Origin of the sequence: Pseudomonas oryzihabitans, assembly GCF_024652905.1 — a bacterium.
In the GTDB taxonomy this organism is placed as follows: Bacteria; Pseudomonadota; Gammaproteobacteria; order Pseudomonadales; family Pseudomonadaceae; genus Chryseomonas; species Chryseomonas benzopyrenica.
In genome coordinates this window covers 55,745-109,777 of record NZ_CP102429.1, presented here as the reverse complement: position 1 = coordinate 109,777, position 54,033 = coordinate 55,745, and the positions used below count along the sequence as shown (strand labels likewise).

Below are 54,033 nucleotides of genomic sequence, written 5' to 3'. Positions count from 1 at the left end.
CCAAAACAAACGGCTAATCGCTTTCATCTACTTCTCCAGTTTCGGGGGGAGTCATCCGCGCCGCATAGGTGCGTGAGTGACGGAAAAATTCAGGTAAAGCTTGACCAGCAGTCACCGCTCTTGGGGTGAAAAAGACACACGAACTTAACTACGCAGCGTCCTGCTTCAGCGCCGGCCTGTACCGGATGGCCTCAGTCACGCAACGGTGAGCTTGCGAACTACTCTGGCCTTGGTCGCTAGAAACGCAATCAGACCGTAGGCTACGGCCAGCGCCCCTGGTGCTATCCACATGAAGACACGAGCAACGACGCCGGCTGAGGCTTCGAGATCATGCTGTAGCCGCTCGGCGACGATATGGGCATCTGGCACATCGGCGAATTTCTGTATACCCAAAGCCATCAGTAGCCCGCCCGCTATGGCGAACGCCAAGATCCACAGAACATGGTTCCTGGCCGTACCGATACCGATCACCAACGCGGCGTAACCTCCGAGGCAGACACAGACGATGAAGTACCAGTGTGCCGAGTAGGTGAAGCCGATCGGCTTCATACCGTCGCCGATCAGCGCGCCGACGTGATAAATCCCGACGCCACCGAAAGCAATCAATGCGATCGCGACAACGAAAGCAGCTGCCCACGTTGCCTGTCCGCGGACGTCTTTGAAACCGACAACAAAAGCACTGCAGATACCGAGGCAAATCCAGTAATACCAGGACGCCCAAACGATGGCTGTGCCCTGCACACCGACGCCTGCCAGGGTGCTAAGTGCTCCGATACCTAACCCACCCATACATCCGGCTAGCAGACAAACTCGAAAGCGGTGAATGGCGCTCATTTAGATCCTCCGATGCGCACACGCCCGATGCCAGCTCACTGGATGAAATCGGCTGTTGCTCGCTGCGTGCCGGTTTTACCGTACCCACCTTGGGCTCGGCCGCCGCGAGGAGCTAACTGCCAAAAGGCACTGCGTGTCGCGGCAAGGAAATGATCAGCGGTAGTAAGGCTTAGTCGATGGCTTATTTGCGCCCCAAAAGGGGGTGAACCTGCCCATTGTGTTGCTAGGGCAATGCCAAGGTATGTCAGTAAGCCCGTGCGGCCGTATGCAGGCGCCGGCGATTCCTCAACAACCCGGATCGATACACCCCAAATGAAAGCTCCCGAAGCGCAGTGCCTATTCCTCTCCCGTGGCGACGCGGAACGATTCCGGCCAGCCGCCGGTAGCCACCTGGTGTCTATCTCCGATGGACCCGAGGACCCGGCAGCGATCGACGAAAACTATTGGGAAAGCGTCAGCTACCACCACTTCATTGACGCAGGCTTCGATGAGGAAACCATTGCTCTGTATGGCAGCAATTTCGAACGTACCTTCCGGGACTACCTGCTGATGCCCAAGGCAGAGGAGTTGCGAACTCGATTAGATACTCTGGCGGCGCAGCGCGTATTCGTGGTGATCAACTGCCAGGCAGGCAGGTCGAGAAGCGCAGCAGCTGCTGCCTATCTCCGGGATCGACACGGGTACCATCTCGAAAAGCCGACGCCGGATGCGAACATGTGCGTGCTCCGAATGCTCTCCCGCGACGCCTCCCTGATGGCAGCCTACCGCGAGGCCTCTAGGCAGACCGAGTCCGAGCCCGCGCCTGGTGGCTTCCTGTCGGCTATCAGGTCACTGCTATCCAGGCTATAGGTCATGGGGTCTACCGACTGGAGATGCCGGCGCGCCTAGCCAAACGGCCGCCCACGATCAATCGCCGGCGGAGCCCCGTCCGCCCCTGAAAAGCTGCTCCCGGAACATACGGTCTAGCAGCGCGCGGTTCCGGACCGCGGCGGCCAGGTAGCGTCGGGGGATCCTGTCTTTAACCAGGCGATAACCCTCAACGGCCTCTCGGTGAAGCCAGACGTACGCGGCGATCTGGAATGCCAGAACTACCGAAGGCAGGATCGCCATCCACCAGCGCCAGCCGCCGGCGACGCTGACCATCACGCTTAGAGACATCAGGACCAGCCCCCATGCCAGCAGACCCTGGCGGCCGGCGACGAAAGGCCTCGCCGATAGGTAGGCGTGGATAGCGCCGACGCCCAGCGCTTCGCGCCGATCCAGAGTCTGCAGCTGTTGCAGCACTCGCTCGAGGTCCTGTTCGGCTGGTTCGTTCTTGAAATCGGGAAGCATCCCATGGCTCTCGTTGGGGGCAGATGTGGTTTGCGAGAACAGCGCGTACCGCTGAGAGCGTCAGTGACGCCCGCTCAATGACGGACTCCCGTTGCCGACCCCGGCTTCGCCGCACGGTATTCGGCGAGGCAAGGCGTGGGTGATCCGGAAACGTGGATTGTACCCGCCCGCTGTGTCGCGGCGATCGATGGACAATCGGCCCAGGCTCTGGGGCCGCCGGCGTAGAAGTCACTGCATACGTCAGGAACATGGGGTTCACGCCCCCAGCCGGGGCGAACTCGGCCTTGCATTTCCACGGGAGGCGGCAAGCTTGGGTCTAGCAGCGCCACGCTGCAAATTGCCACCGCCAAGGAGCGATGCATGCCCTCACCGAACTGGACCCCCTCCACGCTTTACGCCGCGCTGGCATCTGGCGTTTCTGTCAGCAGTTTCGCCTTCGACGTCACCCTCCTGGACCAGCAAGACGCGATTCGCGTCGTACTGCCGGCGATGGGCGACCTCGAGATCTACATCGCTGTCGTCAACGACGTAGTCGTGGTCGACTCGGCCCTCGTCCCTGCTGAGGCGGTCAGCGACGCCCAGGCCTTCAATGCTGCGGTCCTTTCATCCCGCAGCCTATTCCCGCTTTCTGCTATCGGCCTCGAGACCAACGCTGATGGCGCTGGCCATTACGTCATGTATGGCTCGCTGCATGCCGGCTCCGACCTGAACACCGTACTGACCGAGATCTTCACGCTGGCCACCAACGTGCAAACCGCGGCTGCGACCTTCCAATCGTTCTTCAAGCAGCAGGACTCCCTATGACCAGCCCCTCCATCCTATCCAAACTCGTCACTCTGTTCCGCGGTAAGGTCACCGAGGCCGGTACCGCGGTGATCGACGCCAACGCTACCACCATCATCGACCAGGAAATCCGCGATGCTCGGGCAGCGATCGATCAAGGCAAGCGCGAGCTGGCTACCCTCATGGGCCAGCAGACTCTCGTGCAGCGCGAAATCGAGCAGCTGGAGGCGTCTATTCAGCAGGACGAGAAGGCGGCCCGCGCCGCGCTGGAAAAAGGCGCTCAGGACCTGGCAGAAGAGGTAGCAGGCCGGATCGCACGCACCGAGACCGCCCTCGAAGGGAAGCGCAGCATGGCTGCGGACTATGCGCGCAACATCGCCTCCATCAAAGGCAGCCTCGATACCTCGGCCGGCACCATCCAGCAGCTGGAGCAGCGTATCCAGGTTGCGAAGGCGCACCAGGTCACCCACTGCGCCCGGACGAACGCCTCCCTGGCCAGCGGACAGGCAAATGGCCGGATGAAGACCGCGGTTGACTCGCTCGCACGCATGGAGCAGCGCCTGCAGCAGCAAACGGCGACTCAGGACGCTGCCGAGCAGCTGGCCAAGGAGGCGTCGGGTGCTGATCTCGACGAACGCCTGAAGAATGCCGGCATCACACCCGGCAAGCAGAGTGCAGCCGCCGTGCTGGCACGACTGAAGCAGCCGTCCGCCTGACGCCAGCGGTCCGGACACGAGATCAGGTATCCGGGCAGATGCTTCTGCCTGGGTAACCTGCCGCTTTAAATCACTCTACGTTCAGTATGGCCCCATTCCAAAGAGTGGAACCGTTGGCGAAACTTTTTAAGACGCGAATGTGAGTGGCTCTTTCCCAACTTATTCGTTTCGGAGTAATAGGTTTAATTTATGAATGTTGAGCACGGTGAAGATCTTTTACAAGCTCGTCGTGAGGAGCTGAAAACTCTTGCCCGGACATGCCTTTGGTTTATTCCTTTTACCCTAGGAATAATGATCGCATCTCTGTACGAGATGAATAATACAGAAGGTCTCATGCTCTCATTAATGACTCTTTGTGTGGAAGTTTGTTCTTGGACGGCACCGGGTTTCGCTATGTTCGCCGTGTTTTTCCGGTTGATTCTCGCTGATATGCAAAAGCCCTGATACACTTTTGACGAAGATCACGCGTGCCAAGCCAGATTTCGTTGGCCCAACGATGGACCACTCTAGCAAGCCATTTAGCTGAAAATGGTCAAGCTTTAACATCACTTTTATCTTAGGACTCATCTATATGCCTGCCGCTCTCTTGATGCTTCTCGCCTGCTTCGTCTTGGTGTTCACTATCATTCCACTGCATGATGTCCAGTCAATCGAACAATTTTTCAACATCCTTATTACCTACGTCTGGGGTGCGGCCTGCATCGTTGCGGTCATCGCCATAGTGGGCATCTATCTTTTTGTATGGATCGAAAATCGAAAAGACGCAAAGGAAGAAGAGGAGAAATCCAAGCTCGCAGGTAGGGAGTAACACCGAGATGATCCTAAGGGTGCTCATCGTTATTACTTGCACGATAGCGGTCCCGACTATCGTAGTGCTGCACGACATTCAATCTGCAGAGCAGTTTGTCCGGATTTTCAGCATATACATGCTGGCGGCGATACTGGTTCCAGCAGTGCTTTACGGTATCGCTCGCTGTGCACTCGCTTGGCTAGACAGGTAGACCAATCCACGCGTCGACCACACCGGTCTGCGCTATCTCACGCCTGGTCGCGCTGGGCGGCAGGATGCCCCGGCGATCGTCACTCGGTTCACGCCCTGTCTCGGGGCGAACTCGCCACCCCTTCGGAGCTTGCATATTTACCTTTGCCGGTAGCGTGATCCTGCCGGCGACGCGTAACGGACCTTGCCGGCGGCCATCAGCCATTCCCACCGTCACGAGGATCCTCAATGTCTCTCTTGCAACGTATCCGCAGCGCACTGGGTTTCAGTGCCATGCCTACCGGCCAACTCGCCGTAGGTTATCCCCTGGGTTTGCGCGAGGGTCTTCCCCTCACCATCGACCCCCAGCTGCCCAGCGCCATGACTGGCCTGACGCTGGTCACCTTCCCCAGTGCACAGCCAATCGAGAACATCGGCGTCATTGACCTCGGTGCTGGCGCGCAGCTCTACCGGGTCTACCTTGCCGATGAGGACTACTGGCTCCAGGTGCACACAGAGCACGGGCAGGTCGAGTCGATCGTCCTGTTCAATTACCTCAGCTGGGTGCCCATGGAATCGCAAGACCACCTGCTGCAGACCGCCGGCCCGGCTAGCCCCATCGGCCGCCCCACCTACCTGCTCGACGGCGTCACCTTCAGTCGCGACTGGGGTACCGCCGGCAATCAAGCAGAGCTCCAGAGCTTTACCGAGCGCTTTCCTCCAGCCAACCACGAACGGGACCAGGTGCAGCACCGGGCCATGCTCTACAGCCGTGACCTCGGCATTCCTGGCCGGCGGGAATTTCTGCTGTTCTCAGTCGAGGAAAACGCCCTGGGCGAAGTTTCCGTTTCAACCTCGCGCGGCCTGACGCTCTTCGCTCACGACCTCATCTGAATCAAGGACTGACCCATGCTCGACGCTCTGCAACTCACCCTGACCCTGTCCCTGAATCCGACCGCCCTGCTGGGGTTCGTCCTGTACGTGGCCACCGCCTGCGTCCTCCTGGCGCTGTTCCAGTTCGCCTACACCAAGGTAACCCCACACAATGAATGGGCGCTGATCCGGGCAAACAACACCGCAGCGGCCGTCGCCCTGGGCGGCGCCATCATCGGATTTGCCTTGCCGGCCAGCAACGTCATCGCCTATTCCGTGAATCTCCTGGACTTCGTCGTCTGGGCGGTCCTGGGCGCCTTCATCCAGCTGGGCGCGTTCTTCGCGACCTCACTCGTGCTGCGGCCGCTGCGCACCCGCATCGAGAACGGCGAAATCGCTGCCGGCATCTACGTCGCGGCAGTGGCCATTGCCGTAGGCCTGATCAACGCCGCCTGCATGACGCCCAGCGCCTAAGGAAGACCGCCATGAAACGCAGTTCACGTGTCCAACTGTCCTTGCTCGCCATAGCCGTCGTATCGGTCAGCGGCTGCGATGCCCCGGAGAAAGGCCAGGTCCTCAACAAGGTGGCGTCCTTCGACTCCGTGAAGCAGTGCGTCGACGCACGCATTCCGGAGAACATCTGCGCCGAGTCCTACATGGACGCGCTGGCCGAGCACAAACGGCGCGCGCCCACCTATGACACCCAGGCGCAGTGCGAGGAAGACTTCGTCGCCGGCTACTGCGAAACGGCTGATGCCGGCAAATTCGCGCCGAAATTTGGCGGCTTCGAGATCGCCGCCAGCGGACGTGCTACCGAATCGCAGATCGCCGCGGCGCAAGCGGCGGCAAACACCAGCCATGCGGGCGGCTCGAACGACGGCCTGCTTACCGGTCTGCTGATCGGCAGCATGCTCAACAACGGCGGCACCAGCCGCTTCAGCGAGCCGGTCTATCGCTACCGGGATGATCGCGGTGGCTTCGCCTCCTCCAGCCTCAATCGACGCATCGAGACGGGATCGCGCTTCAGCAACTCGACCCAGGCACGCACGAGCAATGCCTACACCGCGCCAACGCCCCGAGTGAGCAGCGGCTACACGAGTCCGCCGTCTACCAGTCGCTATTCCAGCTCCCCCAGCACCAGCTCTACCAGCTCGATCGGCAGTAGTCGGTCCTCCATAAACACCTCCGCCGCTACCTCGCGTGGTGGCTTTGGCGGCAGCGCCGTTGCGAGAGCAAGCGGCTTCAGCGGCGGCAGCTTCGGCGGCTAGGGAGAACACCATGCAACGCATTGCTCATCAAGAACGACCAGACTGGCAGGCCCGGGCCGAGCGCAACGGTTTCAAGTTTCACACCATCGAGGGGGAGCGCTACTGGGACGAGCGTCACTACTACGCCTTCACCCTCGACCAGGTCGAGAAGGACCTCGAGGCGCCCACAGAAGAACTGCACCACATGTGCCTTGACCTGGTAGGCCGTGTTGTACGCGATGAGCAATTGCTGAAGCGTCTGGGCATCCCAGAGGCGTTCTTCGACTCGATCGCAGAATCATGGCGAGAGGGGCATCCGCACCTCTACGGCCGCTTCGACCTGGTCTACGACGGCAAGCGCCCGGCCAAGATGATCGAAGCCAACTATGACACCCCCACGTCGATCTACGAGGCGGCAGCGTTCCAATGGGACTGGCTCGAGGATGGCATGGCGCGCGGCCTGCTCCCCCAGGGAAGCGACCAGTTCAACAGCATCGAGGAAAGACTGGGCCAGGCGTTCCAGGCGCTGCGCCTGAAGCACCCCTTTTACTTCGCCTCCATCGACGGGTCCGAGGAAGACAAAGGCACCTGCGATTACCTGCGCGCGGTTGCCGAGAAGGCCGGCCTGCAGACCGAGCACATCTACCTGCAGGAGATTGGTCTGCAGGAAGGTCGCTTCGTCGACCTACAGGACCGGTGGATCCCCCACCTCTTCAAGCTGCACCCCTGGGAATTCATCTTCGAGGAAGAGTTTGGCGCGGCGGTGGCCAAGTCGGACACCCAGTTCATCGAGCCGATGTGGAAGGCCATCATCTCGAACAAGGGCATGCTGCCGCTGCTCTGGGAGATGCACCGCGGGCACCCGAATCTGCTGGAGTGCCACGTCGACACGACGCGCTCCGCCCCGGTACCACCGGGCTGGGTACGCAAGCCGTTTTTCTCCCGGGAGGGCTCGAACATCGAGCTGCACACCGCCACCGGCGAACGCGAGGTCGTGGACGGCCCGTACGGCGATTCGCCCCAGATCCTGCAGCGCTGCGCGCCGCTGCCACGCTTCGGCCAGGACTACACGCTGATCGGCAGCTGGGTGATCGGCGACTGCGCGGCCGGGATCGGCATTCGCGAAGACAGCACGTTGGTGACCAAAGATAGCTCCCGTTTCGTGCCACACCTTATCAAAGCCTGATCGGGTTAAATAAATAGGACGCCCACTTGGATATCTGTTTTAAACTCATTGAAAAAGCCACGCTTTCAGAATGGCTATCATTTCTGGTAATAATACTTGGTGTCACAATATCAGTCTTTTGGGTTTTTGTGATTGCATCAAACTTGAAGTCTTTCGACCCACCGCTGATATGCCGTAGCCGCATTTTCAGGCTGCTCATGTCTCTGCACGGTAAGTACTTGGGCATTCCTATAAGCGTCACGTTACTGATGGCAGGGTGGGTGCTCCTGGTAGATAATTTCCGCTTTCTAATCGTCTGTCAAATTCCCACGCAGCCAATGGACGTGCCAGGTCTCTTTACTTGCTTTTTCGTTCCACTTGTCTTATGGGTTTTTTTTGCTCGTGGTCAGGGATTGCCGTTCCGCCTAAACGAGTCTCTGAGAATGTCGTGGGATCGGAAAAATCAGCTACAACTGCATTTGAGCGGCCCTGTACCCCGAGCGATTTCAAAGAAATATATTCTGAAATCAGCACTTGAGCTCCATAGCCATCTCACCCAACTCAGAAGGCACAATATCTACAATACGACAGTATTAGAGAGTTGGCTTTTCTTGAGAAAAGCAATTACGGTCAGCCCCCGTTTGATTCGACTTCGCCAAAAGCTTTATTTCTCGGATCTTCACATTGCTCACTCCAGAGCAGCAAAGGTGCAAAATAAGCCAAAACGACTGGCGTTGCTATTCGTATTAAAGCTCCGGATCGCTGGTCGTCTTATCTTGTCGAGCCAAGAAATATATCAGCTGATGAGCCAGATATGTGTTAAGGACCTTATGCTCGACGGAGCCGACCATCGTCGCCTGCCTCAGGCAGATGTCGATACTTTTGTATACTCTTTATCATTGCTTGATAGCAGCTATAGATTCGAAGAACGGCCTATAAAAAAATTAAATCTGGTCACAGTATTCATGTTGATCATCCACTACCCACACATCGGAAAATATTTCGTACCGTTCTCTACGGGTATTGAAATTAAATAAAAAAGCCCGGCAATGCCGGGCTTTTTTATTGATCAACCACTAACCGTGCAAGCTCGGACAAGGCCATGAAGCCCCAGCCCGATCTCGTCGGCAGGCACATCGAGCCTGGCCAGCTCGAACCCGAACTGGCAGACCCGTGCGTAGCTGCTGACGCTGGGCACGGCAGGGGTTCGCAATTCCCGGCCGGAGCCGAGCATCACGATGTCCTCCGCCGGCGCCGGTGCGCCGTGTGCCTTCAGCGCGTGCATCTGCTCGTTGATCGACCAGCCGAACAGATTGCCGTAGTGCTCGATGACCTCCCTGATCTGCCAGACCTCGTCCGGCCGGACAGGGAAGGCGCTCCAGTCGATCCAGCCTTGCAGCCGGAACACGATCTCCTTGGGGTTGCCCCAGGCGACCGTGCATTGCACCCGACGTAGGGCAAAGGTACCTAAGGCTGCCTGATGTACCTGGTCGCGAAGGTTGTGCTCGTCGAAGTCATGAACGTCGTCGATGCCCATCCCGACATAGGCGGTCAGCGTCGAGCCCTCGATAGGCCAGATGTTGCCGTTGGCGAAGCGTGCGTAGTGCATGGGTGTTCTCCTGGATCTCCAGCCGCGTCCCCTAGCGGGGCGCAGCCGTCACGTCCGTGTGATGGTCAGAGGATGATGCGACGCGCGCTTGCCGGTACCGGGCGGGCGGCAGGTGCGTTCAGTTCGATCCAGTTGCACTGGTAGGTGCCGGCTATTGCCTGGCAGACCGGCACGATCCGCTTTGCCTGGACCAGGGGTCCGGGATCGGCAGGCGTTACAGGTGCGCTGGTGCAGCCGAGCAGCGTGCAGGACGCCAACACGAAGGTGAGGAGGAACAGGAGAAAGCGAGAGTTTTTCATGAAAGGTCTCATCGATGGACGGACCTTTCCCCATACGGGGATTGGCCCGTATGGGTGGAAGAGTGCTGCTGAGCAGCTGAGGGTGGCCGAATGGCCGTCTGGACCGCAACGCATGTTGCGGATCAAGAACCTCGATTCTACGACGCGCCAAACGCCTGGTCCAGAGGCGTTCCAGGGTCACAGCCGAAACGCCTGATCAGTCCAGAAAGAGCTTGCGGCCAGACTGTGGTTCCTCACTGACGACCTTCGCTTCGGCCGGCGGCTTCGCCGCGGTTGGCAGCTCGGGGGGCTCGGGCGGCGGGGACCGCCTTGAGCGAGTCTGCGCCGCCGCCAAATTGGTCAGCGAGGGCGGCCCGCTCTCCACCTGAGGTGCTGGAGACCGCGCCCGCGCTGCCGCCGCGTAGGCCTCAATCAGGTCGTTTTGCGAGCCACGCCGTGCGGCCACCCTTCGGCCTTCCCACCACCAAAAGCCTAGAAATGCTGCGAACAGCAGCACACTGAACGCAACTCCAATCGCGAGCATCTGCACCGCGCTTGAACGTCCAACTATATCGGCCACGGTAGGCGCGGCTACCGCGATGTCCTCCAGCGAGTGCTGCATATGCAGATCGGCTGTAGACGGATAGGCGACCGATAAAAGGAAGCCCGGGTTGTCCCTCCGCGAGCGGGTCATTTCCTTGAGGGTCCCATTGCCCCCAGAAAGACGCTGCACGGTTTCATCCAGGGTGAAGGTCTCGCCGGTGACCGTCCCGCCGAGAAAGTGATTGAGCCCATCAGGGTCTAGGACGCGGCACACAGGCCCGCTGGCGCGTTCGACGTAACGCCCTGGGCAAATTCGAACCTCGTTTGCGCCATCAGGCTTGGTTGCCACCAGGTACTGATCGTCGGCGATGAAATATGCCCTACTGGCCACAAAGCTTGGCTCACTACGTGGTGCCAGATCTGGAAGTGCGGCAAGCACAGACGACGTAGCGAAGCCAAGCAGAGCGAAACAGAAAACCTGCAGTCGGGTCACGGCTATGCTCCAGCCTCGTGATCATTTCGGGGCAGGTGCTTGCCCTGGGCCCTGATCAGCTGCTTCTCGAAGGCGATCGCCTCGTGCCGCTCAATGAACGGGCCGTACCGCTTCTCGTCGACCAGAACGAGCCAGGCGCACCGCCAGGTCCTGGTCCAGGCGGCAAGCCTCGTCGACTCTCCCGCGACGCTGCGAATGGCGCCGAAGAACAGCCGTTTAATGACGCCGGCCGGTACCACGTGAGAAACCCGCTTGCGCTCAAATGACTCGAGCTGCAGGCCGGCAAAGCTCACTTCGTCCTGGAAGCCGGTCACCGTCCCTGCGGAAATCACGATGCGCCGGGCCGCTGCGCCCCGGCCGCCGGCAGATTGCCGATGCACGGAGCGGGTCATGCTTGCGGTCCTTCGTCGAGGAACAGGCGGCGCCCTACATGGCCGGTATCCATTCCTATCCCTGCAGCCGCGCGCTGTTCGCTACCGACGCGCTGATTCTCCGGCGCGATGGTAGGCTGCTGGAGCTGCTGTGGCGCAACTGGCTGAGGTGAGGCCGCCAAAGGGGTAACAGGCTGGGGTTCTCCTGCCATAGGCGTTGCGGCCTCACCAGGCCCTGGTGTCCACCAGTGATCTACAAGCGCCAAGAATAGGGATCCGAGCATCACCACTACGGCGACTACCTCGAAAAATACCATCAGCGCTGGAGAGAGATCGGTTGCTAAGCCCAGCCCGACGGCGAAACAAGCACCGGTCGTTGGAACATATATCCATCCGGAGTCGTAGTAGTGTTCTAGGCACCACACCCAGGCTGACATGCAGAAGATGCCGAACGATCCGAAGACCCACAGTCGTACATGCTGATCGATGACCGATGCAGATGGCCAGCCAAGCCAGTTGAGTGCAAGACATGCAGCAACCGGCGGCAGGGTTGCGATCCCAATCAGGGTGCAGTGGTGTCTTTTCTTCATGAGTAGGCCATGCGGTAGGTAGTCGGCGAGGTCAGTAGATGACCTTCTGGGTGCTTACGGCCTGCAGCTCGAATGCATGCTCCGGCTTCAGCTCGACCTCGGTGACCTCAGTCCCTTCCAGCCGCAGCCGATGCTCTAGGTCCTCGCACGTTTTGCCCTCGAAGCCTTGGAAGTCGGCGGTCACCTTTGCCGCTTTGATCGTCACCACTACGCGCTTCACCATACTGCCTCCTCGGCAATCACTTCCAAATGGCCGTTCTCCCGCCGGATCTCCACCTGGTAATTCTCAGCACGCAGGGCTGCGGCGTAGTGCTGCGCCAGGTACATATCGGCCAGCTCTGCGCTTACCCGGCGCGTCCACTCTCCAACATCGCCGTAGTCCTCTTGATAGGGCATGTAACGGCCGCCCTCGAGGTTGAAGCCCAAGCGAAACTGAGGCTTTTCCAGGTGTTGAAGCACCAGGTCGTAGCGCTCCGTGGTATAGCCGACCGCGACTCGATACAACCTTTCATTGGTCAGTACGATGCCCAGTCCAGCCAGGGCTGTTTTGAAGACCACCGGATCGCTGTAGGCGACCGTAACCTTCCCTTTCACGATATGGCTCATGTCTGATAGCTCCTCTTAGCCCAGTTCCAGTGCACGTCCGCCGTACGGCTCGACGATCGGGTCGAGTGTGTTGGCGCGGGTGAATCCGTCCTCGCCCAGGCGGCGGATGGCATCGATGTCGGCCTTGCGGGTCTCGCTGGAAGGGCTAATGTCCGCAAGCGCCTGCAGCAGCAGCTCCTGGCCTATCGCAGTGTCATGCTCAGCCGCCAGATAACGCGCATCGGTGATGGCCTGCTCGATCTCGGCGCCGGTATAGCCGTCGCTCACACGCACCAGCGCGGCGAGATCGAGATTTTCTGCCTGGCACTCAGCGATCCGTAGATGGATGTTCAGGATGGCCTCGCGCTCGTCCGCGCTCGGCAGGTCGATGAAAAAACAGCGATCCCATCGGCCGGCACGCATCAGCTCCGGCGGCAACGCCGCGACCCGGTTTGCCGACGCAACGATGAAGACCTGCTCGCGGCGCTCCTGCAGCCAGTACAGGAAGCTGCCGAGCAGCCGGCGAGAGATCTCGTTGTCCGCCTCACCACTGGCGAAGGCCTTGTCGATCTCGTCGATCAGCACGGTGACGGGCGCAATCTGCTCGATCGTCTGCAGGGCCTGGCGGAACCGCTGCTCGGTCTCACCCTGGTACTTGGAGTAGAAGCGGTTCATGTCGAGGCGGACGAGGGTGGTACCGAAGACGCCGGCGGCGGCCTTGGCCATGAGTGTCTTGCCACCACCCGGTACGCCGGCCAGCAGCACGCCTTTGAGCGGAAGGTTCTTCTCCCAGCCCACCTTGCGGCCACGCAGAAAGCGCTTGAGCGGCTCCAGGCCGCCGACGCTGTCGATCACTACCGGCTCCAGGACATCCAGACCAACCTCACGCAGGATGTGGTGCTTCTCACGGCGAATCTCCGACAGGTACTCCTTCCCGTTGCGGCGGCTGTTGGCTGCCAGGATGAAGACGTTGCGCATCTGGGTGTGGCTCAGCCCCATCGCATGGTTCGCGACCACGCCGCGTTCCTCTTCCGTGAAGATCGACGCTTCCGCGTCGCTCCCCATGGCGCGGCCGCCATTGAGCGACCGTTGCACGTCATGCTCCGCGGTCTTGATGACGGCGATGACTTCGGACCGGGTCATGGGCGGCAGGTCGATGTGGTAGACGAACTCCTCCGATAGCCCCTCCCGCCCGGCGATGACGTAGCTGACGCCGTATTTTTCGAGGGCACCGAGACTGCCCTTGAGGGCAGGCAGATTTTCGCTGGAGCTGCGCTGCCGGTCCTGAAAATACGGATCGAAGATCACCACCCCCCGCTTAACTTCCGGTCCTTCCGCGATCTGTTTGATCTGGTTTGGGTCGGGTACCAGCTTGAACGGCATCTCGTGATAATGCCGGCCCAGGTCGGCGGCAACTTTCTTGACCGCGGCGCGCGCGCGGGCGACTTCGAACGTCTTGAGGGCCACGACGGGGAAGGCGCAGCGAAAAGCGGCGGTAATGCGTTCGAGGACGTCGTTCTCTTGAGACACAGTCCAGGCTCCAATACACAGTAGGAATGGAGCGAGCGTGCCAGCTAGGGATCGACGAACGAGCGTAATTTGCGCCCGTAATAGGGGTGAACCGTCCTTATGCGGAGGAAACGGCTGCAGAGTTAGCGCAAAGCGGGGCAGAGCGTCGCAGCGGCTATCGAACGTTTTCTTATGGTGGAGAAAGTGGTCATAGCGAACCGGTATATCTGGCGACCTTTTTATTTCGGCTCGCTCGGAAAGCTGTACGTTATTTGACCACTTCGCTCTGATCCCAGCCTCCACGCGCACTTGCCGGGCACGACCCCCAGGATACCCCCCAGTCCCGAACAGCTTATCCACGATTTATCCACAGCCGGAAACGCGACAAACGCGACATCTAGTGGCCCTTGCAACCCCGCACCACCATATATAGCAGTTCGTCGGCATGGCCTGGGACGGCGAAACACCCCTCTGTCAAGACTGTCTTCGGGCTGTAGGTGGCCTTATGCTGTGGTCATACATCCAGGGGCTACTACGAGGCACACAGAGATCCCCACCATTGCTGGTGTAACGACACCAGAGCACCAACCGTAGGATGTGACGAAAAAGGGCCAGCTCATACGAGGTGGCTCGGCAGGGATGCGAGATATGAGGTTGGCCAAAAGCCATCCTGGGGGAAAAGGAACGGGTGGACAGTGATTACTTTCCACGGCAACACAGCCACCCGTAGCTCCGAAATGCACTCGCTGTGACACGGGTAAGCTGCACCTCAGAAGGCCGTATTTAACGCCCGACGCGATCGCCACGTCAAAGGGTTTTGATGACGGTTGAGGCAATGCTCACCCTCAATTTTTCACCACTTGAGGGTCCATCTTCATGACCAACGTTCCACGCCGCCGCCGCCGGATTCGGCGCATTCATCGCACTAAAACCGTCTACGTCCACGACTATCGGCGCTTCCGCTTTGGGCGCTGGGAGGACGTCCGCCACCACTACCGCAGCCTGCCGCAGCCGCAGCTTGTCTTCGACTTCGGGGAGGACTGAGCATGGCCAAGCACATTCGCGGCAACGGTGACGGCAAGAACGGCGAGAACCAGTCCTACACCATTCCGGGCCGGGGCAATGTCCCGCGGCCCCAACTGGTGCGGGAGGTCGAAGCGGGCAAGCACCCGGATTTCGGGATCGTGACCCGTAACGGAACGCCTTATGTTCGGGCGAACCCTGACGGGCGGAAAGGCAACAACGTCGACCAGGACTAGGTTCACTCAGGCCACGGATGGCCTACTACCTCCTCCGCGTATGGGCACCTGGCCTGCGCATGATCGGTGCAAGCCAAGGTCAAGAGCCCACTATTCACACTGGCGCGGCCTGGGCGATTCCAGGCAAGCCACCCAATGCGGTCTGCGTGAGCGCAGGCGCTGCCTCCGACGCTTCTCCTGCGAGCCGCGGCGTGATCCGATCGCTAACGTCACGCGCTAGCGTGCTGATGACCGACCAATCGGCCTGCAGCCAGTATCCGACGACGGAGCTGGCCATCGTGCGATCCAGCGGCGAAAGCCTGCCTTTCAACAGCAGCTCCATGTCGACCTTGAGCGCGTCAATGTGGAAGCCGGCCTTCTCCGAGGTGATCCAGAAGCCTGGATCCTGGATGCGAAACATCAGATCGAGAGTGAGCCGCGCCAGCTCAAGCAGAGGCTCTTGCGTGGCAGCAGCGTGGCTGCGGAAGCCCGCAATGTGAAGTTGCCGTGAGCGCCGAATGCGGTCCGCCCAGGCCTGCTGCTTGGCGGAGCCACCCCATAGGTCAGGGAGTGCCGAAACGGAGGCATCCGTCGCCGCTGGCGCACACGCCCAGGCCGATCGCAGTTGCTTGGAGCAGTCGCTGCACAGGGAGTAGCGCGCGTAGCGCTCTTCGTCCTGGCGCGCCTTGTTGGATTGGTAGTGGAAGGACGCGTTGTCGGTGTGGCCGCACACGCGGCGGGTGGCGGCGGAGAAGTGGGTGGTGGTCATGGCTTGCTCCTTGAGAAAGCTCAAGCATCCCCTCACTCCTGAAAACGCAAGCGCAGACCTCGGCCCCACTCTATCCACGCCCTGGACTGGCTCAAATCGACTCCGAAAACCGCTTTCGGCGGCACCACAATGGCTCATCCACACCGCCAATCGAGCCATCAGAATGTCCAGCCACCAACAGACGCGTATGTTCGCGGGCTATCGCTACCTATTGGCCATCATCCTTTGCGCCCTTACATGGTCGGGAAGCGCGATCGCAGAGACGTGCAAGCTGGATGACCAAACGTGGTTTCTGTACGAAAACAGCAACGATGGCAACGACATCGTTTACCGATACCTCTGGATCGAGGGGCAAGAGTTATGGAGTGTCGATCAGATCGAGATCGATAGAGGCATGTATTTCACTGCCGCCAACGGAAAGCGGTATCGAATTGGTCCGGAGGTGGACCGAAACACCTTGCGCCAGCCGGTCTGTGGGGAATTCGGGCCTAACTATCAGAGCACGCAGTCAGAAACACAACAGGCGAACTGCCCAGCGACTCATCCCAGCGGTTCCATCACTCAGCAGCGCACATACGAGGTTTGGTCCGACGGCAGTCGGCGCAACTATTCCGGCTGGAACGAGATCGGCCGTAATTGCCAGGCGGTCTATAACTCGACGCAAACGGAGTCCCGCAATCAGGACTGCCCGGCGACTCATCCCCAGGGCACCATTACGCAGCAGCAAACCTATGAGGTGTGGTCGGACGGCAGCCGCCGCAATGATTCCGGCTGGAGAACGACCGGCAACACCTGCACCGCGATCTACTCGTCCAAGGGATCAGAGAGCCGTCAGCTGAGCTGCCCGGCCGCGACGCCGAGTGGCACTTGGACCCAGAGCCGCAGCTATGACCTCTATACCGATGGCAGCCATCGTAACGAGTCTGCCTGGGGCGACACCTCCACCTGCTACAACCGGACGCCAGTTGCCGGCAACCTGGCGATCGCCAGCGACGAGGACACGCCGGCCAGCGGCACCCTGCCGGTGACCGACGACCATTCGACCTTCACCTACCAGATCGTCAACGCAGCGCCTGCAGCATCGGGTACCGCTCGCTTCGCCGGTAACACCGTCGTCTTTACGCCCGCGGCTGACTGGAATGGTGCGACGTCGATGACCTACCGCGCCCAGGACCCCAGCGGCGCCTGGTCGAACGTGGCCACCGTGTCGATCACGATCCGGCCGGTGAATGATGCCCCGGTCGCCGACGCCAAGGCCCTGAGTCTCGATGAGGACACCCAAGCCAGCGTACTGCTGTCCGCAACGGACATCGACTCCCCTGCCCCCACTGTCTTCCAGCTCGTCGCCGTGCCGCCGGCCGCGGTCGGCCAGGTCACCCTCGCCGGGCCCACCGCCACCTTCAAGCCAGCCAAAGATTGGAACGGCGCCACCCAGTTCACCTACCGCGCCCAGGATACCGCTGGCGCCTGGTCGGCGCCGGCGGCGGTCGCCGTCACCGTGCGGCCGGTGAACGACGAGCCCGTGCTGACTGACGTGTCGCTCGAGATACGGACGAAGGAGTCCCTGCCGGTGACCACGCGCGCAGTGATCAAGCGCTAGTTGGAAAATTTTTTATAGCAGAAAAAAAGATACTCTTTTCTAATACAAGGTGATTAATATGAAAAGATGGCTGATAACTAATTTAGTGGCCTACATGGTTTGGCTACTGTCGTCATCAGCCGCTTTCGCTGCTATGCCATATCCCCCCCAAAATGGCTATCATCCTGAGTTGCTAAGCTCGTCAAGCTGCGATTGGGGAATATGGAATATTGCAGATTGGGACCCTGAAAATTATGGAGTAATGATGATCGCTCATGATTACTCTTGGTATGAGTCCCCCAATATATCAACACGCTGGTTTGGACCTATAGGCTCGGACTTTTTTACTTATAGAGGTAACCGCTATTTCGTAGGTAACTATGTTGGTAAAATAACTGAGTACGGTGCCACCCGGTATCAGTGGACGATCTGCCAAGCGCCGAATACTTATTTCGTGCGCGTTGAAAGTGAGTCGCAGACTGCGTATTGCCCGGCGGACAGGCCTGCAGGGAACATTCAGCAGAGCAGAACCTACGAGCTTTGGTCCGACGGCAGCCGCCGCAACTATTCAGGGTGGAGCGAGACCGGCCGCACCTGCCAGGCCGTCTACAACTCGACCCAGACCGAGTACCGAAACCAAAGCTGCCCCGCTACGCAGCCCCAGGGCACTATCAACCAGCGACGGACCTACGAAGTGTGGTCCGATGGCAGCCAGCGCAATGACTCCGGCTGGACCACCACCAGCAACACCTGCACCGCGGTCTATTCCTCGAGCGAATCGGAAACGCGCCAGCTCGCCTGCCCGGCCGGGACGCCGACGGGACCCTGGACCCAGCGCCGCACCTACGACATCTACAGCGACGGCAGCCGGCGCAATGAGTCAGCGTGGACCGATACCGCTACCTGCTACAACCGGACGCCGGCAGCCGGCAACCTGGCGATCGCCAGCGACGAGGACAGGCCGGCCAGCGGCGCCCTGCCGGTGACCGACGACCACTCCTCTTTCACCTACCAGATCGTCAGCGCGGCGCCTGCAGCTGCGGGCACCGCGCGCTTCGCCGGCAATACCGTGGTCTTCACGCCGACAGCCGATTGGAATGGCACGACGTCGATGACCTATCGCGCCCAGGACCCCAGCGGCGCCTGGTCGAACGTGGCCACCGTGTCGATCACCATCCACCCGGTGAACGATGCCCCCGTCGCCGAGGCCAAGACCCTGAGCCTCGATGAGGACACCCAAGCCAGCGTGCTGCTGTCCGCAACGGACATCGACTCCCCCGCCCCCACCGTCTTTCAGCTCGTCGCCGTGCCGCCGGCCGCGGTCGGCCAGGTCACCCTCGCCGGGGCCACCGCCACCTTCACGCCGGCCAAGGATTGGAACGGCGCCACCCAGTTCACCTACCGCGCCCAGGATACCGCTGGCGCCTGGTCGGCACCGGCTGCGGTGGTCGTCTCCGTGCGGCCGGTAAACGACACACCTGCGCTGACCGATGTTTCGCTCGAGATAAGGACGAAGGAATCGGTGCCGGTCACCACGCGTGCCCGGGTCATGCAGTGAGGACACGCCGGCCTTGCATTCTGGAGATAGGACATAGCCTCGACTGACCCAGTCATGTGAGGCGCCTCATGGAAGTACTACGCAGCTCTTTCACTGCCGGCGGCGAGCGGGTCTACCTGCTCTTCCAGCCAACCACCAGGCGATTTCGCCTGGCCACACGTTGGTGCTACGTCGCCAGCTTTCTGCAGCTGCAGGACGCGACGGATGCCTTCGAGGCCTTGGAGCTTTCGGATCGGCCGGCGGCTCAGCTAGGACGGCTATTGGTCCGAGCGGTGCGCAAAACACCTCGATCGATACCGGGCTCCCGCCGTCATGCGATGTGGAGGATCAAACGCATCCTCGACTTCGTCGACGCTCGCGCGTCTGGAACGGCCCGTTGAATCCCTATCCACGGCGTGAACTCACGCCCCAGGGCTATCCCATGTCCCGTTTACTTGTCCCACTCCCCTATGCCGAGGTGGCTATGCCTTCGCGCCCAACCGCACCTGCACCGATCACGATCGTCGCTGCGGCCTTGATCCTCCTGCTCAGCATCTTCAGCGCGCTGTCCCGTGCGGACGAGGTCGGCACGACCTTCAGCCAGAACTCCTTCATCTGCGACTCGAACTCACCCGGGTATTGGAACGGTGGACTGGACAGTGGCTGGAAAAACCACATCATTTCGGTCTATCGGCAATACCCCACCAACTTAGGTCGGTGCCCCGATCAAGGCGGCTGGACCTATTGGCAAGGTGACATTCCAAAGTACAACGATACTTATGAAAGCTTTCGCAAGCGCTGGAACGAAGCGGCGGATGCCGATGTTAGGGACAAAGGCGGCCCGGCTGGCTACCAAGCAAAGTTCGATGCGGAGTGCCTTAGCTCGGCGCGAGACAAGTACGGGAGCTATGTAGTTAGCGCACGCTATGTTCACTACACCGGCAACGGGTGCGAAATCACCCGAGTCATTCCCAATACGCCACCAACGGCCCTGAATTCAACGGCCACGGTTAACGAAGACACCATAGGCCGGTTCGACCTGCAGGCGTACGATTCTGACGGGAGCGTCGTCACCTATTCCGTCATTCAACCACCCAGCGTTGGCACCATTTCGCAGAGCACCTCGACCATCACTTACTGGCCGCCAGCGGAATGGTCTGGTACTACAACAATGACCTTCCAGGTCACCGACAACCGCCGTGCTACTTCAAATATCGCCACCGTCACCATCGTCGTCATGCCGGTGAATGATCCGCCCGTCGTCCAGCCGGTTTCCCTGACCACGGACGAGGACACGCCGGTTGAGACGACGCTGTCAGGTACCGATATCGACTCGGCGCCGCCCTCCTACTTCGAGCTGGTTTCTCCGCCACTCAAGACCGTGGGCGTTGCAACCATCCAGGGCGCCAACCTGCGCTTCGAGCCGGCCAAGGACTGGAATGGCACAGCCAGCTTCACCTACCGGGCACGCGACCCCGAGGGCGCCTATTCGGCTGCTGCAAGGGTGACGGTGCTGGTGCGGCCGATCAACGACGCCCCGACCGCAACGACACCGCTGCAGATCAAGACGGTGGAGTCCAGGCCTGCGACGGTCCGCGCCCGGGTGACGACGCCTTGATGGTGGGGGAGCGAAAGATTCTTTCCCTGGCCCGCATCTTCTGAGGACCTACCTGCCTGAGGCAGCCAGTGGCTAGGTCGCCGGCCCGCTAGTGCAGGCTCACGAGCTTGCGTTTTCGAAGATGCCTGGAGGATGGGCTCAGTGAGGCGGCTGGCGCCTCGACGCACTGAGGCCCCTCCCCATGACCGCATTTCCACGCAAGCAGCTACCTGTCGACTTCAAGACTCAGTACAGCCTGAGCTTCACCGCTCAGGAAGACGAGATCGTTGTCGACTTCTTCTGTGGTGGCGGCGGCGCCGGTACCGGGCTCGAGATGGGCCTGGGCCGCCCGGTCGCCGTGGCCAAGAACCACTCTGCTAAAGCCATCAGCATGCACACCGCCAACCACCCGGCGGCGCGGCATTTCACCACCGATGTCTTCGACGGCGACCCGGACACCGAGTGCGGCGGCCGCCGGGTGGGCTGGTTTCACATGTCGCCCGACTGCACCCACCACAGCCAGGCGGCCGGCGGTCAGCCGCGGCAGCACGAAATCCGCAACCTCTCCTGGATTGGGCTGAAATGGGCGGGCAAGAAGCGTCCACGGGTTATCAGCCTCGAGAACGTGAAGCAGATCCTGCAGTGGGGCCCGCTGATCGCCAAGCGTGACCCTGCAACCGGCCGGGTCGTGACCCTGGACCGTATCCCTCACCCGACGAAGCCCAAGAAGTTCGTGAACCGGGTAGCTGACGTCGGTGAGCAGGTGCCGGTCCGCAACCAGTTCCTCGTGCCTGACCCCAAGCGCAAGGGGCAAACCTGGCGCCGGTTCGTGCAGCTGCTGCAGGGCATGGGTTACGAAGTCGAATGGGAGGTCGGCCGGGCCTCCAGCTATGGCGCCCCGACCAGTCGCGAGCGACTGTTCATGATCGCTCGCTGCGACGGCCAGCCGATCGTTTGGCCAGCGCAGACCCACGCCAAGAAGCCGGCCAAGGGACAGAAGCCGCTCCGCGTCGCCGCTGAGTGCATCGACTGGTCGGTCCCGTGCCCGTCGATCTTCAAGCGCAAGAAGCCGCTGGCTGCTGCCACGCTTCGCCGCGTCGCCAAGGGCCTGCGCAAGTTCGTCCTGGAGTCCGCCGACCCCTTCATCGTGCCGATCGCCAATTGGTCCCGAGAGGCAGCCATTTCGGTAGACGAGCCGCTGCACACCATCACGGCCTGGCCGCGAGGCGGATCCTTCGCGGTGGCCAGCCCGATCATCGCGCCGGCTACCCACCAGGGCGGCGATCGGGTGCACGACCCGCGTGAGCCACTGCCGACCGTGACGTGCGCCAACCGCGGCGAGCAGATGCTGGTGAGCCCCACGCTGATCGGCATGGGAGGCCCAGCCTATGCAGGGAAGCCTGCCGACGCCGGAGCCCCGCTGGGGAGCATCCTGACCGAGAACCACCGCGCGGTGGTGGCGCCGACCCTCGTATCGGTCGGCTACGGCGAGCGCCAGGGGCAGGAACCGCGCGTACCGGGCCTGGACAAGCCGATGGGCACGGTGATGGCCGGTGGGATCAAGCACGCTGTCGCGGCCGCGCACCTGGTGAAATTCCGCTTCGACTCCGCCGGCGCCGCCGCCGATGAGCCGATGCCCACCATCACCAGTGGCGGTGACTGCCAGCGCCCCGCCGGCGCAGCACATGCGATGGGCGTCTGCACGGCCTTCCTGGAACAGGCGAACGGCGGTTTCAACACCACGCCTGCACACAGCGTCGAACGGCCGATGACCACCATCACCAACACGGGCAGCCAACAGCGTCTGGCGGTGGCCACCCTCGCTCACCTGCGTGGTAATTGCGATGCCCGCTCCCTCGAGGAACCGCTGCACACCATCAGTGCCTCCGGCCAGCACCACGGCGCGGTCACCGCCTTCCTGTCCCGGCAGTTCGGCGGCTCCGTTGGCCAACGCGTCGACGAGCCGGCACCGACCATCACCGCCGGCGGCGGGGGCAAAACCTCGGTAGTCGAGCTGCAGCTCTCGCCCGAAGTCGAAGCCGGTGCCCTGCGCGTCGCCGCCTTCCTGATGAGCTACTACGGTGCGGACAACACGAGCCGGCCGGATGAGCCCTCCCCCACCGTCACGACGAAAGACCGCCTTGCGCTCGTCACGGTAACGATCCAAGGCACCCCCTACGTCGTAGTCGACATCGGCCTGCGCATGCTGCAGCCGCGCGAGTTGTACCGCGCCCAGGGCTTCCCGGACTCCTACCAAATCGAGTTTGGCCACGACGGCAAGCCGTTCACCAAATCCGAGCAGGTCCACATGTGCGGCAACAGCGTCTCCCCGCCGCACATGGCGGCGATTGCCCGGGCCAACGACCCCTGGCGCGCCGCAGTGGCCACTCCGCGGCGAACAGCTGCGGCATAGCGTCAAGTCACCGATTCGGTCGGTGGCGGCGCCGCCTGGCCGATCGGAGCAAAACCCTTTGCTCAGGAGAAGAACGACGTGAACGACTCATTTCAAGGCGCAACGGTGGAGGCGGCGCAGCGCCGTTGCCGCTTAGTGATGAACACAGCCCAGAGCACCCGGGCGGACCAGCCATGAGCGGCGCAACGATCTACGTGTCGGCCGAGGACCTGGATGCCTTGCAGGAAGCCGACGGTATTCTGTACGCGCTTTTCGAAGCCGCCGACGCTGAGGCGACCAGTCTAAAACTCGCGCGCGATGGCCTTCGCCGCGTGATCGGAAAAACGCAGAAGGCCGCACGTGCCGCCGGCGGCCGTCGTCTCGTTCAGACCGTACTACGCTACGCGGAAACCCTTGAAGGAGAGGATCGTGCCCCAGATGGACTATGAACCGTATGCAGGAATCATCCAGCGGGCGCTACAAGCACGCGGTACTGCGGAGGGGGATTTCGCCCGGGATCCGAGATATCTCGCGCCCGGCTATGTCGTTCGAATGTGCTCAGCGCTGGCCCGGGCCGCTGCTGAGTGCAGCGGGAGCGACGTGGCGCTCGACGATGTCATCCGCCTGGAGCGCACCTGTACTGGCGCTGACTACCACCACAAGCTGGCACTACGTTGCGCCCAGCTCGCCGGTTGAGGGTCGGCTGCGGTCCACGATCCCGCGGCGTGTAGAACTGCGCGCGCGGAGGAGCGCCTCTCGCTATTGAGGCCCCGCCACAGGCGGGTATTGGCACTAGCGCGTCGACGGAGATGGGTTACGGTGGCCACTACCTGGTCCTTCGCCTCACGGGAGTAGCGAATGAGCGCAAGCTGGATCCTCACCCAGTCTGGAAAGCAGTTTGACCTGATGGCCCCTGAAGCCAGCATGGTGGTGATGGATGACATCGCCCATGCACTGGCGAACATCTGCCGATTCGCGGGTTACACCCAGACCCACTATAGCGTTGGCCAGCACAGCGTATTGGCCAGCCACCTGGTACCGCCGGCGGACGCGCTTCACGCGCTGCTGCATGATGCCGCCGAGGCCTATGTCGGCGACATGGTGAGTCCCCTCAAGGACCTGCTGCCCGGCTTCAAGGCAATCGAGGCGCGGATCTGGATGGCCATCGCAGCGCGCTTCGGGATCGCTGAGCAGATGCCGGCCAGCATCAAGGAGGCAGACCTGGTGCTGATGGCAACCGAGCGCCGCGACCTGCTACCCCCAGGCCCCCCGTGGCCGTCGCTCGAGGGGATCCAGCCGCTTCCCAACCAGATAGTGCCTTGGGCGCCAGCCCTCACGCGCCTGGCATTCAAAAGACGCTTCAAGCAGCTGGTGCGGTTCAGTGGCAATTTCGCGCGGTTGCGCCAGGCGGCCGAGGCCTAGGCCACCTATGCACGGTGGCACGCTATAGGCGGTTTTGCCGTGTAAGAATCTTACAAAGGCGTAGCGGCAGCAGAGATCCGGCCAGGCGCTATCCAGGGAGCAAAAGAATCTTTCGCCGGCTCTCTGGCCTAGTCCTCACCACCAGCAAGGGGATAGAGATCGATCCCTTGGTCAGCGGTACCGAGCGGACAGGCCACGACGTCCTCGAGGCGCGGCGCCCGATCACCCAGGGACTCGTTCAGCCGCTTGAACCAATCACCGAAGTCCAGCAGCGGGACCTGGAACGACTCTTCGCGCTCGAGCAGCAGCCCGTTGCTTCCTACTCGCTGGTTGACGACCTTGTCGCGGGGCACCAGGCACGTAGCCTCCAGCCGCGGCTGGACGAAGGTCGGGATCGAATCCTGGTGCTCAATCGGCCGCTGTGGCCAGGTCGCCATCTTGTCTGAGACGGCCTGGTAGGCGTCGGGCACGCCTAGCAGCTCATAGTGCACGCGGTGGACGATCAGCTGCTCCGCCGCTACCGCCCAGCGATACACCACGGTGAATGGCTGAGCCGGCCGGAGCGTATCGATCAGCAGACCTACCCGCGCCAGGCGGCCACGCTTGCTGCAGCCGATTGCCATGCGCTTGTTCGGCATCGGCCGGCGCGTGGCCAGGTCTACCCGGTCACGCAGAACTAGGCCTACTGAGTCGATCCTCAGATCGATCAGTTGGACGTGCGGCCCCGAAACTGAGCAGTTCAGGAACCGTGGTACCAGGTGGATGAGCATGAGCGGCTGCCTCTCGTGTCGGGACGCTACCCGGGCGGTAGCTGGGAGCTCGCTCGTTTGAACAGCGGATCGGCGCCCTCGAAGACATCATCCGGCGCTTCTGGCCACTCGCGGCGGATGGCGTCGAAGTCGCCTTCGTTCCAGCACCGCAGGAAGGTCATGCCCTCGTCGGTCTCCAGCGCGAAGGCGATCGCCGCCGTGGATGCGTCAGGCGCCTGGTCGACCTTCTTCAACGCGTCGTCAATCGCGGCGGCATAGCCTTCACGGTAAGCGTCATCTGGATGGGCCTTGGTGGGGCCAGCCGTGGGGATTAGTCCACCGATCATGTTGTACAGGTCGAGCATGGGGCCGTCCTCGATAGAAGTGGTCCGTCCCAGATCAACGCGCTTTCCCACTTGGCAGCAAAGGCGTCGACCCGGGCGGTCGGCCTAGTGTGCAGCTGCCGCCCTCAGCGCAAGCGGCGATTCACGCCCTTCTTGGTAGGGGATTCAGGGGTTGCCCGGGATGCTGCATCGAGCTCGGCTTGGAGTTCGCTTGGCGTGCCGGTGAGCTCTGCCATGAGCTGCCGGGCCAACGCGTGCGCATCGTGATCCGCCGCCGGCGCCGACCGAGCGCGCGCTGGCCCATCGATTGTCGGGCCCAATGCCCGTGCACGAGGTTGAGTCATGTTCACCCTCCGAAACGTGGGCCGCTGACTGTCATTCCGGTAGCACGCGACGTCAAGAGGACATCTAGCCAGCCGCCAGCACCGGGCGCCATCGACTGGCGCCGGGGGCGTATCAGGCCGGCGGCGTGTGCCGGCGCGAACGTTCCGCAGCCAGGAAGCCCTGCACGAGAACCGAGCCCAGGTGTAGAGGGTCTGTCCAAACACCCCGTAGTAGCAGGCGAGTAGCCAGGGGCCCGGTGTAGGCGCGTCGAGCATACGTGCCAACCCGAAGGGGGCGCCGGCCAGGGATGCAATCAGCGCGAGGAAAAGGAGGTAGTCGCCCATCTGGCTGCCATGGCTCACCGGCGGAGCCACTGGTTCCGGGGCTTTAAAGGGAGTGGTGTCCCAGGTCTCGACCAGGCCCAGCGCGCTGCGGACGGCCGCCGGCGCCAGGGACACTTTCGGATCGACATCCAACCGCAGCACCTGGATGCCGCGCATCTCGTCCCAACTCAATCCGTACCCTTCTGCAGCAAGCTGCTCCAAGGCGCTGATCAGCGCGGTATGGGTCGCCTTGCCATGCCACAGCCCATCGCGGTGGTCGATCCAGATGCTCCTGGCACCTTGCGCCTGAGCGCAAGCCAGGCGGGCCTTGATGGCCTTGAGATAAATGGCCGGATCGACTGGTAGGGTGCGACCGCCCCTGTGCTCGAGCGCGTATTTCATGGCTGGAATCCCGACTGGAAGAAGGGATCAGTATCAGCGCGCGACCATTCTCTGGGCTGGTGATTCACACCTTTCCTGGGCAGGAATTGGGCCGGTACACGCCCTTTCAAGGGGCAAACCCGTGACTTTTTCGGCGTTGCTCTCGCGACACTGGCGGTCTGATACCCGCCACGAGGTTCCAATGTCCGAACACGACAACACGCTGCTTCCCGAACTCATCCGCGACCTCATCAAAGAGCGGCGCGCTTCCCGCCGGCTGAAGCTGCTCAAGTATTCCTTCTGGGGTACCGGCCTGCTGCTGATTGCAGGCGCGGTACTGGTCGAGCACCTGCAACTCGACGAGGCGGATGAAGCCAAGCAGATCACGGCCGTCATCCAGGTGCGGGGCGAGATCGCCGACGGCGCCGAGGCAAACGCCGCCGCGCTGAAGAAGGCCATCGGACGCGCGTTCGATGACGAGCGCGCCAAAGCCGTGGTCCTCAAGATCAACTCGCCCGGCGGCAGCCCGGTACAGGCCGGCCAGGTGTTCGACGAGATCAAGCGCCAGCGCGGCCTGCATCCGAAGGTGCCGGTCTACGCCGTCATCGAGGACCTGGGCGCCTCAGGTGCCTACTACATCGCCGCGGCCGCCGACGAGATCGTGGCCGATAAAGCCTCGCTGGTCGGGTCCATCGGCGTGACGGCGGCGTCGTTCGGCTTCGTTGACCTGATGAACCGCGTCGGGGTGGAACGCCGCGCCTACACCTCCGGCGCGCACAAGGCGTTCCTGGATCCGTTCCAGCCGAAAAATCCCGAGGAGACCGTCTTCTGGAACGACGTGCTCAAGCAGACACACCAGCAGTTCATCCAGTCGGTGAAGACCGGCCGCGGAGATCGCCTGAAGGATGCCGATCATCCGGAGCTGTTCTCCGGCCTGATCTGGACCGGCGAGCAGGCCAAGCAGCTGGGCCTGATCGATAAGCTGGGGGATGTCGACTATGTCGCCCGGGACCTGGTGGGCGCCACTAGCCAGGTCGACTTCACCGTCAAGGACAATGCCTTTGATCGGTTCGCGAAGCGCCTGGGCGCCTCTGCTGCGCAGCAGCTGTCGATGGCGCTCGGCTTCAGTGGTGTGTCGCTGCGATGAGGAGTAGGGACGGCCGCCGGCGTCCCCAATAGCGATAGCCGCGCCTGAAGATACCTCAGGCGCGGTCACTATCTGTACCTGTCCGAATGAGCTACTTCGCCTTGCGCGCGGCATGCAGCTCTGGATTGAAAGACTCCAACCCGCGCGAGCCTAGGCGCCGCATCAGCTTCGCGTGCTCCTCCTCACCGCCCTCCCGACCCAGTGCCACATCGCGCCTGAAGTCGTTGATGACATCGGCGAGCTTGGCCGGATCTTCCAGGTCCGCAAGCTTCACAGCGCGCGTGACCTCCGCCTCCTCATAACTGACCGTTACCACCAGCGCCTTGTCAGCCGGACGTGGCGCAGCTGTGGTGGTGTACGGCGCTAGAGCCGCTCTAAGCCGATCGATTCCTTGTTCCATGACCTCTCCTTGCTATGGGCAACGGTTACCGAGGTCATAGAGATCGCCGATCTCGCTTAAAGGTCCTACTGCGGCGGGAAATCTGAGGGAACGAGAATTTGGACGTGGGCTGGGCCTGACCGGCGTGCCTGCTGCCCGGGTTCGAGGGAAGAGGCCGCCGTCGGCTAAGCTCCCGGCAGCCACCGTCCCTGTACGAGGGAACCCTTCGCCCGCGTGGCATTTGGAGATTGCCGGACAAGCAAAACCACGACAGGCGATTGACCGATCTGGATGTCAGCTTCCAGGCCGGCGGGCAAGCGTTTGACCTGGACGATTGCCAAGCTGTTCAGAAGGAGTAAGCACGCGAGTTGGAGCGTTAGGCGCCGGGCCCTCTGGATGAGTCCGGCGAACGATGGAACAGGAGTGCAAAAGGCCCAACGAGGCAGACGCCCGACAGCAGGATCCAGAAGGTGATGAACGTCGCTTCGCCTCGTTCATAGCGCGGCGCTTCATTGCCGAGCGCGCCCTGGCCATACCACAGCAACAAGGCCCCCAACGCCAGGCCTAGCGCCCACAGAGCCGGGGCGTAGTCCGGTCGGATATCCAGGTTGATGAGGAGCTTCCACAGCCACACACCGGCGCTGCAGACGCTGGCTATCACGCAGAGCCACATCAGGGCGTACATGACGTCGGCACCGAAGGCAGGAACGATTTCCATGTTCCACTACCCCGCAAGCTTAGCCGTCAGCTCGTAGGAGACGAGCCAATCGCTCCCTGCCTCGCCGGCGTCGCCCACAACGCCGCTATCCAGCTGCTTCCGTAGGCGCGCTGCAAGCTCTTCGACCGAATCGCACCCCATGTCCTCGAGCTCGTCCGCCGTTACCTCAATGCGTACCTTCACCGGAGGTCTCCCTATAGGCCAGATGATCATCATCCTCGCATCGCTCAGCACTGCTGCGGGCCAGGTTCACGCCGGCCAAGGGCGTGAACCTGCAGTTAGCCCGTTTCAGGCACTAGCCGGCACGCTCGCAGGGCGCAGCCGTGTCGGATTGGAACGCGACGAGCGAGGCGCGCGCCTGGCGGCACGCCTCAAGGTAGCCAGGAAAGGAACACGGAACATCGGCCAGCGCATCGGCAAGCGCCTGGCAAAAGTTTGCGAGCGCGAAGGGCTCGTCTATCCCCTCTCCCCCGCCGACCAGGTAGTTTGGCGCGACTTCGACGACCAGCCCGGGATTTGAATCTGCCTCCCGCTTCAGGGTGAAGCGGCCGCACGAAAGCTCGCGGATCAGCCGCCCCAGCGGTATCCGCGCAAAGCTGCGAGCGTCATCGAAGATACCGGCGAGCTCACGGATCCGGGCGAAGTGCGCGTGCCAGCGTCCCTCCTCCTCTGCTCGCGCTCGCGCAGCCCTCTCCAAGTACCACCGTTCGTACTCCACCACCGGTAGCCCTCGGTACAGCACATCCTCGAGCTTCTTCTGCTCGGGACTATCGATCCAGCGATCACGGGTCTGCGACACATAGGCAACCAGCAGGTGTGCGCATCCATGCTGCCGTAGGCGCTCAACCTGGTGTTCGAGTGGCGCCGCCGAATCCCACATCCACGCCGGCACAAAGCACTCGATCTGCGCCGCGAGCGCGGCGGTCGCAGCGTGCACGTCAGCCAATACCTGGAACCAGAGCTCTGCCGTGATGGCGCCGGCCTGGTGATCGAGGGGAAGCCGAGACAGCCGGTGAGGCAGGGCCAGGGCCTGATCCACGAACCCGGGCAGCCGCCGAACGCCGAAGGTGTGGCGTTCCGCGGGGCGGTGGTGCCGCGCCTGTGCTTCGGCCTCTAGCGCGCGCTGCAGGATGTCCGGCAGCCACGGCAGCGCTGCGGCCATCCGCCAGCGCTCGGCAAACTGGCGAGCGCTGAGTGACCCGTTCTTGCCGTTGGGCACCACGAACCAACCACACTGGACAGCTTCGGCTATGAGCTGGACGGGCCGCTGCAGGTGAAGTGGCACCGCCGCCAGCACGTCATGAACAGCGTGCGCCTGAAGGGATGCGAGGTACCTTCGCGCCCAGGGATAAGCCTCTCTGCACAAGATCGCCTGGCGGTAGTGCTCGAGGGGGAAAGAAGCCCTGTCCAGGGCGAGGGGTTCGCTAGTTGCCATATTCGAGTCCTGTAAGTCACACAGGACATGCTACGGGTAAGCGCAAAAATGCAAGTCGCTCACGCCGAGCTTTAGCGTAAGACCAGCGACTTACTAAATCTTGTCAGATTGAAGCAAGCCACACAATAAACTCAAATTCAGAAATTCTGAAACCCACTAAACTTACAATACTTCCAAATACTAATCATGAACAGGAAAGAACTCTGCCCGCCGTGCCCTACCTGTCTCAAGTATCAGATATACCAACCCAAGGAAAAACGGCAATTTATCTATGGACGCGGTGTAGAAAACGCCCATACTTCCGTTGCCTGAGATTTCGTGATAGAAGTTCAAGCTCGTCGCGGTTGCATGAGCACCACCAAGTGAACATCCACGATAGGCCTCATGATACAGAAAGTCCAGTCCAGCAATCTGCGCAGCTGAGTGATGATCCCATCCGTTACCTTTGTCATCTTCTTCAGCCACTTCCCTTAGTTGCTCGACCTGTTCTTTAGTGAAGTAGCCGGGCTGGGCATTATCAAGCATTGCTTTTGCCTGCTTTACGCGCTCCTTGATATTAGATTTTTCCATTCGATCTAAGACGCTGTTATCTCTCCATGCCGCACACGCGTTGAATAGACATTCGAAGCCCAGGCGAAGTGTAGCGAATGTAGTTGAGGTAACCCCCCGCTCAGCCAGCAGCATGCTCGATTGACAGGCCTCTATCGCACGCATCCAAAAACCCGCCCCTACAGCATAGGCCAGAGTAGCTGACTCGGGTACCTCGCCAAGCTCAGATAGTATGGTGGTGATTAAGTTTTCTGCCTTTGCAAACTCAACCTTATATTCTTCACGCGCTACCTCTCGAAGCTCGTCAATCTCGTCGGAAAAGAACCCTAAATCTTCAAATTTCGTTGCCACCAATTAAATCTCCGTAAATAAAAAAGCCTCGTTTATCGAGGCTTTCTTTACACTTAACCAACGTTTAAGCGATAGGAATTAAACGTCAACCGATTTTCTGCTTTATATCTGCAACCCGCAAGTCATATTCTTTACCCTTATCTAGCGGCGAAAGAAAATGATCGAGGATCTCGTAAGCCTTTCCTATAACCTCCGTATCTTTGAGGCTATCAAATTCATAAATGCGACCTGCGATTGCGTGAGCAAGATTTTCGGGGCCAGAGCCTGAATAGCCCCACGCATATCCGCCATCGTACTGGTAGAGATTAGGCCGGGGGGGCAACATCTCTGCACTTCCATCCTTGCCCTCACGAAACAACGCTACCCAAGCGTCTTCGACGATGCGTAGCAATATCGTGGCGTCCTGATAAGGCACGTAATTTGGATCATGCTCTACGTGTCGAACTTTGCTGAAATCAAAGTCGTCAAGGGTAAGACGTTTTTCCATAGCAAATCACCATGCATCGTTTTGTTCTCCTCGACCATAGCACTCGCCTTCAGAATTTTCGAATACGGTTGCACAACGAACCGTCCGCGCTTCAGCCGCAGTTGCGTTTTTGCGACTCGTGTCAGGGTAAGCCCAGATCTCATCAAGGAGCTTCACCATGAACACCGAAACCCTCCCCTCCCCTACCACTGCTACTGCACAGATCGTCGTCGTACCGGGCCGCCTGGTCTTCCATCGCGACGAGCCCTCCCGCTTCGGTGCCATCGAAGTCATGAGCCAGGATGGCCTGGTAAAGGGCCTGTCAACGAAGCAACAGCAGATCCTCCCGTTTGAGCCGGAGGCGCTCCTCACCGCTGCGCAGCTGGCCGGCGTCATCATCGATCTCGCCGGCCAAGCGGCAACACCGGCGAGCGATGACCAGTTGGCGGCTTACGCTCGCACCCTGGCCGAGGCCTATGGCGCGCACAGCCAAGCGGGCGACCTTGCCGTCGGCGACTTCGCCTTCTACCAAGAGGATCCGGATGCATACGGGCCTCTCGCCATCCAGGCGATTGCCTCGAAGGTCACCGCGTACAGCAAGTACAAGGAGCTGGAGTTGGACTTCGACCAGGCAGATCTGAGCACTGCCGACCAGCTGGCTGAGGAGCTCATCAGCGCCCTCGCCATCGAAGACGCCGAGCTGCGGCAGCTGAAGGTTTCAGCTCGCGCAAAAGCCCTGGCCGCGGCCTTCGCCAGCTAGCCATTCCGACCGACCCCAGCCCCCGCCTCAGCAGGCCCTTGTCGCACGGGCCTGTCCTCTTGCTTACCCTCTCGCCGGCACGCCCGGCGAGTTGTCTCGCACCCACCTACCATCGTACGGTGCCGGGTCTCGCTATCGCAGATCCGCGCTCTGCAGGTAACCCTCTAGCCACCGCAGCGGGATCCGGGGATGCTCGCAGGTACTCCTCGGCAGCACCGGCTGCAGGAGGTCAGGCAGCGCACGCAGTCGCTCGGCGGTTTTCCTCAGCGCGAGCCATAACCTCTCCGGCTCGTCCCATACCGCCAACAGCTGGCAGACCTCCCGCCAGTTGATCGCCCCGGCCTGCACCACCGGCGCCGGCCACTTGGTCGCCCGGGTGACGCCCTGTTCATCCATTACCATGGGCGCCAGGTCGTAGATTGGTGCCAGCCGTACGCCCTCTCCGTCACGCAGGATGGCGGTATTCCGGCCGTGATTGTCCGTGTTGCCCACCACCTGATTCAGCAGATCTCGCAGTAGGTACTCATCGAGTAAGCCTGGAATGGCCGCTTCCTGGCCGGAAGCCCGCCACACCCTTACCAGCGCCTCAATAGCGTCGAGGTGCCCCAGGTAGCTCCCGGGCACCAGCGTATCCGTCAGCGAATAGATCGACTCGACAGCGACTCGCTCAAGCCCCGCCGCACCTGGCCGGCGGTCGAAGCGAGGCAACCATAGGCTCGGCTGCCTCCCTTCCTCGAGCGCTAGCCCGTCAACAGAGATCGTCTCCAGGCCCAGGCTATCGAGCGCCAGGTAGGAGCGGTACTCGCTACGAAGCACGTCCTGATCGACTGCACGTCCCTAGTTGCGGGGAAATTTGACGAGCCAGTGCCGAGCGGCCAAGTCATCAGCAAGCACCCCGTCCAGGTAAAGCTCGCCCTGATTGCCCTCGGTCAGCAGCAGCTTTGGCGCATTGCCGCCGGCGCCGGTGGCGTTTCCCAAGAGGGGCACCTTGCGCATAGGCGTGATCAAGGAAGTCCGGGCCCAGATCGATGACCTGGTACCGCCAGAATGCACTCGGCGCCACTTCCTCCCGGGCCAGGCGGTTACCCTGGCGGTGTAGGGCCGCGGCATGGACTCATGTCACGGGTACGCTTCGCCCAACGACGGTCCAAGGCTAGGTGCGAGACAGCGGGGAAGGCTTAACGCCCAGGGTCTGCTGCTGCATCACAGGAGAGGCAGCTGCCGGTTTGCATCCGCCTCGTCTTGAAACGCCTGGATCGCCTCGTCATCAGCATCACACCCGCGGCCGGCGCCCAGCAGGCCGGCGAAATGCGCCTTCAAGGCCTGTTCGCCCTGGCCGCCCGGGGCGAGCTGGTCGATCGCATGCCAAGGTACCAACCGCTCCGGCGGCAGATACCGATAGGGATCGGCCACTAGCCCGCAGGCGAAACGGCCGGTACCGAGCGAAATCAACGCTCGGCAGCGCTCCTCGTCGCCCAACTCCTTGCCGAGGTCGCACACCTCGGCAATACAGCACAGGCCGCATCCGTTGCAAGGCTTGCCCTGGGGCGGCTTATCCAGCGAGACCAGGTGGAGCAGCTGCCAGACGGCGCCTGCAGGCTCTAGCTTATCCATCTCCCCTCCCCTCTTCACCGACGCGTCCCGACAGGACTCTGCCCAGGTCACCCGGGCGCCATTGGGCAACCGGCTCATCGCAGTCGGCGCAGTAGAGAATCTTTCCATCGCGGACCTTCAGGTTCGAGTACATGTCGGTGTTGTCCGCAGTGCCTCCATCCAGGTCGACGAAGTAATCGCCTGAACCTTGGTAGTGCCGTTTGATGAAGAAGTGCACCCGGTTTCCGCAGGACGGACAGGACACCGGCTCATCGATCGTCTGCAGGTTGCTACTGCGCATTATCTGCCACCTCGGCGCGCGGTTCCGGATTTTCTGCCTGATCGGCCTTTTCCGCTGCGGCTCTTTCGGCCCTTCCTACCCTTCCGGCCTGGCTTACCCCACCCTGCACCCCAGGGGTCGACCCGGATATCAGGGTACTGGTCCTTGACCGCGTTCCAGCTCGCCTCACGCGCAGGCAGGGTCGCTTCTACATAGGGCTCCCAGCCGACCCAACTGATCGCGTCCATCAGCTCTATGCAGAGCTCACCCGCGTCAACCGGTTTCGGGAGGCCGTGCTCGTCGACAATACGGGTAGTGCCAAATGACCAGGTTTGCTCGTGCAGCTCGACCGCCATGAACACTTCCCAGTCGGTCGTATCGTTATCCGGGCCTGGGTAGGCCACCCAGGCCTCACCGATCTGCAACGGCCCGTACTGCGTCTGGAACGTGACCGTCACGTGGCCGCGGGCGTAGTGCAGCCGCGGATTGCCAGTGCCCCGCACTTTCTTGATCACCGACGTGACGGTCATTGGCGGCAGGTCTTTCTCCGGAGCGTGAGCAAGGTGCTCGAGTAACTCCACGAAATCGTCGTAGCGGATATCCATCGTCTCAGGTCCATGAGGGGTACCCCAATACCCTGGCACCTTTCCTGAGAATGCAAGGGCGATCCCGCATGGACGCAAGCCTTGCAGAAGTTGCATTCCTGGGGAATGGGAGATGCTGCAGAGGTCCTTCCAACTGCGGATCTCCCCATGTCTGTCGTCGCCCGAACTGCTGAAATCGATGCCCTCCTCTCCCGTGATGCCGTGGTCGCCATCGGCGTCAGCGGAGGCAAGGACTCGGACGCCTGTGCCCTGGCAACGGCCGCCTACCTCGACCAGGTTGGCCACCGTGGGCCTCGGTTGCTGATCCATGCCGATCTTGGCTCGGTGGAGTGGGAGCAGAGCCTGCCCAAGTGCGAGGAACTGGCGAGTGCGATCGGCTGGGAGCTCGCCGTCGTTCGCCGTGAGGCGGGCGGGATGATGGAGCGCTGGGAGGGCCGTTGGGAGAACAACGTTCGTCGCTACGCTGACCTGTCGTGCGTCAAGCTGATCCTGCCCTGGAGCACACCGTCGATGCGCTTCTGCACCTCGGAGCTCAAGAGTGCGGTGATCGCCAGCTACCTCAAGAAGCGATTTCCCGGACTCGACATCATCAACGTCACTGGCATCCGTCGCCAGGAAAGCTCCAGCCGCAGCAAGATGCCGGTATCCAAGGTAGACACCCGACTCAGCCGGCGAGGCTTTCAGGGTCTGGTGTGGAATTCGATCATTGAATGGACGCTGCCAGAGGTCCTGGGAGAAATTGCGGGCCACGGCCGGGAGCTGCATGAGGCCTACACCCGGTACGGTATGAGCCGGGTGAGCTGCTCGTTTTGCATCATGGCTTCCAAACCGGACCTCATCGCTTCTGCGACCTGCGTTGGCAATCAGGACACCTATCGTCGGATGGTTGCCCTGGAAGCAACGTCCTCGTTCGCGTTTCAGTCTGGCGCTTGGCTTGGCGACATTGCGCCTCACCTGCTCAACCCCAAAGCGCTGGAGCAGCTTCGAAACGCAAAAGAGGTATGCCGCATACGCGAAGCCGCAGAAGCGACCATCCCTCGGCATCTGCACTACGTCTCGGGATGGCCCACCTGTATCCCCACCGCTCAGGAAGCAGACCTGCTCGCTGACGTACGACTGACCGTTGCGCGACTGTTGAAGCTCGACGTCGCGTGCACTACCGGACCCGAGGTCAGGGCTCGTTACGCGGAGCTGTACGCGGGCAAGCCTGAAGAGGTCGTGGAGGCTCCCATTCGGCTGATCCATCCCGCCGCATCGCAGATTGCGTTCGAGTTCTGATTGCGACTCTGAGTATCCACCAGCGCGGCTAAATCCCCAGGCGTGCATGGCTTGCTGCGCGAGCATCAGGCCGGCATCGCCGGGAGATAAAGTCTTGGCGTAGTCCACGTGCCCTGCCTGATCAACTTCGCGGCGATGTTGATTGCTTTGGCTGTGGGGTGCTTGGCAAGCGCGCCACTCTGCAGGCTTTGAAAAACCTCTTTGGCCAACTGGGGTATGCGATCACTGGCGACACCGCTCTTCACAAGCTTTTCCATGATTGAAAAAAGCCACGACGCGTTTTGTGTTTTTTCTTTCGGAAGAGTTATTTCTTGGGGGGCAATTCTGGTCCCCCCATTTTTCGAATTTGGTCCCCCCACCGCGGGCATCTTGTTGCCAGCTTCCCGTGGCTCGGTCTGGCCTTTGGGTTGTTGGCTCGGCCCCTCGGCCGCTTTTGATTTCGGTTTTGTGCCGATGCTTCTGAGCGCAAGCCGCTCGATGGCAGTGAGCGAGCGCCCTTCTCTCTGAGCGGCTGCCTGGATGACCGTGGCAGCGTCTACCCCCGTGTCGCACGCAAGCTTTGCGTCATCGCAACCGTTTTCTACGTCACCATCGATAGTCTTGCCGTCACCGTACGTCTGAGCCGGTGCAGAGATTCGGTCTGTATGCCCTTTGATAGCGGAGAGCTCGCCTTGGGTAAAGGCAGTGGGCTCTGGACCGTCCGGATCCTGATGAACTGCCGGCACCGGATCGATCTCCCCTTCTGTCTGGCTACCTTCCCCGAGGGTCTCGATGGACTCGACCAATCTGCCGAGCACATCTCCACGCTGCTTCCTATCCGGGCAGCTCGCGTTCAGTTTGGCGAGGATCACATCGCTGAGCCTGATGCGGAAGATGTTGGGCAGGCTCATACCGTTCTCTGCTCTTCGTACCACCACCTCGAGCAATCCCCGCTCGGCCAGGCGTTTGCACAGGCGCTTGGCCGTGTTCTCGGAAAAGTTAAAACGCTTCGCGAGGAAGGACCAGCTGATCTCCCGCTCCATATTCGGATTGCTGCTGCAGAGATCGTAAAGCGAGAGCCACATGCCGAAGCTATCAAGCCCGATCTCAGCGACGCGCTGAAGATGCCTCAGGTAGGTGACGGGAATCATAGTGAAGGGCTTCGATCTGCTGTGATGGTAGAGGTCATTCACAGTGCATAGGGTGGTCATCGTATTTTTCCTAGGCATAAAAAAACCCGCCTAGTGGCGGGTTTTTTGGGCGTCCTACCGATTGGGCGGCGCCGGTCTATGTGAGGTGGTGGTGGTGGGCCTGTGTCTGGCGGAGCGGACGCATAGCCCACAGATTGGCGAGGCAGGCCAATCGTGGTTGGCCTGCCTCGCGGGACGGCTGCCTCGCTACAAGCGAGGCCATCTACTTTGTCGTATGCATACGACAAACCCGGAGCGACCAGGGCGATCGTGGCCGGCTCGCCGAAGCGACCACCCATTTTGTCGTATGCATACGACAAAACTGAGCTGCTCAGATTGGTCGCCTGGCGCAGGTCTGAGGTGATGGCGATCTTGTCGTATGCATACGACAAATCCCGAGCGGCCAGGACGGACACAGCGCGTCCAGCGGAGCGCCGGACCATTTTGTCGTATGCATACGACAAAACCGGGCGTCCCAGATTGGTCGCCTGGCGCAGGTCTGAGGTGATGGCGATCCTGTCGTATGCATACGACAAATCCCGAGCGGTCAGGACGGACGCAGCGCGTCCAGCGGAACGCCGGACCATTTTGTCGTATGCATACGACAATACCGGGCGGCCCAGATCGGGCGCCTGGCGCAGGCCCGAAGCGGAGACGATCTTGTCGTATGCATACGACAAATCCCGAGCCACCAGGGCGGAGGCATCGCGCCCAACGGAGCGCAGGACCATTTTGTCGTATGCATACGACAAAACCTGATCGACCAGGGTAGAGGCGGCGGGCCCAGCAGACCGCGGGACCAGTTTGTCGTATGCATACGACAAATCCCGAGCGGCCAGGACGGACACAGCGCGCCCAGCGGAGCGCCGGACCATTTTGTCGTATGCATACGACAAAACCGGGCGGCCCAGATCGGGCGCCTGGCGCAGGTCCGAAGCGGAGACGATCTTGTCGTATGCATACGACAAAACCTGACCGATCAGGGTGGAGGCAGCGGGCCCAGCAGACCGCAGGACCAGTTTGTCGTATGCATACGACAAATCCCGAGCCACCACGGCGGAGGCATCGCGCCCAGCGGAGCGCCGGACCAGTTTGTCGTATGCATACGACAAAACCGGGCGGCCCAGATCGGGCGCCTGGCGCAGGTCTGAAGCGGAGACGATCTTGTCGTATGCATACGACAAAACCTGACCGACCAGGGTGGAGGCAGCGGGCCCGGCAGAGCGCGGGACCATTTTGTCGTATGCATACGACAAAACCGGGCGGCCCAGATCGGGCGCCTGGCACGGGTCCAAAGCGGAGACGATCTTGTCGTATGCATACGACAAACCCCGAGCCACCAGGGCAGAGGCAGCGAGCCCTGCGGAGCGCCGGACCATTTTGTCGTATGCATACGACAAAACCGAGTTACTCAGATTGGGCGTCTGGTGCAGGTCCGAAGCGGAGCCGATCTTGTCGTATGCATACGACAAATCCCGAGCCTCCGGGTTGAAAGTGGCCGGCCCATCGAGGCGATCGGCTATTTTGTCGTATGCATACGACAAAACCTGACCGACCAGGGTGGAGGCGGCGGGTCCAGCAGAACGCGGGACCAGTTTGTCGTATGCATACGACAAATCCCGAGCCACCAGGGCGGAGGCATCGCGCCCAGCGGAGCGCCGGACCATTTTGTCGTATGCATACGACAAAACCGGGCGGCCCAGATCGGGCGCCTGGCGCAGGTCCGAAGCGAAGACGATCTTGTCGTATGCATACGACAAATCCCAAGCGGCCAGGGCGATCGTGGCAGGCTCCTCGAGGCAGTCGGCTATTTTGTCGTATGCATACGACAACTTAGGACGCGGCGAACCAAGCGTCAGTCGGGACGGATGTCGCGAGGCGAAGCTGTTGTATGCATACGGCTGACTGTCGACGCCAAGCGCGCTTAAGCGACACTGGCTGGAGACGAGATCAGTTTTGTCGTATGCATACGACAAATTCACAAAGGACGGAGCGAATGCAGTCTTAACCACGCTTGAGCCGACAGGCTGCGCGATCAAAGCGCCGTACTCCAATAGGGGAGGGCGAAGTGAGACTATCGGCTGCCAGGTGACTGAGCTCTCATTGGTGCAGCTCAGCGCTAACCAATCAGCACAGCGCCGGCGCTGAACTACGCAACTTATCGGCGCGCTATAAGCACGAAAGGCGAGCCACCTAAAAGGTGCTCGCCCACGTGCAACGCTGCCCGACGGTCTAGTCTTCACTGGCGCCAGCATCTCCTTGTTGCTCGAGCAAAGCAGCAATTCGCTTCGACAAGTCATCCAGGGTTAGGTCGCTGTTGAGCTTTGAAGACAAGGTGATCTGGACCGACCCCCGCTCCGTGCGACGGATGCTTCCAAGTTTCTCGCCGCTTTTACCTACGACCTCGATCGCACTGGCAGCACCCGCTGCGCCCTGGTTGCTGCGCACTACCCGCTGCAGAACCTTGTCGCTCATGGCACCCGATCTGATCCGCGGGGCCAGCTCTATAAGGGTGCGCTTGTAGCGCTCCCCGTGATTCTCGTCATTAACCAGAGCCACGATGGCTTTAGCGGTCAAGACACTGACCTTACCCATGGGCCCGATCGCATCCATCAGCTCGCGCGGAATCCGGAAGAAGGTCAACAGGTTGTTGAGCGTTTGCCGTTGAAGGCCCAGCTCCGCAGCCAGCGACGTCTGATTCTTGTAGACGCCCTGGTCCAGGGCTCTCTGATATGACTTGGCCTTGGCCCAGCTCGAGAGGTTCTCCCGATTGTTGTTCTCATGCTCCATCGCGGCGAAGGCGGACTTATCGTCCAGCTCCTTCACAACACATAAGAACGGCCGCTCAAGATCCTTGGATACGAGCCAACGCCTAAGGCCGAAGATGAGCTCGTAATGCCCGGGCTTGCTCGGGTGGGGGCGAACGAGCCCGGGCACGGCCTGGCCCGCCGCGCGAATGGCTTGCGTCAGCTGGTCTAGATCGCCCATTTCATCTTCGGGGCGATCAGCAAACGCCCACGGCTCTACAAGAGACGGATCGATCTCCTGAATTAGATTTGCCTGTCGTTCCGCGTCGGAGCTCTCCGGTTGCTGCGGCGCCTTGGGTTTCTCAGGAAACCGCGCAAGCAGGCTGTCACCGCCCACGCTCTGGGCATCAGGATGAACACGTCGGGGGCCTGCGGCAGCCTGCTTTTGTTTTTCTTCGACAAGCTGCGCGGTGAACAGTCCTGCTACACCGGGCGCTCGAGGCATGTCACTCACTTATCTCTCCCCGCAGCTTGCGCCTGCTGTTCCCAAATAGTTTTCAAATCTTTAAGAATCTCATCGTTGACGCCATCGAGAATTTCGACAGCGCGGCGATAAGAGTCGCGAGTGGATCTCGACGGAACTTGGTCGTACACAGAAGAAAGTTCCGCGTTGGCGCGCTCAATGGCGGCCGTAAGATTGACTACGTTGCTTAACACGTAGTCACCGTAAAGATGGCGAATACGCTGTTCTATCTTCATCGCCGCTTGAAACTTGGGTCCTGGATGACGGGTGATCATCAGGCGCAAGTAATCAAATTCCTTTTCTGCTGCCTCAAACAGGCTGGCCAGAGCGGAGCAAAGCATCACGAAAGACGCGTAATCATAGGTGCCTGGCGGGATCGGCACAATAAGGCCATTTGCCGCCATCATGGCGTTCAGCGATACGCTCGCCATGTTCGGGCCGCAGTCGAGAAGAATCAGGTCATATTCATCTCTTACAACATCGAGCGCATTACGAAGGCGGAACACCGGGCTGCCAAGATTTTCCGAGTTGTTCATCTCGGGGTTAGGCAACTGGATATCCAGCTCCTGCAAACTCAAGTTCGCCGGTATCAGATGGATACCTGGGAAGTAGGATTCGAAAGTGCAGCGCCGAATTGCCTGGGGATCCAACAGCAGCGCCTGGTTAATGATATCTTCGCTGCTGAGTTCGATATCCGGGATATAGGGGCCGAGGTTGACGGTGCTGGAGGCTTGCGGGTCAAGATCGACCACCAGCACTCTCAGGCCTTCGATAGCTGCCTTCTGGGCCAGATGAACGACAGTGGTCGTCTTGGCGACGCCACCCTTGAAGTTCGATACGGCGATGATAATCGAGCTGGAGCCGGCGGGTCGGAGGTAGCGTGAGCCGAACCGATCGCGGTAGCGGTTGATGTCGTCCAGGGTAAAGGACCACTTACCGCGTTCGTCCTTCGGAATCGGCTTGGCAGACAAGTCGCCTGCTTCGAAGGCCGCCACGATCTCAGCTTCGGCTGCGCGTATCGTATTGGGCGACTTGTCGATCAGCTGAGCGGCTTCGGCCAGGGACCAGGTGCGGGCACGTTTCTGCTCGTCCGGCTTGATGACGTCGGTGCGCAGCATGGCCAGCTCTGCGTTTCCCTTCTCGGAGAAACTTCGAAGCAATGCGCCAGCGTTTTTTGCGCCCAACTGACTCGGTACGTGCTCGAACAGCTTATTCATCCCACACTCCGCTTTGAATGGTCAACGGCGTAATAATGCTCTTTGAGCGTTCAGTCCGCAATAGTGCATTCAGCATCTTTTACGGTGTGCGGACGGCCAGGTGATCGTTCCTCCACGGAATGACGAGCCGCGCGCAGTTACACAGAGAGCACCCCTTTCCAGCGGCAAAATGCCATCAAACGGGCGGAGTGCGGTCTCGGCTATCGAATTAGAGAGGAGTTTCAATGCGTTAGGGGGCAGGTTCACTCCCTTAAAGGGCGTGAACTGCGAAATATCGGCGCCCCGCAGGCTTTACTGCACAGCGTGGGCTGCTACGACAAAACGCCTAATCGGCGGAGTGCAGCATGCTTCGCATCGGCCAGCTTGCCGGCCTTCAGCAGGGTTTTCTGCCGAGACACCCACGAACCCAGCCGCAGCCCGTCGGCAGTTACATGCTTCACCGGTACCGAGGCGCCGGCATTGGCAGCCAGGTAGTCTTGGAGCGCTGCATAGTGCTGTTGCCAGGCAGCTTCAGCAGGATCGAAAGAAAACCCAGCGGCCAGCAGCCGGCCGTGGTCCGGATCCTCCGGTTTGTCCTTCAGCCGCGTACGCTGATTCGAACACCATCTGCCGAGCTTGTAACCATCGCCAGTCACGTAGGCGATCGGCACATCGCAGTGGCCATGCGCGGCTTTAAACTGCTCCAGGTGCTGCAGGCCCTGGTCGAAGGCCGCACCGAACATCTCCCAGACAAAGCCCAGCTGGTTCAGCAGCTCGATTCGCTGCTGGTCCATTTGGCCGTCGCGGTAGCGCGCGCGCTGATTCCCGACCCAGGTACCGAGCGCTGTCCCATCAGGCAGCATGAAGTCGAGCGGCACGCTCACGTGGCCATGCTGTGCCCGGAATTCCTTCAGGGCGGTATAGGCGGCTTCCCAGCGGGCATCCAGCACGCCAGCGTCGAAGTCGAAGCCCAGGGCGGCCAGCCGATCACGCCTGGACAGGTCGATCTGACGGCTGCGCTGATTCCGGCACCAGTCCGCCAGATCGGTACCGTCTACCAGCACCTGGCGCTGGGCAACGCGCAGGTGGCCATGCTCCTCCTTGAACGCCATCAGCGCCTGATACCGTTTCTCCCAGGCGTCGTCGAAGGGGCTCAGGATGAAGCCCAGGGCCTCAAGCAGCCGCTTCTTCCGCGGCGCCAGCCGGCCGAGGCGATAGGCCTTGCGCTGCTCGCTGCACCAGTGGCCCAGGGCGAGCCCGTCCGCGGTGACGACGTCGATGGCGGGGGAGGGCGATCCAGTGTCAGCCAGATAGCTGCGCAAGGCTTCGTACCCTCGCTCCCAGGCATGCTCTCGCGGATCGAACTCGAAGCCGATGGCCTCCAACTGCTCGGTACGGTTGGGCGCAAGCCGGCCTAGCCGGTGGAGCGCGCGCTGGCGTGAGCACCAAGCGCCCAGGGTGTGCCCACCCGGTGTGCGATAGCTGCGCGCGACCCGGGCGTGGCCGCGGTCAGTCACGAACGCGCGCAGGAGCCCGTAAAAGTGCGGCCAGCTGCCGGCGATCCGCCCAACGAGCTCAGTGGAAAGCACAGCCTTGAGGCTGGCGGCCCAGGCGCTGGCGTCGGGACGGCCAGCAGGCGCGATGACGTGCAGCTTGTCGAACCACCCGGGGGAGGCAGGCTGTCCGGTTTCGCCCTGGTCCACCGCGGCGCGCTGCACCTCGTTGAGCATGGCGTCGTCCTGCTCGGCAAGCGCCGCCAGGGTCCGCCAGACCGTGGACATGTCGCTGCGCGCCACGGCCTGGATGAGGGACTCGCCGGAGCTCCGCTTCAGGCGCAGGGGTATCAGGACATAGCCGTAGCGCTTGCCCGGCGCCTTGCGCACGGCGCGGCCCAGCGCCTGGACGATGTCGACATGACTTTCCCGTCGGTGCATGAAGGCAACGAGGTCGGTATCCGGTACATCCACCCCTTCAGCCAGGCAGCGTGCGCAAGACAGCGCTGCGCGTGGGGCCCGGCCGTACTGGTGCAGCAACCGCGTGCGCTGCCACGAGGGGAAAGAGCCATCGATGTGGCGCGCCCAGAAGTCACCGGCGCCGACGGCCTCCCGCAGCGCAGTGGCGAAGCGCTTCGACTGCGAGATCCGCGAGTAGAAGGCGAAGGCCTTTCGGGCGCCGACGTCTGTCATCGCCCGCAGCAGCTCCTGGGCATGCACCGCGTAGCGGCGCTCCTCGTCGTCCAGCGCTTCGGCGAGCTGCTCGTCGTCCGCTTCCTCCACGGAGATGATGACGCGGAAATCGCAGATGATCCCCGCGGCGACAGCGGCGGAGTAGCTGAGCTCGTAGGCGACGGGACCGAAGACGGCCTCGTCCGTCATGGAGTAGGTGGGCCCGGTCCCGGCCGGACCTTCCTCCTCGGCGATGGCCAACGGCGTCGCGGTAAGGAAGAGGCGCTTGTCGATGCGCAGGGTAGGGTGGTCACTCAGCGCGAAGCTGTTCCGCCGGCCGGCGGCGCCGGCTGTCTTGTGCGCCTCGTCGAGAATCCCCAGGTCAAAGGCGAAGCCAGGCGGCAAGCCCAGGGCGAGGGTAGGGGCACTGGCGTAGGTGCACAGCACGATCAGGTCTCGACCCAGGGTACCGACCTTCAGCGCGATCTCTTCAGGGGAGGTGGTGACCGCCACCGGTAGATCCTCGAGCACCTCGTGCTCATCGTCGAGCGTGGCCACACTCTCGTCGCTGCAGACGCACAGTACGCGCTCCAGATCCAACTCGGCGTTGCTGACCCAGGCCTGCAGCGTCTGGCTGACCAGCGCGAGCGAGGGCAGGAAAATGACGATGCTGCGGGCATGGAGCGCCGCGGCGACACCCTGCGCAAGCCGAGTCTTGCCGGTTCCGCACGCCATATGCACCTGTAGCCGGGCGCGCCGCTTGAATCCGTCCAGGATGCGGGCGCGGGCTTCGAGCTGGTGGGGGGCGAGGAGGCTGGAAGAAAACTGCATCGGTAGTGGGCGGCGGTGACGTAGTAGGGGAGGGGGGATTATCGCACCGAATCGGCTGGTGCTTCAGGTGCGCGCCGGCGCACAGGGATACCCCGGCGCTGACGGGCGCTGGCATAGCGGGCAGGGGTCCCTCCATGCTGCGCCGCCAGGTCCTCATCTGACCAGGTACCCAGCAGGCCGGTGATTTCCCTGAGCGGCGTCTTGTTCGAAAGCACCTGCTCGCCGCGGCGGATCGCCTGGATCTGCACCACGCCGCAGCCGGCCCGAGCGGCTAAGGCCTCGTCAGATAGAAGGGGTAGCAGCGCCTGCAACTCGGCCGTCCAGTTCAGGGCGTCGCGGGTCGCCGGAATGCCCCGGTCCCGACGAAACTTGCTGACCACGGGTTGAGCGATACTGAGCGTCGAGCCGATCGCCAGGTCCGTGATGGTACCCAGCATGGCGTCCATCTCTGATCGATCCGGTACGTGCCGAGGGACGCCAAGCCGCGTGCGCACCTGTTGGATCTGGAAGTCGCTGAACCCGAACTCGCGCGCCAGCTCGCCATCCGAGCGCTTGCCGAGTTGCGCTACCTGGTCAGGGCTCAAGACCGCCGGCGCTGGGGCAGCGCGCGGAGCCGACGGAATCTCACGCTCTGTACGCCATTTCCAGATCAAGCGTCGGTTGACCCCCAGTCTCTTGGCCAACTCGGCATCCGGTAGCTTTCCGAGAAGCTCGGCCACCTCGGCGGGCGGGCCATCGCGCTTCTCTTTCCAGGTCAACATCGGGGCGTTCGACGCCGGGCGCGCAGGACGGCTCTTCACGGTTGGAGCCAGAACGCGAATTCGGGGTAGGTAGGCAATGGACGGTAAGGGGTAGCGCGGACGACGCAGAAACCGGCGTGCATCAAGCCATGGATGCCGATGTAGCGACGTGCCGCCAAAGCAAGACGAATGTCGCGGCCGCCGCCGCTGTATTCTCTGTCCAGGATGATCAGCTCATCCGGTACGCCCAGATGGCGGCCGGCAGCCCAGGCCCAGGCGGTGGCTTCTGGGTCGCTCGCCTGCAGAAGCGCTCGAAGAGTCGGGTGATCCGGAGGCAAGTCCGATACCGACGGGTCGTCGAACACCTTGCCGATCGCGCGGTGGACGTCCCCGGACAGCATCGCGCGGTAGGGTGTCGGCACCAGCGCCAGGTGGCCAGCCTCGTGCAGCAGTGCCGAGATCGAGCACCGCGGATCCAGGTGCAGCGCCCCGGCAACGACCTCGATATGGTCGATGAAGCCCGATGCGCCCGGGCGCCACAGAACGGTGAGGCCGATACCTGCCAGGAACTCAGCGGCCTTCACAACGTAGGGGCACCCAACCGAAAGGGAGGTCATCGTTACTGCACGACGTGCAAGCCGAGGGCCTCAGCTTCGCGCTGCGCCACTTCTGCACTGTCCCAGCAGCCAATCCAGAATTCGATGTCGTCCTTTGGCGCGACTGCAAACGCAGGAACATCGGGCGTGCATTCGGTCTGGTGATAGATCACCACATCGACGCCAGCGAGTAGGTATTGAGCCATCTGCTCGCGAGACTCTGGGAACACCTTGGCTACATGTCTTTTCTGCACTGAGTTGAGCATTGGTACCTCGTTCACCATCGCTGATTTTAGTGTTCGGAGCTGGCTTGAGAGTTGAAACGTCCGACCAACCCATTAAGTCGCCTGGCGCGCAGTGAGCCGCCCAAGCAGGCATCCTTGCATTGCGTTATTTCATCGCCGGCATTTCGCGCGCCCTCACGCCGGCGATTCACCAGCCTGGCGCTCGGGGCGGCGCCGGGTGATCAGGTAGCTCCCAGCCAGGGAAGAGATCACCAGGCTCCGTGCGCCATTTCCAGATCAAGCGTCGGTTGACCCCTAGTCGCTTGGCCAACTCGGCATCCGGCAGCTTTCCGAGAAGCTCGGCCACCTCGGCGGGCGGGCCATCGCGCTTCTCTTTCCAGGTCAACATTGCGTGGCCTTCAGCATCGGAAGGAGGACGCTCGGCCGGCTTCACGAAGAGCCGAGGCGTGCCATGACATCCTGTTCTATATGCACGAGATACCCACCCAGCAGGCTTGCCGCGGGCTCATCAATGGCCTCTGCATCCAGCAAGCCGACCAGATAGCCTTTGGCGACCAGCGCAGCCTCAGTGGCTGCGGCTGGCGTTGGGCTTGCCGATACCGCGGCAAGCTGGCGGTACCAGTTTGCCTTGATACGCTCACTTAGCTCAGGAATCTGGGCTTCCCACGTAGCTTTAAACCCTTCAATGCCCATTCAACTCTCCATTACGTCTACAGATGCGGATTCGCATCTTGATAGGGTCAACGGCCAATTAAGGCCTGTGGTAGGTACTTACATCGCGGAGATCTCGGCCAGGCATCAACGCCCTGCGCGACTAGGTCACCAAGCCACCGCTGGCTTCATGCCGGTGACTCGCCAACCTGGCGCTCAGGGCGGCGCCGGGTGATCAGGTAGTTCCCAGCCAGGGAAGAGATCACCAGACCAGCGAACAGTCCGACGCCGGTCAGGTTGCCCCCCTGCAGACGCCAATGCGGCTGCTGATAGGCCATAGGGCCGTCCGGCATCTGGATCGTCAGTGGCGGCTCGGGCAGCGTGATGGTCCAGGTACCGTCGAGGTTGCCCTCGGCTCTCCCTCTGACCTTGCAGCTCGACGCACCGTACGACTTCACGACCGCGCAGCGATCCTTGTCCAGAAAAACATCCACCGGATCCATGATCTGCAGGGCGAAGCCGAGCCTCATGAAGAAGGCGAGGCACATGGCCGTCCAGACAATGCTCAGGAGAAAACGCATATCAGGTCCTCGGTCGTGGCAGCAACGCGAGCTGCGAGAGCTGGTCGGTCGGTATCGAACGAGCGAGGTTCCAGAGCAGTGCAATGCGCTCGGCGACCAGGTGGCGCGTCTCGTCGTCCTGGCTGTAATTGTACGTTGATGTGCAGAGTGCGACGTGCCCATTGTCCAGTCGTACGGTCCGGCCCTGGAATCCTGTCGTGCCCGCTGATAGGCGGATCAGATGCTCGATTTTCTGGCGGGGATCGATGGACATGACAGTTCCTACGTTCGATTGGCTGAGCTTGTCTTTCGCCGGCTGATAACGACCCTGGAGGGCTGTGTCGGTACGGCTAAAGCATGGCACGTGCGCCCAGAATGCAAGGGGTGAATCCGCACCCCCAGACGGACTAGACTCCCGGATAACTCGACCGGTCAAGGTCACGCGCCAGAGCCCTTCGGATCGGTGAGTCGCGATCCTGCGGCCGGCTTTCTTCTACAAGAGAATCAACCAGATGGCGGAAACCATAGGCTTTTTTCAGGAGGTCGAAATCTGCAACGCTGATCACGAACACTATGGGAAAAGGGGCGTGATCTTGGGTATCAGCGAAGAAGGCGACAGGCTGTTCGGCTACGTTGTTTTGATACACGACATGAACACGACGACCTACTTCGAGCCGGCCGATTTGGTGGTCACAGGAAGAGAGTTCCCCCGAGAGCAATTCTATTGACGGGCCTTTCTGTCCTGCCGCAGCACTTCGGGCACCAGTCCCATTCGCCGCTGAATCCGACCCTTTGTTCACCCTGAGCGCCTCCCGAGCTGCCTTTTGGCGCTCGTAGGAGAAGCGCCGAGCCTAGAAAGCCATCAGGTACTGGCCAGAGTCTGTCACCGCGGGCGCCGGCCGTTCGGCCGCCTGCGGCCGGGGAGCTGCAGCAGGCCGTTCGGCGGACGCCGCATACGCACGCAGCCGCGCCGCCAGCGCCTCAGGATCGTTAAGCACGTCGCGCACGCCGGCGCGATGCAGCTGGTTGCCAATCCGCAACATGCGATCCCAGGAAGAGTGGCCACCCTTTTTGAAAGAGACCACACCGAAGCGCGCCAGGTAGTGCACGACTTCAGAGGGATAGACGTCCGTGTGCGGACCGTAATACTCGAGCGCGCGGTCGAGCTCGAATTCGTAGAACAGCTCTACCCCCTCGTCGTCGATATCGAATTCCTGCGTCTCGTTGACGTGGGTGTAGTAGACCCCGCCCTTGTTGATCACATGCTCGGCGCCGGCGGCTGCAGCGCTTACCGAACGCAGGCCCTCATGGAAGCCGTTGAAGTGGCGATCCGCGAAAGGCACCTGGATCGACTGGCCGACCTTCAGCGCAGACCGTGGGTGCTCCTCGTAGGCCTCAGGAATCGGGTAACGGCGGCCGCGCTCACAGATCTCGCGGTATTCGTTGAGCGCGGTGAACGGGCGCTGGTAGGCGTAGCGCCCCCAGTACAGGTCGATCGTCAGGATCTCCTTCATGCCCAGCAGCGTGAAGCGCCGCGGCTTGCGGTTGGCCATGGCCCAGTCGGCCTCTTCGGCATCGATCGTCAGGGCATAGCGCAAGAGCTCCAGGCAGAAGTCCGGCGAATAGGCGTTGGCGGCAATCGTCAGGTAACCGGTGTCCGGGTCGACAGTGCGCGACGCCCAGTTGCGGGCCGCTGGATCATAGTGGCGGGCCTTGAGGTAGTTGCGGAAGTCGTTCAGGGGCTTCATCCAACGATGCTTGCCCGACTCCTCGGCCAGCATGTTTTCCATGCTGCGATCGGTGCTCACGCGCAGGCAGCCCCAGCAACCATGACGGCTGCCGCACGAGGTCTTGCGCTCGGCGCCGCCGTCACGGATGAACACGTTGATCATGCATTCGCCGGCCGCGTCCCGGTAAACGTCAGTGAGGCGCTTGAAGTCGGAATAGGTTTCAAAGCGCTCGTTGGTGACTTCAGCCAGGAAGCAGAAGATGTCCTCCGTGGTGAAGTCGGCGATCGGACTCAGGACCCAGGTCGGGGTCTCGCCAGGCTTGGCCGTGTTGACGGGAACATCAGCGCGCTCGCCACGCGCTTCCATGTTGCGCTCGCGGGCCGCCGATTCGTCCCGACGGGTGCCGATCAGCAAGACCAGGTCCTCGTCCCGGAAAGCTTTGCCCAGCTCGGCCTTGATCTTGGCGCGGATCTGGCGTTTGGTGCGCTCCAGCGGCGCCTTTTTCAACTGCTGCTGGCATTTGGCGCTGTTGCCCGGAAGGCTGGCCACCGTACGGCCGCCGATCATCGACACCAGCCAGTTTTCGGTGAGGTTCGGCCGGCAGATCCACACCCGTACCGGAAGCGCTTTGGCCTTGGCATAGGCGCGAAGTGCTTTGATCTCGCCCTGGGCATAGGCGTGCACCACCGGGTTTTCCATCAGCGTATCGCTGTTCATGACGTGCAGCTCGGGGACGCTGAACCCCTCGGCCTGCAGCTCTTCCATCGCTCGCAGGGCTAGCGCGACCATGACGCTGCTGTCCTTGCCGAAGGACGATGCGGCCACCAGGTGCTTGCCTGCCTGCAGCAGACCTTTCACCACCGCGACCGCGGCCCGCACCTTCTCTGCCAGGGAGGGCTCAACAAGCCGCGCCGGCGCCGTGATGTCCAGGAGGCTGATGGCCTGTTTGTCAGCGGGGCGGAAAAGGTTGGGGGCGACGTGCTGCATGGCGGTAGCTCGAAAGTCTTGAGGTACCTTCAAGCTACCGGCGATTTCCAGAATGCAAGTTCCTAGTGCACGGGTGTAACCACCGAGGTTAGTCTTCGATTTACGGGTCTCTCAGTGAGAAACCGTGAGGTCCGGTTTTGCGCCGCATAATTCGCCTCCGCTCCTAGGGCGGGGATGCAGCCTCAGGTTTAGATAGCTCGTCGCCGCACAACCTAGTAGGTCGTGGGCAAAACAGCCCCATCGCAACAATCGCAACAATCGCAAATGGTTGTTTTTATTATTTAGGAGAGCGTTTTATGCTTTATCAGGGATGTGAAATGGAATGGTATGCAGATAGAGCTGAGTCCAGGCGAGTAATTAACTGCGATGTCCGCATAGATAACGATTTTATAAAAGTTGAGTATGTTTTCGACGGGCTGCTGACGACCTATTCTGGTCATTCTATAGGTCAAGGCCACTACTCATTAAAATGTGTAGGTCATCCTGACTGTACCGCCACTCTTCATTGTTTTGAAAATTCAAACCGGCTTGAAGGGTCTTGGCAAGAGTCATCCACTGGCATGTGGCTAATCAAACTGAAAAAGTGAGATGCTACATGCCTCGAATCGTCCGCTATATCGACGAGATTTGCCGGCAGAAAAAGCGACCGGTGCTGTTTTTGACCTTCAACGGCGATCTGCTTTCAGAGGTTCTTTATGAAGACCACGCTGGCAGAAAAGCGATAATAAAGTGGCTTGATAGCAATGGTATAGGCTGGGAGGCCTGTGGCAGTCTTTCCAATTCTTGGTCGAGAGGGTCCTATAATGGTGAGATATACATAGACATTGAGTATGACAGGGATGATGAAAGATATAATCGCTTGGAGAGATTTCTAGAGCGCCCAGATGGGACGATCGCATTCCAAGATGTTCAGTTTTACCTACTTCTTCTAGAGCAGGCGGTCGAAATAGGAGCGCAGGTTTTAGCTGAGCAGATCCTAGCGAGTAAGGATTAGATGATCAGAATCGGAAGGTTTTATACTTACAGAATAGAACATTGTAAGGATTAGCTCCGTTACCCTATAGCGCTCTATTATCACTTAAAATCGCGTCTAGGCCATGATTGTGAGCGCACTTTGCACCTAGCACGAAACCTGCTTTTGAGGGGCTTTTTGATGTCCGAGACGCAACAGAGAACACAGCAGGTGCCTGACGTTAAGAGTCAGGAGTTCCGCTTATTCTGCGAGTTCCTAAGAAAGTCAGATTGCGTTCCCCCACGCGGCGTAGAAAGAAAGAACTACATATTTGATCTTGAAGTTATCAATGTTCCTGTTGATATAAGCGGTGGTTACTCTCTCGGAAAGTGTTGGTATAATTGTCTTGATCAAGTCATAAAACACGGTGGGGAAGTAATTTACGGATGGGCGCTGTGGAGTATCAAAGGAGGATGCTATGTGGCTCAGCATCACGCTGTGTGGCGGAATGAAGATAACGAATTGTTCGATGTCACTCCGAATGAGATACGCGCAGACACGATTCTGTTTATGCCGGATGGTCGTGCGCTATTTGATGTTTGTCGCTTGTTCGCGCCAAAGAATTTGGAATGGGATGATAGCAAATCATACAGGTGGGTAGGGAACAGCGTTAGGCCCGAAAAATTCGGTTATCGTTGCTTAAGCGCTTCCCCCAATGAAGCGGTAGACATTGCTAGGATACAGCAGAAGGCACTGGGACTTAAGGATAGTGGCGGAAAAGTCGTCAAGCATAACTCCAACAAAGTAGATTTTGATTCTGAACACCGGATGTTCTTTCTAATTGAAATCACGATCAAAGATTCAAGTGAAGAAGATAGCCTTCACAGTTTTACTATATTAGAGGATGAGCGCTGGCAGGATTTAGAAGACGTTAATATAAAACTTGACGACTACTTGAAGGACGTTAAGCGAAGCAAAAATAAAATTGAAGTTTATATTCTTGCATTAGAGAAATGCCTAATTTTAGTTCTGCATACCACTGGCGGGAAAAAGATATTAAATTTCACAATACAATGATGCCGATGCGGTCCTCAGGTTCTATCGATGGTTTCGTGAAGATACTTGCCTAAAATGGCATAGGGCTACATTGTTACTGCATATATTCTTCTGTATGAGCCATAACCATGACAACTTTCACTGATCAGGTCATTTCTCCAGCGGCGTCCCTGGTCCAACCATTCGGCTGGGTAGCCCTGCTGGTGTGCTCGTTTACGATTCTTCGTGCGTTTGGTGCGGGTCAGATGGCCTGGTATCGGTGGCACGGCAACCGCACAGGTCATGCCGACATATCGAACCCGCTGATGCGGCAGATGCTCGAGGAAGCGCGGCTGAGTCCCTGGCCGCCATTGGCAGAGTGCGTTCTGATGACGGCGCTCTCCGGCTTTCTGCTGTGGTCAGCTTGGTCTTCGATCAACCTGTAGCGAATGCGTTGGTACCTGACCTGCCCTCGGTGCGTAGGCAGCCTTCTAGATCACAGCTGGCCTTGCATTCTCGGCGACTGGTGCGACCTTGATCCAACAACGAATCAAGAGGACCTACACCATGCGCCCTGCAGCTTTGGCTTCACTCGGAATGAAGAGCAGTCCCTGTCCAGTAACCGGTACGCGATCTCCGAACGTCACTCGTAGCTTCGGTGCTGCCGTGCACATCAGTTACAACCCCAGCAGCGCTGGTTACGGCTGCGATACGACCGCCATCGTCCTCCATGAGCGCGTGTTCTTCGTACTCAACGGCGACCATGCTGAAGCCTTATGCGGCGCGGTAGCGCAGCACGGTGTCAGCGGCTGCGTGGAGTACTTCGTGCAGAACATCAGTCAGGCAAATGGGCGAAGCGAGCACCTGATGGCAACTGGGCTGTCCCAAGATCTATTTGGTTTGATGCCGACGACGATAGAAGTGCTTGGACAGGATGCCATTGCTCGTATTGCTAGCGCTTCTTCCGCTACGCCGCCTATTCAATAGCGGCACTAGGAGCCGGTCATGAGCACTATCGAGACACATCGCGATTTCCCGCCACTTGAATGTCCAATATGCGATCGTCTGGCTCAGCCAAGGCGTCTCAATCGGGATAGTAGCGTTACATATAGCTGCCCTCCCGATCACGTGAAGCATGGCGATCGCTATACTTGGCGGATTGCCGAAGACGGCACGCTCATTGACTAAAAATGGTGGGCATCAATGAAAGCATGGGTCATGCCCCTATTCAAAAATGGGAAACCGATTGCTAAGGGACGCGAGCCAGGATTCTCCGTCGGAGACTTGAACATGGCCGAAGGGCGCAATCCTGTGCTTGCACGGCTAGTATCCGAGGCTGCTCTACTCAACGAGAGCGGTACCAACGTACTCGACCCCATCGTCGACGTTCGTCTACTGTCCATCTCCGCGCACGGCTTGCAGCTACGCGGGTTCGAGTATGGAGGGAACGGCGCACAGCTGGCCCAGGAATGGTGGGTGCGTTTTAGCCCACCTACTGACGCAGCGTAGCTCGGACCGGAAGAGCGATATGGCTATCTACGAAGAGATGCAAAGCCTGTTGCAGGAGCTGGTGGATCTGATCAAGCAGGACGAACGGTACATGGCAGCTGTTGCATATGGTGCAGTCCAGCCTGATGCAGATACTGCCGACACACATCGTCACCGCGCCATTCGTATCCACGAGCTGAAGCGGCATTTCGGATTGAAGTGACCTGGCAAACTACGACCTGATAGGGAAAACACCGTGTCGTCCATGCAATTTTTTCTTCGCACCGAAGATCCG

General features: G+C 60.7%; 65 protein-coding genes (2 of these 65 only partly in view). 28 read left to right on the top strand and 37 right to left on the bottom strand.

The genetic code is table 11. The annotated features are described in order from the left end of the window. On the bottom strand, window positions 1–27 hold the 5' end (the start) of the coding sequence (locus NRG74_RS23145) for a hypothetical protein (protein WP_093256658.1). 414 nt of this gene lie to the left of the window's left edge; the window shows 27 of its 441 coding nt (coding positions 1–27); its start codon is at window positions 25–27; the stop codon falls past the left edge of the window. 168 nt (window positions 28–195) lie between these two features. After that, the gene (locus NRG74_RS23140; RefSeq protein ID WP_257706708.1) at window positions 196–834 is read right to left on the bottom strand and encodes a hypothetical protein; all 639 of its coding nucleotides are present in this window, start codon (window positions 832–834) and stop codon (window positions 196–198) included. A 312-nt stretch (window positions 835–1,146) separates the two neighbouring features. Here NRG74_RS23140 and NRG74_RS23135 point away from each other — a divergent pair, with 312 nt between their 5' ends. Then, a complete protein-coding gene (locus NRG74_RS23135) occupies window positions 1,147–1,683 on the top strand; it encodes a hypothetical protein (protein ID WP_093256666.1) in 537 nt (178 codons plus the stop codon). A gap of 57 nt (window positions 1,684–1,740) precedes the next feature. Here NRG74_RS23135 and NRG74_RS23130 read toward each other — a convergent pair whose 3' ends face one another. Continuing rightward, window positions 1,741–2,166, bottom strand: a complete 426-nt coding sequence (locus tag NRG74_RS23130) for a hypothetical protein (protein WP_093256671.1) — start codon at window positions 2,164–2,166, stop codon at window positions 1,741–1,743. Between the two features lie 360 nt (window positions 2,167–2,526). Between NRG74_RS23130 and NRG74_RS23125 the strand changes: the two genes are divergently transcribed. The 8 genes from NRG74_RS23125 (at window position 2,527) to NRG74_RS23090 (ending at window position 8,966) form a co-directional block, all read left to right on the top strand. Continuing rightward, on the top strand, window positions 2,527–2,970 hold the full coding sequence (locus NRG74_RS23125; protein WP_077172040.1) for a DUF2170 family protein: 444 nt from the start codon (window positions 2,527–2,529) through the stop codon (window positions 2,968–2,970). Beyond that, a complete protein-coding gene (locus NRG74_RS23120) occupies window positions 2,967–3,665 on the top strand; it encodes a PspA/IM30 family protein (RefSeq protein ID WP_257706707.1) in 699 nt (232 codons plus the stop codon). The genes NRG74_RS23125 and NRG74_RS23120 overlap by 4 nt, the downstream gene beginning before the upstream one ends. 571 nt (window positions 3,666–4,236) lie before the next feature. Then, window positions 4,237–4,473: a hypothetical protein gene (locus NRG74_RS23115; protein WP_093256684.1), complete on the top strand. Its 237-nt coding sequence runs from the start codon at window positions 4,237–4,239 to the stop codon at window positions 4,471–4,473. A gap of 420 nt (window positions 4,474–4,893) precedes the next feature. Further along, window positions 4,894–5,538, top strand: coding sequence for a YjfK family protein (locus NRG74_RS23110; RefSeq protein ID WP_257706706.1), 645 nt, complete (start codon window positions 4,894–4,896; stop codon window positions 5,536–5,538). Between the two features lie 15 nt (window positions 5,539–5,553). Then, window positions 5,554–5,991, top strand: coding sequence for a DUF350 domain-containing protein (locus tag NRG74_RS23105; RefSeq protein WP_077172044.1), 438 nt, complete (start codon window positions 5,554–5,556; stop codon window positions 5,989–5,991). A gap of 11 nt (window positions 5,992–6,002) precedes the next feature. Then, window positions 6,003–6,785, top strand: a complete 783-nt coding sequence (locus tag NRG74_RS23100; RefSeq protein WP_257706705.1) for a DUF1190 domain-containing protein — start codon at window positions 6,003–6,005, stop codon at window positions 6,783–6,785. 10 nt (window positions 6,786–6,795) lie between these two features. Then, window positions 6,796–7,950, top strand: a complete 1,155-nt coding sequence (locus tag NRG74_RS23095) for a glutathionylspermidine synthase family protein (RefSeq protein WP_257706704.1) — start codon at window positions 6,796–6,798, stop codon at window positions 7,948–7,950. A gap of 26 nt (window positions 7,951–7,976) precedes the next feature. Beyond that, entirely contained in the window at window positions 7,977–8,966 is a 990-nt protein-coding gene (locus NRG74_RS23090) for a hypothetical protein (protein WP_257706703.1), read from the top strand. A gap of 32 nt (window positions 8,967–8,998) precedes the next feature. On the opposite strand, the gene NRG74_RS23085 is transcribed toward NRG74_RS23090, so the two are convergent. From NRG74_RS23085 to NRG74_RS23070, 4 genes are all read right to left on the bottom strand, one after another. Beyond that, complete coding sequence (locus NRG74_RS23085; RefSeq protein ID WP_257706702.1) at window positions 8,999–9,538, bottom strand: hypothetical protein; 540 nt, start codon at window positions 9,536–9,538, stop codon at window positions 8,999–9,001. Between the two features lie 65 nt (window positions 9,539–9,603). Continuing rightward, window positions 9,604–9,837, bottom strand: a complete 234-nt coding sequence (locus NRG74_RS23080; RefSeq protein WP_257706701.1) for a hypothetical protein — start codon at window positions 9,835–9,837, stop codon at window positions 9,604–9,606. Window positions 9,838–10,033: 196 nt separating this feature from the next. Continuing rightward, entirely contained in the window at window positions 10,034–10,852 is an 819-nt protein-coding gene (locus NRG74_RS23075; protein ID WP_257706700.1) for a hypothetical protein, read from the bottom strand. A gap of 2 nt (window positions 10,853–10,854) precedes the next feature. Continuing rightward, window positions 10,855–11,244 (bottom strand): hypothetical protein, encoded by a 390-nt coding sequence (locus NRG74_RS23070; RefSeq protein WP_257706699.1) that lies wholly within the window; start codon window positions 11,242–11,244, stop codon window positions 10,855–10,857. A 2-nt stretch (window positions 11,245–11,246) separates the two neighbouring features. On the opposite strand from NRG74_RS23070, the gene NRG74_RS23065 reads away from it, so the two are divergent. After that, window positions 11,247–11,396: a hypothetical protein gene (locus tag NRG74_RS23065; protein WP_257706698.1), complete on the top strand. Its 150-nt coding sequence runs from the start codon at window positions 11,247–11,249 to the stop codon at window positions 11,394–11,396. A gap of 448 nt (window positions 11,397–11,844) precedes the next feature. Here the strand turns inward: NRG74_RS23065 and NRG74_RS23060 are convergent, their stop codons facing one another. The 3 genes from NRG74_RS23060 to NRG74_RS23050 are packed head-to-tail and all read right to left on the bottom strand — an operon-like array spanning window position 11,845 to window position 13,928. Then, complete coding sequence (locus NRG74_RS23060; RefSeq protein ID WP_256594421.1) at window positions 11,845–12,036, bottom strand: hypothetical protein; 192 nt, start codon at window positions 12,034–12,036, stop codon at window positions 11,845–11,847. Then, window positions 12,030–12,419: a hypothetical protein gene (locus tag NRG74_RS23055; RefSeq protein WP_257706697.1), complete on the bottom strand. Its 390-nt coding sequence runs from the start codon at window positions 12,417–12,419 to the stop codon at window positions 12,030–12,032. Before NRG74_RS23055 ends, NRG74_RS23060 begins: the two co-directional genes overlap by 7 nt. 15 nt (window positions 12,420–12,434) lie before the next feature. After that, window positions 12,435–13,928 (bottom strand): AAA family ATPase, encoded by a 1,494-nt coding sequence (locus NRG74_RS23050; RefSeq protein WP_257706696.1) that lies wholly within the window; start codon window positions 13,926–13,928, stop codon window positions 12,435–12,437. 855 nt (window positions 13,929–14,783) lie between these two features. On the opposite strand from NRG74_RS23050, the gene NRG74_RS23045 reads away from it, so the two are divergent. Further along, on the top strand, window positions 14,784–14,951 hold the full coding sequence (locus tag NRG74_RS23045) for a hypothetical protein (RefSeq protein WP_158541734.1): 168 nt from the start codon (window positions 14,784–14,786) through the stop codon (window positions 14,949–14,951). Window positions 14,952–14,953: 2 nt separating this feature from the next. Continuing rightward, window positions 14,954–15,166, top strand: a complete 213-nt coding sequence (locus NRG74_RS23040) for a DUF3892 domain-containing protein (RefSeq protein WP_074585446.1) — start codon at window positions 14,954–14,956, stop codon at window positions 15,164–15,166. Between the two features lie 94 nt (window positions 15,167–15,260). Here the strand turns inward: NRG74_RS23040 and NRG74_RS23035 are convergent, their stop codons facing one another. Beyond that, on the bottom strand, window positions 15,261–15,914 hold the full coding sequence (locus NRG74_RS23035) for a hypothetical protein (RefSeq protein ID WP_108576185.1): 654 nt from the start codon (window positions 15,912–15,914) through the stop codon (window positions 15,261–15,263). Window positions 15,915–16,077: 163 nt separating this feature from the next. Here NRG74_RS23035 and NRG74_RS23030 point away from each other — a divergent pair, with 163 nt between their 5' ends. The 6 genes from NRG74_RS23030 (at window position 16,078) to NRG74_RS23005 (ending at window position 24,441) form a co-directional block, all read left to right on the top strand. Next, complete coding sequence (locus NRG74_RS23030; protein WP_257706695.1) at window positions 16,078–17,514, top strand: Ig-like domain-containing protein; 1,437 nt, start codon at window positions 16,078–16,080, stop codon at window positions 17,512–17,514. Window positions 17,515–17,758: 244 nt separating this feature from the next. Beyond that, window positions 17,759–19,051: an Ig-like domain-containing protein gene (locus tag NRG74_RS23025; RefSeq protein ID WP_257706694.1), complete on the top strand. Its 1,293-nt coding sequence runs from the start codon at window positions 17,759–17,761 to the stop codon at window positions 19,049–19,051. Between the two features lie 421 nt (window positions 19,052–19,472). Continuing rightward, window positions 19,473–20,648 (top strand): cadherin-like domain-containing protein, encoded by a 1,176-nt coding sequence (locus NRG74_RS23020; protein ID WP_257706693.1) that lies wholly within the window; start codon window positions 19,473–19,475, stop codon window positions 20,646–20,648. 181 nt (window positions 20,649–20,829) lie between these two features. Beyond that, a complete protein-coding gene (locus NRG74_RS23015; protein ID WP_257706692.1) occupies window positions 20,830–23,040 on the top strand; it encodes a DNA cytosine methyltransferase in 2,211 nt (736 codons plus the stop codon). A gap of 173 nt (window positions 23,041–23,213) precedes the next feature. Beyond that, the gene (locus NRG74_RS23010) at window positions 23,214–23,468 is read left to right on the top strand and encodes a hypothetical protein (RefSeq protein WP_257706691.1); all 255 of its coding nucleotides are present in this window, start codon (window positions 23,214–23,216) and stop codon (window positions 23,466–23,468) included. A 409-nt stretch (window positions 23,469–23,877) separates the two neighbouring features. After that, window positions 23,878–24,441, top strand: a complete 564-nt coding sequence (locus NRG74_RS23005) for a phosphohydrolase (RefSeq protein ID WP_257706690.1) — start codon at window positions 23,878–23,880, stop codon at window positions 24,439–24,441. Window positions 24,442–24,569: 128 nt separating this feature from the next. Here the strand turns inward: NRG74_RS23005 and NRG74_RS23000 are convergent, their stop codons facing one another. The 3 genes from NRG74_RS23000 to NRG74_RS22990 form a co-directional block, all read right to left on the bottom strand. After that, on the bottom strand, window positions 24,570–25,211 hold the full coding sequence (locus tag NRG74_RS23000) for a DUF6012 family protein (protein WP_257706689.1): 642 nt from the start codon (window positions 25,209–25,211) through the stop codon (window positions 24,570–24,572). Window positions 25,212–25,237: 26 nt separating this feature from the next. Beyond that, a complete protein-coding gene (locus NRG74_RS22995) occupies window positions 25,238–25,555 on the bottom strand; it encodes a hypothetical protein (protein ID WP_108576178.1) in 318 nt (105 codons plus the stop codon). A 104-nt stretch (window positions 25,556–25,659) separates the two neighbouring features. After that, on the bottom strand, window positions 25,660–26,583 hold the full coding sequence (locus tag NRG74_RS22990; RefSeq protein ID WP_257706688.1) for a hypothetical protein: 924 nt from the start codon (window positions 26,581–26,583) through the stop codon (window positions 25,660–25,662). Between the two features lie 181 nt (window positions 26,584–26,764). Here NRG74_RS22990 and sppA point away from each other — a divergent pair, with 181 nt between their 5' ends. After that, on the top strand, window positions 26,765–27,709 hold the full coding sequence (sppA, locus tag NRG74_RS22985) for a signal peptide peptidase SppA (RefSeq protein ID WP_257706687.1): 945 nt from the start codon (window positions 26,765–26,767) through the stop codon (window positions 27,707–27,709). Window positions 27,710–27,800: 91 nt separating this feature from the next. Here the strand turns inward: sppA and NRG74_RS22980 are convergent, their stop codons facing one another. The 6 genes from NRG74_RS22980 to NRG74_RS22955 form a co-directional block, all read right to left on the bottom strand. Further along, window positions 27,801–28,109 (bottom strand): DUF3509 domain-containing protein, encoded by a 309-nt coding sequence (locus NRG74_RS22980; RefSeq protein ID WP_257706686.1) that lies wholly within the window; start codon window positions 28,107–28,109, stop codon window positions 27,801–27,803. 355 nt (window positions 28,110–28,464) lie between these two features. After that, complete coding sequence (locus NRG74_RS22975) at window positions 28,465–28,806, bottom strand: hypothetical protein (RefSeq protein WP_257706685.1); 342 nt, start codon at window positions 28,804–28,806, stop codon at window positions 28,465–28,467. Window positions 28,807–28,812: 6 nt separating this feature from the next. Then, complete coding sequence (locus NRG74_RS22970; protein ID WP_257706684.1) at window positions 28,813–29,022, bottom strand: hypothetical protein; 210 nt, start codon at window positions 29,020–29,022, stop codon at window positions 28,813–28,815. A gap of 79 nt (window positions 29,023–29,101) precedes the next feature. Next, complete coding sequence (locus NRG74_RS22965; RefSeq protein ID WP_257706683.1) at window positions 29,102–30,241, bottom strand: hypothetical protein; 1,140 nt, start codon at window positions 30,239–30,241, stop codon at window positions 29,102–29,104. A 180-nt stretch (window positions 30,242–30,421) separates the two neighbouring features. After that, window positions 30,422–31,141: a DUF5677 domain-containing protein gene (locus NRG74_RS22960; RefSeq protein WP_257706682.1), complete on the bottom strand. Its 720-nt coding sequence runs from the start codon at window positions 31,139–31,141 to the stop codon at window positions 30,422–30,424. A gap of 85 nt (window positions 31,142–31,226) precedes the next feature. Continuing rightward, complete coding sequence (locus NRG74_RS22955) at window positions 31,227–31,628, bottom strand: hypothetical protein (RefSeq protein ID WP_257706681.1); 402 nt, start codon at window positions 31,626–31,628, stop codon at window positions 31,227–31,229. A gap of 157 nt (window positions 31,629–31,785) precedes the next feature. Between NRG74_RS22955 and NRG74_RS22950 the strand changes: the two genes are divergently transcribed. Next, complete coding sequence (locus NRG74_RS22950) at window positions 31,786–32,367, top strand: hypothetical protein (RefSeq protein WP_257706680.1); 582 nt, start codon at window positions 31,786–31,788, stop codon at window positions 32,365–32,367. Between the two features lie 132 nt (window positions 32,368–32,499). Here NRG74_RS22950 and NRG74_RS22945 read toward each other — a convergent pair whose 3' ends face one another. The 5 genes from NRG74_RS22945 to NRG74_RS22925 form a co-directional block, all read right to left on the bottom strand. Next, window positions 32,500–33,183: a HipA domain-containing protein gene (locus NRG74_RS22945; RefSeq protein ID WP_257706679.1), complete on the bottom strand. Its 684-nt coding sequence runs from the start codon at window positions 33,181–33,183 to the stop codon at window positions 32,500–32,502. Window positions 33,184–33,204: 21 nt separating this feature from the next. Continuing rightward, complete coding sequence (locus tag NRG74_RS22940) at window positions 33,205–33,363, bottom strand: hypothetical protein (RefSeq protein ID WP_257706678.1); 159 nt, start codon at window positions 33,361–33,363, stop codon at window positions 33,205–33,207. 207 nt (window positions 33,364–33,570) lie between these two features. Continuing rightward, the gene (locus tag NRG74_RS22935) at window positions 33,571–33,981 is read right to left on the bottom strand and encodes a hypothetical protein (protein ID WP_257706677.1); all 411 of its coding nucleotides are present in this window, start codon (window positions 33,979–33,981) and stop codon (window positions 33,571–33,573) included. Then, window positions 33,974–34,261, bottom strand: coding sequence for a hypothetical protein (locus NRG74_RS22930; protein WP_257706676.1), 288 nt, complete (start codon window positions 34,259–34,261; stop codon window positions 33,974–33,976). The genes NRG74_RS22935 and NRG74_RS22930 overlap by 8 nt, the downstream gene beginning before the upstream one ends. Then, window positions 34,261–34,845 carry a hypothetical protein gene (locus NRG74_RS22925; RefSeq protein WP_257706675.1) on the bottom strand — a complete coding sequence of 195 codons (585 nt, stop codon included), beginning with the start codon at window positions 34,843–34,845 and terminating at the stop codon, window positions 34,261–34,263. Before NRG74_RS22925 ends, NRG74_RS22930 begins: the two co-directional genes overlap by 1 nt. A gap of 147 nt (window positions 34,846–34,992) precedes the next feature. Here NRG74_RS22925 and NRG74_RS22920 point away from each other — a divergent pair, with 147 nt between their 5' ends. Continuing rightward, window positions 34,993–36,123 carry a phosphoadenosine phosphosulfate reductase domain-containing protein gene (locus tag NRG74_RS22920; RefSeq protein ID WP_257706674.1) on the top strand — a complete coding sequence of 377 codons (1,131 nt, stop codon included), beginning with the start codon at window positions 34,993–34,995 and terminating at the stop codon, window positions 36,121–36,123. Between the two features lie 65 nt (window positions 36,124–36,188). Here NRG74_RS22920 and NRG74_RS22915 read toward each other — a convergent pair whose 3' ends face one another. The 11 genes from NRG74_RS22915 to NRG74_RS22870 form a co-directional block, all read right to left on the bottom strand. After that, the gene (locus tag NRG74_RS22915; protein ID WP_257706673.1) at window positions 36,189–37,313 is read right to left on the bottom strand and encodes a hypothetical protein; all 1,125 of its coding nucleotides are present in this window, start codon (window positions 37,311–37,313) and stop codon (window positions 36,189–36,191) included. Beyond that, a complete protein-coding gene (locus tag NRG74_RS24805) occupies window positions 37,310–39,331 on the bottom strand; it encodes a hypothetical protein (protein WP_437181207.1) in 2,022 nt (673 codons plus the stop codon). The genes NRG74_RS22915 and NRG74_RS24805 overlap by 4 nt, the downstream gene beginning before the upstream one ends. 193 nt (window positions 39,332–39,524) lie before the next feature. Beyond that, entirely contained in the window at window positions 39,525–40,544 is a 1,020-nt protein-coding gene (locus NRG74_RS22910; RefSeq protein ID WP_257706772.1) for a ParB/RepB/Spo0J family partition protein, read from the bottom strand. A gap of 5 nt (window positions 40,545–40,549) precedes the next feature. Beyond that, entirely contained in the window at window positions 40,550–41,779 is a 1,230-nt protein-coding gene (locus tag NRG74_RS22905; protein ID WP_257706672.1) for an AAA family ATPase, read from the bottom strand. Window positions 41,780–42,090: 311 nt separating this feature from the next. After that, window positions 42,091–44,754: a DEAD/DEAH box helicase gene (locus NRG74_RS22900; RefSeq protein WP_257706671.1), complete on the bottom strand. Its 2,664-nt coding sequence runs from the start codon at window positions 44,752–44,754 to the stop codon at window positions 42,091–42,093. A gap of 38 nt (window positions 44,755–44,792) precedes the next feature. Next, a complete protein-coding gene (locus NRG74_RS22895) occupies window positions 44,793–45,515 on the bottom strand; it encodes a hypothetical protein (RefSeq protein WP_257706670.1) in 723 nt (240 codons plus the stop codon). A gap of 35 nt (window positions 45,516–45,550) precedes the next feature. Further along, window positions 45,551–46,111: a hypothetical protein gene (locus NRG74_RS22890; RefSeq protein ID WP_257706669.1), complete on the bottom strand. Its 561-nt coding sequence runs from the start codon at window positions 46,109–46,111 to the stop codon at window positions 45,551–45,553. 2 nt (window positions 46,112–46,113) lie between these two features. After that, window positions 46,114–46,356 (bottom strand): hypothetical protein, encoded by a 243-nt coding sequence (locus NRG74_RS22885; protein WP_007163063.1) that lies wholly within the window; start codon window positions 46,354–46,356, stop codon window positions 46,114–46,116. 408 nt (window positions 46,357–46,764) lie between these two features. Beyond that, window positions 46,765–47,028, bottom strand: a complete 264-nt coding sequence (locus NRG74_RS22880; protein WP_007163064.1) for a hypothetical protein — start codon at window positions 47,026–47,028, stop codon at window positions 46,765–46,767. 146 nt (window positions 47,029–47,174) lie between these two features. After that, a complete protein-coding gene (locus tag NRG74_RS22875; RefSeq protein WP_007163065.1) occupies window positions 47,175–47,567 on the bottom strand; it encodes a hypothetical protein in 393 nt (130 codons plus the stop codon). Between the two features lies 1 nt (window position 47,568). Next, a complete protein-coding gene (locus tag NRG74_RS22870; protein ID WP_007163066.1) occupies window positions 47,569–47,820 on the bottom strand; it encodes a hypothetical protein in 252 nt (83 codons plus the stop codon). Between the two features lie 238 nt (window positions 47,821–48,058). On the opposite strand from NRG74_RS22870, the gene NRG74_RS22865 reads away from it, so the two are divergent. Then, on the top strand, window positions 48,059–48,274 hold the full coding sequence (locus NRG74_RS22865; protein WP_257706668.1) for an Imm31 family immunity protein: 216 nt from the start codon (window positions 48,059–48,061) through the stop codon (window positions 48,272–48,274). Window positions 48,275–48,397: 123 nt separating this feature from the next. Here NRG74_RS22865 and NRG74_RS22860 read toward each other — a convergent pair whose 3' ends face one another. Continuing rightward, window positions 48,398–50,263 carry a phosphoadenosine phosphosulfate reductase domain-containing protein gene (locus tag NRG74_RS22860; protein WP_257706667.1) on the bottom strand — a complete coding sequence of 622 codons (1,866 nt, stop codon included), beginning with the start codon at window positions 50,261–50,263 and terminating at the stop codon, window positions 48,398–48,400. A gap of 595 nt (window positions 50,264–50,858) precedes the next feature. Between NRG74_RS22860 and NRG74_RS22855 the strand changes: the two genes are divergently transcribed. From NRG74_RS22855 to NRG74_RS22830, 6 genes are all read left to right on the top strand, one after another. Next, a complete protein-coding gene (locus tag NRG74_RS22855; protein ID WP_257706666.1) occupies window positions 50,859–51,257 on the top strand; it encodes a hypothetical protein in 399 nt (132 codons plus the stop codon). 159 nt (window positions 51,258–51,416) lie between these two features. After that, entirely contained in the window at window positions 51,417–52,292 is an 876-nt protein-coding gene (locus tag NRG74_RS22850; protein ID WP_257706665.1) for a hypothetical protein, read from the top strand. A 107-nt stretch (window positions 52,293–52,399) separates the two neighbouring features. Then, on the top strand, window positions 52,400–52,696 hold the full coding sequence (locus tag NRG74_RS22845) for a hypothetical protein (RefSeq protein WP_257706664.1): 297 nt from the start codon (window positions 52,400–52,402) through the stop codon (window positions 52,694–52,696). A gap of 220 nt (window positions 52,697–52,916) precedes the next feature. After that, the gene (locus NRG74_RS22840) at window positions 52,917–53,237 is read left to right on the top strand and encodes a hypothetical protein (RefSeq protein WP_257706663.1); all 321 of its coding nucleotides are present in this window, start codon (window positions 52,917–52,919) and stop codon (window positions 53,235–53,237) included. A 541-nt stretch (window positions 53,238–53,778) separates the two neighbouring features. Further along, on the top strand, window positions 53,779–53,961 hold the full coding sequence (locus tag NRG74_RS22835) for a hypothetical protein (RefSeq protein WP_257706662.1): 183 nt from the start codon (window positions 53,779–53,781) through the stop codon (window positions 53,959–53,961). A gap of 42 nt (window positions 53,962–54,003) precedes the next feature. Next, window positions 54,004–54,033: the 5' portion of a hypothetical protein gene (locus NRG74_RS22830; RefSeq protein ID WP_257706661.1), read on the top strand. 435 nt of this gene lie beyond the right edge of the window; 30 of the gene's 465 nt are visible here — the first part of the coding sequence; its start codon is at window positions 54,004–54,006; its stop codon lies off the right edge, out of view.

Bases quoted from the DNA above. Each gene is read 5' to 3' on its own strand.
- NRG74_RS22925 (WP_257706675.1), bottom strand. From the start codon at position 34,845: ATGGATATCCGCTACGACGATTTCGTGGAGTTACTCGAGCACCTTGCT.
- NRG74_RS23125 (WP_077172040.1), top strand. From the start codon at position 2,527: ATGCCCTCACCGAACTGGACCCCCTCCACGCTTTACGCCGCGCTGGCA.
- NRG74_RS22975 (WP_257706685.1), bottom strand. From the start codon at position 28,806: ATGGAAATCGTTCCTGCCTTCGGTGCCGACGTCATGTACGCCCTGATG.
- NRG74_RS22870 (WP_007163066.1), bottom strand. From the start codon at position 47,820: ATGTCCATCGATCCCCGCCAGAAAATCGAGCATCTGATCCGCCTATCA.
- NRG74_RS23005 (WP_257706690.1), top strand. From the start codon at position 23,878: ATGAGCGCAAGCTGGATCCTCACCCAGTCTGGAAAGCAGTTTGACCTG.
- NRG74_RS23080 (WP_257706701.1), bottom strand. From the start codon at position 9,837: ATGAAAAACTCTCGCTTTCTCCTGTTCCTCCTCACCTTCGTGTTGGCG.
- NRG74_RS22965 (WP_257706683.1), bottom strand. From the start codon at position 30,241: ATGGCAACTAGCGAACCCCTCGCCCTGGACAGGGCTTCTTTCCCCCTC.
- NRG74_RS22900 (WP_257706671.1), bottom strand. From the start codon at position 44,754: ATGCAGTTTTCTTCCAGCCTCCTCGCCCCCCACCAGCTCGAAGCCCGC.
- NRG74_RS22865 (WP_257706668.1), top strand. From the start codon at position 48,059: ATGGCGGAAACCATAGGCTTTTTTCAGGAGGTCGAAATCTGCAACGCT.
- NRG74_RS23100 (WP_257706705.1), top strand. From the start codon at position 6,003: ATGAAACGCAGTTCACGTGTCCAACTGTCCTTGCTCGCCATAGCCGTC.
- NRG74_RS23060 (WP_256594421.1), bottom strand. From the start codon at position 12,036: ATGGTGAAGCGCGTAGTGGTGACGATCAAAGCGGCAAAGGTGACCGCC.
- NRG74_RS22885 (WP_007163063.1), bottom strand. From the start codon at position 46,356: ATGCTCAACTCAGTGCAGAAAAGACATGTAGCCAAGGTGTTCCCAGAG.
- NRG74_RS23085 (WP_257706702.1), bottom strand. From the start codon at position 9,538: ATGCACTACGCACGCTTCGCCAACGGCAACATCTGGCCTATCGAGGGC.
- NRG74_RS22970 (WP_257706684.1), bottom strand. From the start codon at position 29,022: ATGATGATCATCTGGCCTATAGGGAGACCTCCGGTGAAGGTACGCATT.
- NRG74_RS23055 (WP_257706697.1), bottom strand. From the start codon at position 12,419: ATGAGCCATATCGTGAAAGGGAAGGTTACGGTCGCCTACAGCGATCCG.
- NRG74_RS22845 (WP_257706664.1), top strand. From the start codon at position 52,400: ATGACAACTTTCACTGATCAGGTCATTTCTCCAGCGGCGTCCCTGGTC.
- NRG74_RS22890 (WP_257706669.1), bottom strand. From the start codon at position 46,111: ATGACCTCCCTTTCGGTTGGGTGCCCCTACGTTGTGAAGGCCGCTGAG.
- NRG74_RS23045 (WP_158541734.1), top strand. From the start codon at position 14,784: ATGACCAACGTTCCACGCCGCCGCCGCCGGATTCGGCGCATTCATCGC.
- NRG74_RS22950 (WP_257706680.1), top strand. From the start codon at position 31,786: ATGAACACCGAAACCCTCCCCTCCCCTACCACTGCTACTGCACAGATC.
- NRG74_RS22995 (WP_108576178.1), bottom strand. From the start codon at position 25,555: ATGCTCGACCTGTACAACATGATCGGTGGACTAATCCCCACGGCTGGC.
- NRG74_RS22940 (WP_257706678.1), bottom strand. From the start codon at position 33,363: ATGCGCAAGGTGCCCCTCTTGGGAAACGCCACCGGCGCCGGCGGCAAT.
- NRG74_RS22850 (WP_257706665.1), top strand. From the start codon at position 51,417: ATGTCCGAGACGCAACAGAGAACACAGCAGGTGCCTGACGTTAAGAGT.
- NRG74_RS23030 (WP_257706695.1), top strand. From the start codon at position 16,078: ATGTCCAGCCACCAACAGACGCGTATGTTCGCGGGCTATCGCTACCTA.
- NRG74_RS23025 (WP_257706694.1), top strand. From the start codon at position 17,759: ATGATCGCTCATGATTACTCTTGGTATGAGTCCCCCAATATATCAACA.
- NRG74_RS23070 (WP_257706699.1), bottom strand. From the start codon at position 11,244: ATGACCCGCTCCGTGCATCGGCAATCTGCCGGCGGCCGGGGCGCAGCG.
- NRG74_RS22920 (WP_257706674.1), top strand. From the start codon at position 34,993: ATGTCTGTCGTCGCCCGAACTGCTGAAATCGATGCCCTCCTCTCCCGT.
- NRG74_RS23020 (WP_257706693.1), top strand. From the start codon at position 19,473: ATGTCCCGTTTACTTGTCCCACTCCCCTATGCCGAGGTGGCTATGCCT.
- NRG74_RS22895 (WP_257706670.1), bottom strand. From the start codon at position 45,515: ATGTTGACCTGGAAAGAGAAGCGCGATGGCCCGCCCGCCGAGGTGGCC.
- NRG74_RS23010 (WP_257706691.1), top strand. From the start codon at position 23,214: ATGAGCGGCGCAACGATCTACGTGTCGGCCGAGGACCTGGATGCCTTG.
- NRG74_RS22875 (WP_007163065.1), bottom strand. From the start codon at position 47,567: ATGCGTTTTCTCCTGAGCATTGTCTGGACGGCCATGTGCCTCGCCTTC.
- NRG74_RS23135 (WP_093256666.1), top strand. From the start codon at position 1,147: ATGAAAGCTCCCGAAGCGCAGTGCCTATTCCTCTCCCGTGGCGACGCG.
- NRG74_RS22905 (WP_257706672.1), bottom strand. From the start codon at position 41,779: ATGAATAAGCTGTTCGAGCACGTACCGAGTCAGTTGGGCGCAAAAAAC.
- NRG74_RS23105 (WP_077172044.1), top strand. From the start codon at position 5,554: ATGCTCGACGCTCTGCAACTCACCCTGACCCTGTCCCTGAATCCGACC.
- NRG74_RS23115 (WP_093256684.1), top strand. From the start codon at position 4,237: ATGCCTGCCGCTCTCTTGATGCTTCTCGCCTGCTTCGTCTTGGTGTTC.
- NRG74_RS22915 (WP_257706673.1), bottom strand. From the start codon at position 37,313: ATGACCACCCTATGCACTGTGAATGACCTCTACCATCACAGCAGATCG.
- NRG74_RS22955 (WP_257706681.1), bottom strand. From the start codon at position 31,628: ATGGAAAAACGTCTTACCCTTGACGACTTTGATTTCAGCAAAGTTCGA.
- NRG74_RS22880 (WP_007163064.1), bottom strand. From the start codon at position 47,028: ATGGGCATTGAAGGGTTTAAAGCTACGTGGGAAGCCCAGATTCCTGAG.
- NRG74_RS23000 (WP_257706689.1), bottom strand. From the start codon at position 25,211: ATGCTCATCCACCTGGTACCACGGTTCCTGAACTGCTCAGTTTCGGGG.
- NRG74_RS23140 (WP_257706708.1), bottom strand. From the start codon at position 834: ATGAGCGCCATTCACCGCTTTCGAGTTTGTCTGCTAGCCGGATGTATG.
- NRG74_RS22860 (WP_257706667.1), bottom strand. From the start codon at position 50,263: ATGCAGCACGTCGCCCCCAACCTTTTCCGCCCCGCTGACAAACAGGCC.
- NRG74_RS22980 (WP_257706686.1), bottom strand. From the start codon at position 28,109: ATGGAACAAGGAATCGATCGGCTTAGAGCGGCTCTAGCGCCGTACACC.
- NRG74_RS23035 (WP_108576185.1), bottom strand. From the start codon at position 15,914: ATGACCACCACCCACTTCTCCGCCGCCACCCGCCGCGTGTGCGGCCAC.
- NRG74_RS23095 (WP_257706704.1), top strand. From the start codon at position 6,796: ATGCAACGCATTGCTCATCAAGAACGACCAGACTGGCAGGCCCGGGCC.
- NRG74_RS23040 (WP_074585446.1), top strand. From the start codon at position 14,954: ATGGCCAAGCACATTCGCGGCAACGGTGACGGCAAGAACGGCGAGAAC.
- NRG74_RS22935 (WP_257706677.1), bottom strand. From the start codon at position 33,981: ATGGATAAGCTAGAGCCTGCAGGCGCCGTCTGGCAGCTGCTCCACCTG.
- NRG74_RS23110 (WP_257706706.1), top strand. From the start codon at position 4,894: ATGTCTCTCTTGCAACGTATCCGCAGCGCACTGGGTTTCAGTGCCATG.
- sppA (WP_257706687.1), top strand. From the start codon at position 26,765: ATGTCCGAACACGACAACACGCTGCTTCCCGAACTCATCCGCGACCTC.
- NRG74_RS23120 (WP_257706707.1), top strand. From the start codon at position 2,967: ATGACCAGCCCCTCCATCCTATCCAAACTCGTCACTCTGTTCCGCGGT.
- NRG74_RS23015 (WP_257706692.1), top strand. From the start codon at position 20,830: ATGACCGCATTTCCACGCAAGCAGCTACCTGTCGACTTCAAGACTCAG.
- NRG74_RS23130 (WP_093256671.1), bottom strand. From the start codon at position 2,166: ATGCTTCCCGATTTCAAGAACGAACCAGCCGAACAGGACCTCGAGCGA.
- NRG74_RS22930 (WP_257706676.1), bottom strand. From the start codon at position 34,261: ATGCGCAGTAGCAACCTGCAGACGATCGATGAGCCGGTGTCCTGTCCG.
- NRG74_RS22855 (WP_257706666.1), top strand. From the start codon at position 50,859: ATGCCTCGAATCGTCCGCTATATCGACGAGATTTGCCGGCAGAAAAAG.
- NRG74_RS22990 (WP_257706688.1), bottom strand. From the start codon at position 26,583: ATGAAATACGCGCTCGAGCACAGGGGCGGTCGCACCCTACCAGTCGAT.
- NRG74_RS22835 (WP_257706662.1), top strand. From the start codon at position 53,779: ATGGCTATCTACGAAGAGATGCAAAGCCTGTTGCAGGAGCTGGTGGAT.
- NRG74_RS22910 (WP_257706772.1), bottom strand. From the start codon at position 40,544: ATGCCTCGAGCGCCCGGTGTAGCAGGACTGTTCACCGCGCAGCTTGTC.